The sequence below is a fragment of the Kordiimonas sp. genome, assembly GCF_048260245.1.
GTDB lineage: Bacteria > Pseudomonadota > Alphaproteobacteria > Sphingomonadales > Kordiimonadaceae > Kordiimonas.
The window spans coordinates 1-40,756 of the sequence record NZ_JBLXGZ010000035.1 but is presented as its reverse complement, the minus strand read 5'-3'; the positions used below and the strand labels follow the sequence as shown (position 1 = coordinate 40,756).

Genomic DNA, 40,756 nt, shown 5'->3' with positions numbered 1-40,756 from the left:
ATCAACAAGTCGTATGCCGGGCGTGCCCGAGATGCGACCAATGACGGTTACCGGCACGCCCTGTTCATTGGCTGCAGCTTCAATATCCAACTGCCTGGCCTCGGGTGCGGTGAACACCAGCTCGTAGTCGTCGCCGCCCGAATAAACGCAGGCGGCAAGATCTGACCTGTCCGAGAGCAGTGCTCGCACTTTGTCTGACACTGGCAGTGCGCCTTCTTCTATATCTGCACCCAGATTTGAGGTTTCGCAGATATGGCCGAGGTCGGCCAACAGCCCGTCGGAAATATCCGCCGAGCCACCGGCAAGCCCAACCAACGCAGGGCCCAGTCCTACCCGGGGTGTAGGATAATGATAGCGGCGCACCAACCCGTCATCATGCTCAAGCTCATCCCGCAGGCATTTCAGCCCTAAGGCGGCCTCACCCAAGGTCCCGGAGACAAAAACCAGATCGCCTGCACGGGCGCCGTTGCGTCGCAGCATATGCCCTACCCCCACCTCGCCGATCGCCGTAACACTGACCATCACTGGCCCAAGGCTTGATGTCGTGTCCCCCCCGGCAAGCGTGAAGCCGTAGGTTTCCTGCAGGGCTTTAAGTCCAGCAGCAAAGCCCGCCAGCCATACTTCATCGATGTTTTTTGGCAGACACAGGCCCAAAAGATAATACTTAGGCACCGCTCCCTTGGCCGCGAGGTCGGAAAGATTTACCGCCAGCGCCTTGTGGGCGATACTGTCGGCTGCATCGGTGTCAAGAAAATGTACGCCACCAACAATCACATCTTTTGTGATGATAAGGCTTTTACCCGGTCGCGGGCTTATGCAGGCAGCATCATCAGTCAAGCCAAGCCCTTCAGGACCGGCAAGCGGTGCAAAATACTTTGCAATCAGGTCAAATTCGCCAGCCATAGGCCCTCCAAAGACCAGCATATGGTGGCCCGGCACGGGACAAAGACAGAAAAGCAAGCGAATAGGCTAGCGCCTAGCGAACAGCCTTTGCCAGTTTATCGAGCACACCGTTGACAAAGGACGCTTCCGCCCGCTCAACAAAGGCGTGAGCAATATCAACATATTCGTTGATGATCACCGCCGTTGGCACATCCGGCCGCGCGGTAAGCTCATAAGCACCCGCCCGCAGGATAGCACGGATAATCGCCTCAAGGCGGTCCAACTGCCAATCTTTAGCGAGACACTGTGTAATGGCTTCGTCAAATTCGCTCACGCGGCCCCAGGCACCGGCAACAATGTCGGAGAAAAGTTCATTGTCAGCGTCAACATACTGGTCGCCTTCAATTTCCGCGCCCAAGCGGTGGCGAAGATATTCCTCGATCACCATAGGCACTTTTGGCTCATCAGACATTTCAAGCTGATACAGCGCCTGTACTGCGCCAAGGCGTGCCGCACTGCGTGGGCCGCCTACAGGTTTCTTTTTGCCGCGTTCGGCCATTCACTCTACTCCAAACTTGGATTTAAGGGCGATCATCGCCAGCGCCGCTTCCGCAGCACCCGCGCCCTTGTTTTTATCTGACCGGTTCGCCCGCGCCCATGCCTGCCTGTCGTTTTCGACCGTCAGGATACCGTTGCCAATGGCAAGATCATGATGAAGAGCAATATCCTGAAGCCCGCGCGCGCTTTCATTGCAGACAGTGTCATAGTGGCTGGTTTCACCGCGGATGACACAGCCCAGCGCTACATAGCCGTCGTAGGATACGTCCTTGCCGACATGGGCAAACTTGATTGCTGCAGGAATTTCAAGCGCACCGGGAACGTCAACACGGTCCCATGTCGCACCGGCAGCTTCAATGGCCTCAATGGCGCCTTGGGCCTGCTCGTCTGCGAGTTCCTGATAAAACCGCGCTTCCACAATCAACAGATGGGGCGATGCCATAACGTATCATCCTTAACTCTTTTAATGACAACCACGTCAGGCTGTCGGAATTGGCCGCTGTTCTACGACATCAAGGCCGTATCCATCAAGGCCAACAATGTGGCTTGGCGTATTTGAATACAAAACCATGTGGCGCACACCAATATCGCGCAGAATTTGCGCACCGATGCCGTATTCTTTCAGCGCGCCTTCCTTTTTGGCGGCTGGCGCCTTTTCACCTTCAAGAAGCTGACTTGGCCGCATGGCCGTCAGCCCCGGGAACAACACAACGACACCCTGCCCCTCGGCCTCAATGGCATTCATGGCGCGCTGAAGCTGGCCAGTCCGTGGGTGGTCAAGCCCGAGGATATCCTCGTAAGGATTCAGCGAATGCATACGCACAGGCGTTGGTTTTTCGCCGTCAATGTCGCCAAGCACCAGGGCCACCGTCTCGCGGCGGTCTGCCGTGGCACGGTAGACGATCACACGCCACTCTTTACTGCTCATGCGCGGGAAGCTTGATTCGGAGACACGCTCCACCAGCACATCATTCTTGAGCCGGTACGCGATCAGATCGCGGATGGTGGCAACCTTCAGGCCGTGTTCCTTGGCAAATTCAACAAGGTCCGGCAAACGGGCCATGGTGCCGTCTTCGTTCATGATCTCACAGATCACCGCTGACGGGTTAAGTCCCGCAAGACGTGAAATATCGACCGAGGCTTCCGTATGCCCGGCGCGCACGAGCACGCCGCCATCCTGAGCCACCAGCGGGAACACATGACCGGGGCTTGCGAGGTCATCCTTGCCTTTGGCTGCGTTAATGGCTACCGCAATGGTGTGTGCCCGGTCGGCCGCAGAAATACCAGTGGTAACGCCCTGTTTCGCCTCAATTGACACCGTGAAAGCGGTCTGGTGCCGCGCCTCATTGTTGCTGCTCATCAGCGGTAGCTCAAGCGCTTCGACACGTTTGCGGCTCATCGGCAGGCAGATAAGCCCGCGACCGTGGCGTGCCATGAAGTTGATCGCTTCAGGGGTTGCCATCTGCGCCGGTATGATCAGATCGCCTTCGTTCTCGCGGTCTTCATCATCCACAAGGATATACATGCGGCCGTTGCGCGCGTCCTCGATAACGTCTTCAATGGGGGAGAGAAAATCTTGTGGCACAGCTTACCCTCTGTCCTGCAGGCGCGCGACATAACGCGCCAAAATATCAAATTCTACATTCACCCGGTCACCGCGCTTTGAGTTTCTGAAGCTCGTAACCGCTTGCGTGTGCGGGATGAGGTTGATGGAAAAGCGGGTGATATCGCCCTGGTCCGCAACCTCGTTTACTGTGAGTGACGCGCCGTCGATGGTGACGCTGCCTTTTTGGGCAACATGCCCTCCGTGCGCATGCGGCACTGCGATATCCATAACCACGGACTCGCCCTGCTCCTCAAAGCGTACAATCTCGCCGACACAATCAACATGGCCTGTGACGATATGCCCGCCCAGTTCGTCGCCGAGCTTGAGAGAGCGTTCAAGGTTGATCTCGCTGCCTTCACGCCAATCACCGAGGTTCGTAACCTTGAGTGTTTCAGCGGAGACATCGGCCTTGAACCAGCCGGTATCCTTGTCGACGACGGTGAGACAAACCCCCGCGCAGGCGATGGACGCGCCGATATCAACCCTGCTCATGTCATAGCCGGTGTTGATGGTCACCTGCACATCCGATGCGCCTTCAGTGGCCGCGACCCGGCCTACATCTGTAACAATTCCTGTAAACATGCGCCTGAGTTACTCCGGCTTTTCATAGGATGCAAGTATATCCGCCCCAAAACGGCGAATTGATGTGCACGTTAGATGGGGCGCACCCCCCAGGCTGGCAAGGCCCAAATTGCCAGTCATGGGCCTGCCGTCGCCACCGATGAGCCTGGGTGCGATAAAATGTTCCACCCGATCAGCCAGCCCGGCACGTAAAAATGAGGCATGGACTTGCCCGCCGCCTTCAACCAGTACGCGCGTCAGGCCGCGGGCGCCGAGCGCTTTGGCAACCGAGGCCATATCACCAAGGTTATCAAGCGTGATGACAATGGGCCCCGCATCCTCAATCCGTTGTTTTTTGGCCTTATCGGTAGTTTCACAGACGATAAGCGTCGGAATGCTTGCCCCTGTCTTTACCAGCTTGCTGTCCGTGCCAAGCCGCAGGCTACGGTCCAGCACAATTCGTGTCGGTGAGCGCTCATCAAGCCCGCTCAGGCGGCAGTCCAGCGCCGGATCATCGGCGAGGGCCGTGCCGATACCGACAAGGATGGCGTCATGCTGGGCGCGCAAGAGATGGCCGTAAGCGCGCGCCTCTGGCCCAGTGATCCATTTGCTTTCCCCGCTTGCGAGCGCAATACGCCCGTCCATACTGGAGGCCATCTTCAACGTGAAAAGCGGCCTACCCTCACGCTTGCTCAGGAAAAAGCCAGCATTGATGCGGTTAGCCTCGGCCTGCCCCACCCCGACGTCAACTGTAATACCCGCTGTACGCAGCATGTCAAAACCGCGACCCGAGACACGCGGGTCGGGGTCGCCGGTGGCACACACCACACGCGCCACCCCGGTACGGATAAGCGCCTCGGCACAGGGGCCTGTTTGCCCGGTGTGGGAGCATGGCTCAAGGGTGACATACGCCGTGGCGCCGCGTGCGCGCACGCCTGCCTGTGCCAGCGCGACGGTTTCGGCGTGTGGCCTGCCGCCCTTCCGGGTAAAGCCTCGTCCAACGATGACGCCGTCCTTCACCAGCACACAGCCCACAGCCGGGTTGGGCGCCACAATGCCAAGACCGCGCCGGGCAAGCCCCAACGCGGTCTTCATATATTGCTGATCTTTTTGTGTGGTTGCCACCACAGGCTCCCTGCTCAGGGTTCTTCGCGGAAAACCTCGTCCTCCTCGGTGCCAGTCATCTTGCCGAGGAATTTCTCAAAGTCAGACGCTTCGCGGAAGTTCCGGTATACCGAAGCATAGCGTACATAAGCGACCTGATCGAGGCTCTCAAGCCCCTCCATCACAAGGCGACCGATCTGTTCGCTGTCCACTTCGTTTTCACCCATCGATTCGAGCCGGCGTACAATACCGTTGATCATGCGCTCAACCCTATCCGGGTCAACCGGACGTTTCCTGAGCGCGATATCAAGGGAACGCTCCAGCTTGTTACGCTCAAATGGTACCTTGCGCCCGGTCTTCTTCACGACCGTAAGTTCACGCAGTTGCACACGTTCAAAGGTGGTAAACCGAGCCCCACAAGCCGGACAAAACCGCCGCCTGCGGATCGCAGATTTATCGTCGGTTGGCCTGGAATCCTTAACCTGGGTGTCTTCGTGTTGGCAAAACGGACAACGCATGGCGCCCCTAACTCCCCCTAGTTTCTTCGCTTTTCAGTGCGGGCGCATGGATTAAACCCACGCGCCCACGCCTGTTCGCAGCCAGCTTAGCCCAATTCTGTATAGATGGGGAAGCGTTGACAAAGCTCGGCCACGTTTTTGCGGACAGCTTCTTCGGCAGCATCATTAGCGTCGGGGTTTGCGGCAAGGCCGTCAAGTACTTCTGTGATCATGTCGGCGATGCTGGTGAACTCCGCTTCTGCAAAACCGCGTGTTGTACCTGCCGGAGTACCGAGGCGAATACCCGAGGTAACAAAAGGTTTCTCAGGGTCAAACGGCACACCATTTTTATTGCAGGTCATGAACGCACGCTCCAGCGCTTCATCTGCTGCCTTGCCTGTCAGTTTTTTAGGCCGCAGGTCCACCAGCACCACGTGGGTGTCGGTACCCCCGGAGACGATATCAAAACCGTTTTCTTTCAGGCGCGCCGCCAGCACCTTGGCATTTTTGACAACTTGCGCTGCGTAGTCCTTGAATTCAGGCTTCAGTGCTTCACCAAAAGCCACGGCCTTGGCCGCGATCACATGCATGAGCGGGCCACCCTGCAAGCCGGGGAAAACTGCGGAATTAATCTTCTTGGCGATATCTTCCCGGTTGGTCAGCACCATGCCGCCGCGAGGGCCGCGCAGGGTTTTATGCGTGGTTGTCGTGACAACGTCGGCATATTCAACCGGGTTCGGGTGCACACCACCGGCCACGAGGCCGGCGAAGTGGGCCATATCCACCATGAGCAGGGCGCCAACACTGTCCGCAATCTCGCGGAAGCGTTTGAAATCAATCACCCGCGGGTATGCCGAGCCACCGGCGATAATGATGGTCGGCTTATGCTCCTTCGCCATCTCCGCGACCTGATCATAGTCAATCAGGGCGTCTTCGCGTCGCACACCATATTGCACTGCATTGAACCACTTGCCCGACATCGCAGGGGCCGCGCCGTGCGTGAGGTGGCCACCCGCATCAAGCGACATGCCCATGATGGTATCGCCCGGTTTGGTAAGCGCCAGCATCACCGCACCGTTAGCCTGCGCGCCAGAATGGGGCTGTACATTGACAAAACCGGCACCGAACAGCTTTTTCGCGCGCTCTACCGCCAGGTCTTCAGCGATATCGACATGGTGACAACCCTGATAATAGCGGCGGCCCGAGTAACCTTCCGCATACTTGTTGGTCAGTACAGAGCCCTGCGCTTCGAGCACGGCACGACTGACGATATTTTCAGATGCGATGAGCTCGATCTGGTCCTGCTGGCGCTTGAGTTCGCCGTCAAGCGACGCGAGCAATTCCGGGTCGGTTTCAGAGAGGTGACTGGAGAAAAATCCGGCTTGGGTAAATTTGGTCATGGCGTAAAATCCCTGAGCAGATAGGTGGGCATGAAATTAGGCAACTAATGAGCTGTGACTTGGTCTAACCGCAAGTACCCAGTTTGTCGACCCGCCTTTGATGGCGTCCGCCCTCAAAATCTGTATTCAGGAAATTTTCCAGGCAATCCTTGGCGGTCTCTATACCAATAAGGCGGGCCCCGAGAGCCAGTACATTGGCATCATTGTGCTGGCGCGCGAGACGTGCGGCAAGGCCGGTTTGCACTAATGCCGCGCGGACCGCCGGATTTCTGTTTGCTGCTATTGAGATACCAATGCCAGAACCACAAACTACAACACCGCGTTTAACCTCACCACCAGAGATTGCTTTTCCCATTGCCGCGCCAAAGTCAGGATAATCGACCGATGCGGCGCCATCGCAGCCGAGGTCCAGCACGTCAAACCCCTTCTCCCTGAGCTCTGTTTTCAAGTCTTCCTTCAGGTCATAGCCTGCGTGGTCGCTGGCAACGGCAATAGTTTCTACACCCATGATTGTCTGATCCGGTTCTGGTGGTTAAGGAGAAACGCCAAAGGCGCAGTAAAAAAAAGCAGCGATTGGTTAGCACAGTTCCAAGTTGAACCCAAGCAGACTGTTGCCATTTGTTAACAATCGCAGCGCGCATAACAATACAGGTCTTAATTACTTATTAATCATACTTATTGGGAATTTATTAATAACTAAAATCAGAACAAACACCTATTTACTGTTGAATTCCCACATGAAATGCTGCAATAAACGTCGAATATTAACTTCCCACCGGAGCATCAATTTAATGCCTGAGGATAGCGTGGAAAATAACGGCAACGACCGTATGCTTGGCCTTGTTGCGGATATTGTTACGGCATATGTCGGCAACAACACCGTTGAGTCCGACAAGCTGCCCACAGTCATAAAGTCGGTCTATTCCACTCTGCACTCTCTGAATGGGATCAACACCTCGTCTCAGACGGCACAAAGCCCGGCGGTTCCGGTGAAAAAATCATATACCAACGAGTATATCATCTGCCTGGAAGACGGCAAAAAGCTGAAGATGCTCAAGCGGTATCTGCGCTCACGCTATGATCTTAGCCCTGACGAGTATCGGTCAAAATGGGGACTGCCTGCAGACTACCCGATGGTTGCACCCTCATATGCTGCAAAACGCTCCGCATTTGCGAAAAAGATCGGTCTCGGCAAAAAACGCTGATTTTCCACCAGAACGGAAATCGGCACACCTGTACAACTGGGTCAAACGGTAAAGCCCCGGCCTTTTTGGGCGCGGGCTTCATCTTGTTTTGCCATCATAAACTTGAGTTTGCGCACCGCAACAGCTTCAAGCTCTTTCTGGCTGGCACGACGGTCGCCAACGATACTGACCTCAAAGCCGGTATCTTCACAGATCGCACAAACTTTGACCGAATTACCGACGGGAATAAACTCGATGATGATACGAGTAGGGACTGGCACGGCCAGTTTCTCCGCTTAACCGACCTGACGCCGGAGGCTAAGCCGCGACCAAACGTCCGTCAGCGCCTCAACAAGGCCATCCATGACATTGTCATCATGCAGGGGGCCGGGAGTAAATCGCAGACGCTCGGTACCGCGGGGTACGGTCGGATAATTAATGGGCTGAACATAGATACCATATTCATTAAGCAGCATGTCCGACACGTCTTTGCAAAGAACCGGATCGCCGATAAACACGGGCACAATATGGCTTTCCGAATCCATAACAGGGATATTGGCAGCGCGCAGACGTGATTTCAGCTTCGCTGCGCGTTCCTGATGGGCAATGCGCTCGTCATTGCTACCCTTGAGGTGACGGATACTCGCCAGTGCACCGGCTGCGAGCACGGGGCTCAGCGCAGTGGTAAAAATAAAGCCTGAAGCGTAACTGCGAACCACATCCACCAGCGCTTTTGACGAGGCTATATAACCGCCCATAACACCAAAAGCCTTGCCAAGCGTACCTTCAATAATAGTCAGGCGATGCGCGACACCGTCACGCTCGGACACCCCACCACCACGTTTGCCGTAAAGGCCAACAGCATGAACTTCGTCAAGATAGGTCATGGCGCCGTATTTATCGGCCAAATCACATATGGCACCGATAGGTGCAATATCACCGTCCATTGAATACACCGATTCAAATGCGATGATTTTTGGCGCGTCAGGATCTGCGGCGCTGAGAAGCTCCTCCAGATGTTCCAGGTCATTGTGGCGGAAAATATGCTTCTGCGCACCACTATTGCGGATACCCTGGATCATTGAGGCATGGTTCATCGAATCCGAGAACACAATGCAGCCCGGCAGCAATTTTGCAATTGTCGACAATGTCGCTTCGTTGGAAATATAGCCCGACGTAAACAGCAACGCTGTTTCCTTGCCGTGCAGTTCGGCCAACTCCTGCTCCAGCAGAACATGATAATGGTTGTTGCCTGCGATGTTGCGTGTACCGCCTGCGCCCGCACCCGTTTCATCAAGCGCGACATGCATGGCCTCAAGCACCTTGGGGTGCTGGCCCATGCCGAGATAATCGTTGGAGCACCAGACAGTGATGGCGCGGGCGTTGTCACCCGCGTCGTGCCTTAAAGCACGGGGGAAGTTGCCACGTTCGCGCGATATATCAGCAAAAACCCGGTACCGGCCTTCGGCCCGTACAGCTTCAATCGCGTCAGCAAAAATCTTTTCGTAGTCCATCAGGCATTCCGTCTTCTGTGCAACAGTTCGAAGTTTACCGCCGCGAGCCTTGTAACGCAATCGCTTAAGGCTCGTCCAGCGGTGAAAATGTCGCACTCAGAAATCGATTATGCCAATGACTTAAGTCAAATGGCTGTTTTTTAAAGGCCGAAATGCAGTTTATCAGACCAATAACGCTCAAGATTGCGCAGGTTTTTGCGCAAATTTTTAAGTTCATCATGGCTTACAAGGTCATCCTGCATCAATTCTTCCAGGTGGCGCATATAAAGCTCATCGATCACCTTGCGGATTGCATAACCCTCGTCTGTCAGGGAGATTCGCACTGCACGCCGGTCATAATCGGACCGCTCGTGGCGCAAATAGCCCATTTCCACCAATTTCTTGAGGTTGTAGGACACGTTTGAGCCCTGATAATAACCGCGGGTCTTAAGCTCACCGGCCGTCATCTCATGTTCGCCAATGTTATGCAGCAGCAGTGCCTGCACGGGATTCAAGTCGTTGCGCCCGATATGCTCCAGATGATTCTTCAGAACATCAAGAAGTCGCCGGTGCAGGCGCTCCACCAGTGACAGGATGTCAAGAAAGAGAAATTTAGGGTCATTAAAGTCGTAGCCGGTCATGTCTTTTGCCCGATTTGAGTTATATTTTCATCGAATCTGAGTGAAAACACTGTCCGCCATAAGGCTTAACGCAATGTTAAAGCTAAAATTGTCATTAAATTATACGTACCATCCTTGAATTCAAAAGGCTTTCTCCATCAGTTGCGCCCCAAGGTCGCGGAACACATAACGAGGCGTGACACGCTGGACGGAAGCACATAAAGTGACCTCGAATTTGACCATTGGTTTCAGCCTGAAGGACACACCATGACAGCACGTTTTCCTGCCACCCGCCTGCGTCGCCCACGCGCTTATGACTGGTCCCGTCGGCTTGTGCGCGAAAACGCAATCACTTTGGATGACCTGATCTGGCCAATTTTTGTGCGGGAAGGCAACGGTGAGGTTGAAGCTGTGGCATCGATGCCCGGCGTTAACCGCCTGTCGGTCGACAAAGCTGTTGAAGCCGCAAAAGAGGCGCGCAGCCTCGGCATTCCGTGCATCGCCCTTTTCCCCAACACCCCCGCTGATCTGCGCTGCGACCGCGGTGAAGAAGCGCTGAACGCGGACAATTTGATCAATACAGCCATGCGCGCCATCAAGGATGCTGTGCCAGAGGTGGGCCTACTGGCCGACGTGGCGCTTGACCCCTATACCAGCCACGGACAGGACGGGCTGGTGGAAGACGGCCGCGTGCTCAACGACGAGACTGTGGGCATGCTGGTGCAACAGGCGGTGATTCAGGCCGAGGCTGGCGCCGACATTATCGCCCCTTCGGACATGATGGACGGCCGCATCGGCGCCATCAGGGACGAACTTGACAAGGCCGGTTTCCAGCACGTGCAGGTCATGGCCTACAGCGCCAAATATGCCTCAGGCTTTTATGGTCCCTTCCGCGATGCGGTCGGATCAACCGGCGTGCTCAAGGGTGACAAAAAAACCTATCAGATGGACCCGGCCAACAGGCTCGAGGCCCTGCGCGAAGTCGAGCTTGATATTCATGAGGGCGCAGACAGTGTGATGATCAAGCCGGGCATGCCCTACCTTGATATTATCCGTGAGGTAAAAGACCGCTTTGGCGTGCCGACCTATGCCTATCAGGTGTCCGGCGAATACGCCATGCTGACCGCAGCAGCTCAAAATGGCTGGCTTGACCGTGAAACGGTGATGATGGAAGCGCTGTTGTCCTTCAAGCGCGCGGGCGCGGACGGCGTGCTGACCTATTTTGCCCCCGAGGCCGCCAAGCTCCTGCAAGGCTAAACCACAAAGCTGGCTGGCTATTGCTGCTGTATCGCTTCCTCAGGCGGCTGGTTCGGCTGGTTCTCTTCGTTCGGGGCCGGGAATTCGACCATCATATAGCCCTTGTTGGTTTTCGCATTGGCGACCTGCCACCTTACGCCGAACTGGTCAGGCTGGTAGAAGATAGGCAATACATCACCGCTACCCTTCCGCGCCCGACAGCTACGGCTGATGTCGCGCAGGACGCCATCGCCAAAGCCGCGGAAGCTCTGATCCGCGAGCGACGTACCGTCAACCCATTCAAGGTCGGCGGTCTCATTGCAGGTCGCTGCCAGCCCGATCCACATCGATTGTTGCCGCATCTGGGGGAAATTGAGGATGAGGAAATAATGGGTCGCAATATCGCGGACGACAACAAGCCGGCCTTCCCTGCCCTCCTGAAGATAGCCCTTCACCATGCGGCGCGCGTGCTCCCACGTATGAGGTGGCTTGCCGACAAAATCGAAAACCTGATAATAGCTGCCCGTATCCTCGTTGAAATGCACCTCACCAATGGGCCGGGCAATCGCTGTGCCGGTGTCGTCGATGCCCTGCATCATCATCGTGAGTGCAACCATCATGCTTGCAAGAACCGACATATTTCCTCCGTCATTGGTGTGTGGCCTTAGCCTACAGAAAGGCTATTAAAAACGAAAGAGCCTGTATAGCGGATGAACGGACTGTTTTGACGCGGCAAGGGCAATCAGCCCTCATCCTTCGGCCGCCGCGCCAGCGATTTGACCACCCCGCGCAGGGTATAGACTTCCTGTTTGGAGAAACTCGCGTTCTGAATCACATTCCTCAGCGTGCGGCGCATGGGCGCGCGGCGGTCTTCGGAACGGAAAAAACCGCGCTTATCCAGCTCTGTCTCCAGATGCTCCATCAAGCCAATCAGCTCTTGCTTTGAGGCCACACCTTCAGGGTGAGACGGCTGATATGCGGGTGTACCGTCCGCAAGGTGATAAAACTCATAAGCTACCAGAACCACCGCCTGCGCCAGGTTAAGGCTGGCAAACTTCGGGTTCACCGGCACGGTCAGGATGGTATCCGCCAGCACGACATCGTCGTTGGTCAGGCCCGAGCGCTCAGGCCCGAACAAGATGCCCGCTGTGCGGCCCTCACCAAACGCGGTGTGCATTTGCTTGGCGGCCTCACGCGGTGTGGCCACTGGCTTGGGCATGTCGCGGTCCCGTACGGTGGAGGCGTAGACGTGGGCAAGGTCCGCCACCGCATCTTCAACCGTCCCGAACGCGCGCGCGCGCCCGAGCACGATATCGGCGTCCGCAGCCGCGGGGCCAGCCGCCGGGTTGGGCCAGCCGTCACGCGGGGCCACAAGCCGCATGTCGGTGAGCCCGAAATTGAGCATAGCGCGTGCCGCCTTGCCGATATTCTCGCCAAGCTGCGGGCGTACGAGGATGATCGCGGGTTGCTTGCTCTCGCTCATCAGTCGGCCTTGCGCCATGTGGTCAGGCCCGCGCTATCCTCAAGCACAATGCCCACCGCTGCGAGTTCATCGCGGATACGGTCGGATGCGGCAAAATCCTTGTTTTTGCGCGCCTCCAGACGCTCGGCAATCCTGGCTTCAATCTCAGCCGCCGTGATGCCCTCAGGGGCTTCGCCCTGGAACCATACCGAAGCGCCAACGGACAGAAAACCCATGAACTGGGCCCCGGCCTTGAGTTTTGGGGCGTCCTCAGGTGTCGCCAGCGCATCAAGCGCCGCAATGGCCTTGGGCGTGTTGAGGTCGTCCTTGAGCGCGGCAATCACTGTTTCCGGCACATGGGCAGACGCCACAACACCGTCCGTCAGGCGGTACCAGCGGTCCAGCCGCCGCTTCTGCTCGCGCATGCTTTCAATCGAAAAGTCCACCGGCTGGCGGTAATGCGCAGCGAGCAAGCTCATGCGGATAGCTTCGCCCGGATGCTCGGCGATCAGGTCATGCACCGTATGGAAGTTGCCCAGCGATTTGGACATCTTCTCGCCGTTCACCGTCAGGTAGCCGTTATGCATCCAGTAATTCACAAAAGTTTTGCCGTGGGTGCATTCGCTTTGCGCGATCTCGTTTTCATGGTGCGGAAAGATAAGGTCCTGCCCACCCGCGTGAATGTCGATCGTCTCGCCCAGATGCTTTTCAATCATGCAGGAACATTCAAGGTGCCAGCCAGGTCGGCCACGGCCCCAGGGGCTGTTCCAGCCCACCTGCTCCTCAGACGATGGTTTCCACAACACAAAGTCCGCCGGGTCGCGCTTGAGGGGGGCCACTTCAACTCGGGCACCCGCCACCAGTTCATCCCGGCTATGGCGCGACAGGCGGCCATAGTTTTCCATCGACGGCACGCTGAACATCACATGGCCTTCTGCCGCGTAAGCGTGGCCGCGCTCAATCAGCGTCTGCATCATGCGGATCATCTCGGGGATGTGTTCCGTCGCCTTGGGCTGGATCGTCGGCGTCAGCGCACCAAGCGTGGCCATATCTTCTTCATAGGCCTTGGCATACCGCTTGCTGATCGCCTTGATCGACACACCCTCTTCTATCGCGCGGTTCATGATCTTGTCGTCAATGTCGGTAAAATTGCGTGCATAGGTCACATGGTCCGCGCCATATTCATGGCGCAGCAAGCGAAAGAGCATGTCAAACACCACGACCGGGCGCGCGTTACCAATGTGCGCATAGTCATACACCGTGGGTCCGCACACATAGAGGCGTACATTCTTGTCGTCTATGGGCGCGAACGTCTGCTTTTCGCGCGCAAGCGTGTTGTAGAGATAGATATCACTCATGCCGCCCCCTTACGCGCTTTTGCCCTCAAGCCGCGCCAACACTTTCTCGCGGCCAATCAGCGGCAAGAGCGCGCCCATGTCCGGCCCGTGGTTCTGACCTGTCAGTGCTTGTCGCAGCGGCATGAAGAGCGCACGGCCTTTAACGCCCGTCGCTTCCTTGATCGCGCTTGTCCACAAGCCCCAGGTCTCCGTGCTCAGTTCACCCTCAGGCAGCAGGTCCCGTGTTTTGGCGATATGGTCAGCATCTTCGATCACAGGGGTGACCGGGCCATTCACGATCGCCAGCCATTCGCCCACATCCGCCAGCTTGTTGAGGTTTGGCTGCACCGTGGCCCAGAAAGCCTCATCCACGCCGTCAAGCTTGTGCTTGATGGCGTCATAGGGCGTCATGTGCAGAATTTTGGCGTTGAGTGTATCAAGGTCCGCCGGGTCCAGCTTCGCGGTTGAACGGCCAAACTTGCCGAAATCAAAACCATCAATGAGCGGCTGAACTTCGGCAAAGGGTTCAATCGGCTCGGATGTCCCCACGCGCGCCAGCAGGCTGACAATCGCCATCGGTTCAACACCCGCCTCGTCGCGGTATTCCTCAATCGACATGGCACCATGGCGCTTGGACAGCCCCTCGCCGCCCTTGCCGGTCAGAAGGGCGAAATGCGCCATCTCTGGTGCCTTGCCGCCAACAGCTTCGAATATCTGTACCTGCACCGCCGAGTTGGTCACATGGTCTTCGCCGCGCACAATGTGCGTGATGCCATAGTCCACATCATCCACAACGCTGGGCAGCGTATAAAGGTAGGAACCATCTTCGCGGATCAGGATCGGGTCGCTGAGCGCCTCAAGATCGATGGACACATCACCGCGAATAAGGTCGGTCCATTCCACCCGTGCCGGTGTTGCCAGCTTGAAACGCCAATGCGGCTTGCGGCCCTCGGCCTCAAGTTTCGCTTTCTCGTCGTCCGTCAGCTTCAGCGCCGACCGGTCATACACCGGCGGTTTGCCGCGACCCATCTGGATCTTGCGTTTCATGTCCAGCTCTTCGGCGGTCTCGTAACAGGCGTAAAGTCGCCCTTCAGCCTTCAGTTTTTCAACCACGGCGTCATAACGCGCGAAGCGTTCGCTCTGGCGGAAGGTCTCGTCCCACTCAAGGCCAAGCCATGTGAGGTCGGCCTTGATGGCTTCCTCATTCTCGGCCGTTGACCGCTCGCGGTCGGTGTCGTCAATCCGCAGGACAAAGGTGCCGCCCTGTTGCCGCGCAAAAAGCCAGTTCACAAGAGCAGCACGGATGTTACCCACATGCAGTTTGCCGGTGGGTGATGGGGCGAAACGAACCTTAACAGTCATGATATTATCCAATTAGCCTAGCTAAGTAATTACTATATATTGTGTTTTCGCGCACTGCGGAAACCATTGGTGATAGGATAGCGCCTATCACGGCCAAAATTCTTGCGGGTGATCTTCACGCCGGGTGCTGCCTGTCGCCGCTTGTATTCGGCGATGTATAACAGGTGCTCGATGCGGGCAACATCGGAAAATTCGTGCCCGCGCGCCACAACCTCGGCCCCCGACATCTCCTCATCCACCAGACACCTGAGCATATCATCCAGCTTGTCATAGGGTGGCAGGCTGTCTTCGTCTTTCTGTTCCTCGCGCAGTTCGGCGGTCGGCGGTTTGGTGATGATGTTTTCGGGGATAACTTCACCGCCCGGCCCCAGCGCGCCATCAGGCACATGGGCGTTGCGCCAGTGAGACAGCGCAAACACATCGGTCTTATAGACATCCTTCAGCGCATTATAACCACCGCACATGTCGCCATAAAGCGTGGCATAGCCCACCGACACTTCGGACTTGTTGCCGGTGGTTAGCACCATGGCGCCAAATTTGTTGGAGACCGACATGAGGATAAGGCCGCGCAGGCGCGACTGGATGTTCTCTTCCGTGGTATCCGGCTTGGTGCCCTCAAAAATCGGCCCCAGCATCTCGCCAAACGCCTCAACACCCGGCTTGATGGTGATGGTGTCATACCTGCAACCGAGCGCCTTTGCGCATTTTTCCGCGTCCGTCACGCTTTCGCCGGACGTGTAGCGTGACGGCATCATCACACAGTGCACCTTGTCAGGCCCCAATGCGTCCACCGCCACAGCGGCTGAAAGCGCGCTGTCAATCCCGCCGGACAGGCCCAGCACCACACCGGGGAAACGGTTCTTGGTGACATAATCCTTCAGGCCCAGCACCATGGCCTGATACATGCTTTCCATTTGGCCCGGCATATAACCCGCGTGCGAGGTCTCGCACCTCAGGCCTGCACCAACGCCTGTACCTGCACCCTGCCATACGGTCAGCAGTTCAGCCTCGCGCCAGGCATCCATCTGCACCGGCACATTGCCGTCCGGGTTCATCACAAAACTGGCACCATCAAACACCAGTTCGTCCTGCCCGCAAATCTCGTTACAAAACACCAGCGCAAGACCTGTTTCATCGATGCGGTTGCGCGCATGCACCTGCCGCTCGGGGTGTTTATCAAGTTCAAACGGACTGCAGGTGGGCACCAGCAATATTTCTGCCCCTTGCGCCTTCAGTGCGCCTGCCACACCGGGGAACCACATGTCCTCGCAAATCAGCACACCAAGCTTGTGGCCGCGAAAGTCAATGACTTCCGGTGCGCTGCCCGGCACAAACACACGTTTTTCGTCAAATACGCCATAGTTCGGCAGTTCCTGCTTATAGCGCACGGCCTTCACCGCGCCGTCTTCCAACAGGAAAATGGCGTTATGCAGCGCCTTGCCCGCATACCACGGCGCGCCGACAATCAGCCCCGGCTTGCCCGCACCTTTAGTGACAGCCGCGAGGTCTTCCAGCACCTCGCGCGCCATGCGCACAAAAAACGGCTTGAGCACAAGGTCCTCAAGCGGATAACCGGTCAGCGACAGCTCCGGCGTCAACACAAGGTCTGCGCCCGCCGTCGCACCACGCGCATAAAGCGCGCGGATACGCTCGGCATTGGCCTCAATTGCGCCTACGGTCGTATTCGTCTGTGCGATATATATGGATAATGTCTCGCTCATGCCGCGCTTTTACCCTGTAAGCGGTAAGCGGACAAGGGAAGAAAAAGCCGCCACCAGAAAGAAAAAGACGGCCAATAGGCCGCCTTTTGTCAATTCGTTTTCAGCCTAGGCTTACGCTGCCGCAGTCTCACCCATGGCAAGGCGTTCTTCCTTCAGCGCTTCCGCGAGTTGGAAGGCCATCTCGATCGACTGGCTGGCATTCAGGCGCGGATCACAATGGGTGTGATAGCGGCTGGCCAAACTGTCTTCCGTGATGGCGACAGCACCACCGATACACTCGGTGACATTCTGACCCGTTAGCTCAAGGTGAATACCGCCCGCATAGGTCCCTTCGGCCCGGTGGCAGGCAAAGACCTGTTTCACTTCCTTCAGTACGCGGTCAAACGGACGGGTCTTGAGACCGCTCTGTGAGGTCTGGGTGTTGCCGTGCATCGGATCACACGACCACACAACCTTGCGCCCTTCGTCCTTCACCGCGCGCAACAGGCGTGGCAGGTGCTCTTCCACCTTGTCTGCACCAAAGCGGGTAATAAGCGTCAGCCTGCCGGCCTCATTCTTGGGATTCAGCTTGTCGATCAGCTTCAGCAGGCCGTCAATTTCCGTGGTCGGGCCAACCTTGGACGCGACCGGGTTGCCGATGCCGCTCAGGAACTCAAGGTGTGCGCCCTCAATCTGGCGGGTACGGTCCCCGACCCACAGCATATGAGCGGAGGTGTCGTACCAGTCGCCCGTTGTACTGTCTACGCGGGTCAGCGCCTGCTCATACCCCAGCAACAGCGCCTCGTGACTGGTGTAGAAATCCGTACCTTGAAGCTGATGCACGCTGTCAGGGTCGATTCCGCAGGCCTGCATGAAAGACAGCGCCTCGCCGATCCGGTCCGCCAGTTCAACGTATTTTTCGCCGGCCCCGCTTTGGGACACAAAATCAAGGTTCCAGCGGTGCACCGACATCAGGTTGGCGTAACCGCCCTGCGCGAAGGCACGCAACAGGTTGAGCGTCGCCGCCGCCTGGCTGTAGGCTTTGAGCATACGCGCGGGGTCCGGCACGCGGCTTTCACTGTCAAATGCCGGGCCATTGATAATGTCACCACGGTAGCTTGGCAGTTCCACGCCGTCCTGCGTCTCGGTGTTGGAGGAACGTGGCTTGGCAAACTGACCAGCAAGACGCCCAACCTTGACCACCGGGCAGGATGCAGCGAACGTCAGCACCACTGCCATTTGCAGCAGCACCCTGAAAGTGTCGCGGATATTGTTAGGGTGAAATTCAGCAAAGCTCTCGGCACAGTCCCCGCCCTGCAGCAGGAAGGCACGGCCTTCGGCCACTTCGCCAAGCTGGGCCTTGAGGTTGCGGGCCTCACCGGCAAACACCAGCGGTGGATAGCCCGCAAGCTCCCCCTCGACACGCATCAGCGCATCGGCATCAGGGTATTCGGGAACCTGTACAACAGGCCGCGATTTCCAGCTGTCTGGCCGCCAGTCACTCATCACTTTACCTCAACATTAGTGTGCTCGTCAGCTATGGCCATATATGGCATTCCGCTCAGAGACATCGATTTACAAGTTTCCAAAAGTTTCAACAGAAACTCTTCCTACGCACTATTCTTACCTTTTAGACCACGACATTTTATGCCGTGCAAGCCATTTGACCCCAAAAATAAGGCTTGGGCAAATTTTGGCTTATATAGCGGCAGAGATTAACACTTGCGCGCGCCCATTTCTAACCTGTAGCTTCAGGCGCGCTATTTTAGCGCTGAAGCAATTTAAGGGTTATGACGGTGGTGGCGGGGGAGCCTATGCCACGACATTCCTATGTCGCGACTTTATTGCACAAACATTGCTCAACCCCTGCACGGATATGACGTAAACGTTGCACATGTTCTGCACAAATTTGCTGGACCACCAACACCGCATGCAACACCCCATATTCAGGCATAGCGCCAGCATAGAGACGGAGAATATAGCAGAAAATGGCCCGATTTGCAGTAGATAAAATCTTGTTTGATCTCGACGGCACCCTCGTTGACAGCGCCGTGGACCTGCATGCTGCCACTAACCACGTGTTAACCCACATAGGGCGAAAAACCATTTCCCTTTCTGAGGTTAGACATATGGTTGGCTATGGCGCCATACGCCTGATCGAACAGGGCCTTGACGCCACGGGAGGGCGCGATGGCCATGATGCAACCGAGCTCCTGCCCATTTTCATCACATATTACGCCGACCATATCGCAGACGGTTCAACTGTCTTCGGCGGTGGCGCGGAGATGCTCAACGATCTGAAAGAAAAAGGTTTTTCCCTCGCCGTTTGCACCAATAAACGGATCGCGCTCGCGCATTCCTTGCTGAAATCGCTGGATATCGCGCAGTATTTTGATGCGGTCACCGGTGGCGACAGCTTCGGCTTCATGAAGCCTGATCCTCGCCATCTTGTTGAAACCGCAAAGCTATTACCGGGCGAAGGTCCCTTCCTGATGATTGGTGACAGCATCAATGATATCGCGGCAGCACGCGACGCCGGCGCCCCGTCCATCGCGGTGGATTTCGGCTACACTGATATCCCGCCCAGCGCTTTGGGCGCAAATCACATGATCAGCAGCCTCGGCGAACTGCCCGCTTTGATCAACCGCGCCGGAACGCCTTAGACAGCAGGTGCTTGATCAGCATGGAAAGTGGCATGCGCATATAATGACTGCGGATGTATAATGCCAGCTTGGCTAAGGGTGTGAACGGGCCCCCGCGCACCAGCGTGCGCAGGAAAAAACGCAACGCGCCATTCACCCTCCGCACTCCCATCGAACGCAGGATAGCGTGTGCTTTTGCGCAGCCAAAATAATGGCTTACCGCCCATAGAGCACCCGCTACCGGCTTGATCGCGTTGACCTCCACCGCGCGAACTACAAGGCGTTGCTGATCCTGCACACTCAGATCACCAAAAAGATGGTATAGCTCTATAAAACTGCGCGCCACAGTCTCAAAAGCGCCATCCGCAAAAATATGAATCGCGGAATGGATGAAACGGTCACACGCATCAAAAACCCGCAACCCCTTGTTTTCCAACGGTATTGCATGCGCGACCATCAGGTCGTGGCGTGGCTGCAGGCGGGCCGTAAGCGGCAGAAGCCGGTGGTGAACGTCAATCAAGGTGCGCCTTTTGCCGTGCCGCATCGGTGGCAACTCATGCATCCAGCGCCGGTAATATTGCTGGTCGTAATCTCCGGCGGTCGCAGCATCCCCGTGCCATCCGGCCTCGCGCAGAAGTGCCTCGGTTTCTGCCAGTTGACCCGCTTCAACCAGAATATCGATATCACTGACGCGGCGACCACGGCCTGCGGACAAGTCGGCAGCGACATAAGCCGCGCCCTTCAACAATACAGGTTCAATGCCACTACCCTTTAATGCGCGCGCGATACGTTCAGCTTCAAACATCAGCATGCGCTGGTCGTAAGCACTGCGAATGCGGGCATTTTCAAGAATGTCGCTCAGCTTACCCGTTGCCTCGCCGCTATATGCGGCGGCTACCTGGCCGAGAATATGGCCCTCTGCGGCCCAGCGTAAAAACTGCACCTTTTCAGCAGGCTTTTCCGGCAAGGCCACCAAGCCGACCGCAGCTTTAAAAAACGCCGCTTTCATGAGCTTGCCTCGCTATATAACTCGTTCACCAGCCGCACACTGTCCTCTGTGTTGCCATAGGTTATTTCATATGACGTCAGCCGGTCCATCATGGCCATGGTGCTTTCAAAGCCAGCCCTGCCCGTCACCTGATAATTGGGTGATCCCGCCACCAACCGCATGGCAGCGTCGCCAGCCTCAATCTTTTTCACCTCCGCCGGGCTCCTTTCGACATAGCGGGGGAAAACAAGCAACCGTGGCGTCGCGGTTTTGTTCATGGCCTCGATATCCGAGGCGCGCGCGCGCCGGTAAGCAACGGCACCTTTGGGCGTACCGTCCATACGCATGCTGATCTCGCCCGGCCCCGCCAACTCGCGCACCACATCAATGGAGGCATTCTTGAGGGAAACTGGGCGTGGATAGGGCTGAAGTTTGGGCTCGGACCGCCTCAGAACTGCAAATTCATCAGACAACAATCGGTAGCCATTCTCCATTAGCGCGGCTGTCAGGGTACTTTTTCCACCCCCTGAATGCGCGGCAACCAGCACAGCCTCGTCACCTTTCGCGACAACACCTGCATGGAAAATGACAAAGCGGAAACACTGAAGAGCCGCGCTCAGGTTCATGCCCATCTCCAGTGCGAGCGGCGCCATGTGAGAAGGCAGCGGCATCGCTGGAAAGTGAAAACCCGGGTCCGGAACCACCTGCGGCCTAAAGTAGCGGCGTACAACGTTCGGTGCGCCCACCCTCAGCGAATAATCAACCAGAGCGTCGCTGCCAATGGTCACCGGGCAATCGCGGTACATGTCTTGAAAATAGTCAAACAATACAGCGCCACGGGATTGTAGCGCCGTCACGAATGGACCCAGATGAAGATTCAGCCTGCCTCTTGCCAGTGCCTGACGGGCCTGCGCCATGCCAACAGTGGCGAGTTTGTCAGCAGTCACCCCGCCCTCCCGGCAGGCACAACAAGGCCGGCATCGTCCAACTCGGCAAAGATGCGACGAACCACCCCCCGCGGGCAGTCCTCACGGCTCAACCCGACGAGGTCGGGAAAGTCTTCTACCAACGCACTTACCTTACGCGGCGCATGTGTAAAATATTCCAGCATTGCGATGGAAACTGCGTTGAAAACATGTGTTTCCCCCGAGCGATGATTGAACACATACGTCACTTCACCCATTGGGTGAAAAGAAAGGTGGCCCCGGTCGGCGAACCAAAGCCAATCATTGCCCGCAATGGGGGACATCGCCTGAATGCTCGCTATTATGTCGTTTCAAGATATGCCAAAATGGAATGCAGGCATGAAATACCCGGGAAACCGCCATCGTTACCGTAGTAGTCGAGATACTTGGCGCCCAGCGCAATATACAAACCACCAGTACCTGAAATCTGCCAATCACCGCTTTGGTTCATGTAATCAAGCGGCGTAATAGTCGTGTTTGCGCTTATCTGATAATAATTGTAACCACAGTCGGTCCATCCGCTGTTCGAGGAACTGCTGGAATAACCGTCGTCATCGTCCCAATAATCATCGTCATCGCCGCCGCCACGGCAATCATCATCATCATCGTCACTGCTGCCATAGCGCCCTGTGAAGGCGACCACATTGCCACTGTCTTTCAGCTGCTGCAGCAAGTCTTTACCACTGCTGCCAAAGTACCAGTCGTCGTCATCCCAGCCGCCACTATCATCCGTATCGCAGCCATCGTCTGGGCAGGCATCAGGGATATAGTCGCCCGGCGCAGAGTTTGAAGGAAATACAAAGTCAGCATTGCTTTTGAAGCTGGCTATATCGGAAGACTTGAGACGACCATCGTTTTTTTGCTGAATGGAACCGTCCCCGATCCAGACTTTACCCTCATGATCAACAAGGATATTCACAGCTGACGTCAACATAAACGCACAATCGAGTGCCGAGTGGACCGCTTGATTGGCTGACGCCTTGAGTGTCAGTATCATTGGCATTCCAGCAGCGCCCATCTTCAGGAGTTGGCGGCGCCGTTCCAGAAAATCATAATTTTGATTACTCTTCTTTTCCACTTTTGGTGGCCTCCAGCCAGCGATTTTGCCCCGCGTGCGCGATAAACTTAGATATACGACCTTAAATATAGCTTAACAATGGACTATGGGAATGGTCTAGACACTATTTTAGTGTACGCAAGCCCTAATTAGCAGAAACCTTCATGAATTTGCCTCGAAATAAAAATGTCACAAAAATGAAATGATTGTAATTTAAAGGCTATGGGTTGTTGAATAACCCTTGGAATGCCGACTTTGAATAAAAGCGACAAGCCACCCAGGATTCAAATTGAATTATGCGCGAACCCTATAAAGCATATCAGGGGCTGCTGACCGAGCGGTCGACAGTCGCAGCCGTGGTTTTCACCTTGGCCCTGATGTGGTCTGTTGATCAAATCACATTCATCGGCGCTTTTTTTGTTGGTGCCGTCGCCGCGGCATTTTTGCTGCAGCTTGAGATAAAACGCCGGATGGAGCGGCTCGAAAACCGGAGGAGCGCCATCAGGGAGAAGCGCAAATCCAAAACGGGTGCTTCGGTTCTGCTGGGGGCGCATGCCCTCGACCGGCTGCCTTCCCCCCTAATGCTGATCAACGCGGACAAAAAAATTGCATTTGCAAACGAGTCAGCCCGAGAATTGCTGGGAAACGATATTGTTGGCAATGATGCTATTCTATACCTGCGTCAGTCGAACTTTGTTGCCGCACTGGATAACATCCTGAAGGGCCAATACGGCGATTTTGGTGTTATCCGTTACACCACGAGCAAAGACCGCAGCTTCGATGTTACCGTCGCCCCCGTGCTTGCTGGCAGGAAGCAGCAGGACGGCGTGCGCGCCATTGTGTATTTTTACGAAGTTACAAGTTTGTTACGAACCGAGCGTATGCGTGCGGATTTTGTCGCCAACGCCAGCCATGAACTTCGGACACCGCTCACGTCAGTTCTTGGGTTTATCGAAACATTGCGCGGCCCGGCAGTGGGCGATCAGGACGCCCATAAAAGGTTCCTTGGCATCATGCAAACGGAAGCGGAACGCATGGTCCGGCTCATTGACGACTTGCTGTCCCTCTCTCGTATCGAGATGACACGCTATATGGCACCCAACGCCATCACGGATATCAACAAACTGATCGTCAGCGCCATCAATACCGTGAAAACAGTCGCTGCTGAGCGCGGCGTGGTGCTGGTGTTCGAACAGGCCGAAGGCGTGGCGAGCGTAATTGCCGACAGCGACCAGATAACCCAGGTTTTGCTTAACCTTTTGAGCAATGCGGCCAAATATGCCGACCCTGAGACGACAGTGCACATCCATACCGAACTGACCCGAACAGGCAAACATGTTATGCTTTCAATCTCGGACGAAGGCCCCGGCATTGCGCAGGAACACCTTGCCCGCCTGACAGAGCGCTTCTACCGCGTTGACACAGCGCGGTCCCGTAAGATGGGCGGCACCGGGCTTGGCCTGGCTATCGTGAAGCATATTCTGTTGAGACATGGCAGTACGCTCGACATTAAAAGCCAACTTGGCACGGGGACGTCATTTAGCTTCAAGCTGGCTATCCCGCAAAATAAACCACAGAGCAGCTAGTGTCATTTAGTTGTAACAAAACGCGCGTAGGCCTAGCCCTGCTGGCATAAAACCGAAACAATTCGGTTCTACACTGGGACAGCACATCTAGAACAAGAGCTATCGTCACGGCATTAGTGACCTGGAGAACTTGACATGAATAAAATCGCCATCGTGGCTGCCGTAACAGGGGCGGCCCTTTTTGCATCTTCGGGCGTGCTTGCCCAGTCGCGGGACCAGATTCGGATTGTTGGTTCTTCCACGGTATTTCCATTCTCAACCGCTGTTGCGGAAGAGTTTGGCCGTTCATCCAGTTTCAAAACACCGATTGTCGAATCAACCGGTTCGGGTGGTGGCCTCAAACTGTTCTGTTCAGGCATCGGCACCAATCACCCGGACATTACAAATGCATCACGCCGCATTAAACAGACCGAAGTTGATCTGTGCGCTCAAAATGGCGTTACCGATATTGTCGAAATCAAGATCGGTTTTGACGGCATTGTTTTGGCTTCGGACAAAAGCGCACCGGATATGACCCTCTCTCTGCGTGATCTCTATCTGGCACTTGCGGCCAAGGTCCCGGCCCCCGGTACAGACGGCGGCGCGGGCAACATGATCGACAACCCCAACAAGACATGGGCTGATGTCAACCCCAACCTGCCGAATCGGCCCATTGTCGTATTGGGTCCGCCACCGACTTCGGGAACCCGTGACGCTTTTAACGAACTCGCCATTGAAGCCGGCTGTGAAACTTTCTCCGGCATGAAGGCGATGAAGAAAAGTGATAGCAACAGCTATAAGGTACTGTGTCGCGGTATCCGCGAAGACAGTGCCTTTGTGGAAGCCGGTGAAAACGATAACCTTATAGTGCAAAAACTTCAGGCCAATCATGAAGCTGTTGGTGTTTTTGGCTTCAGCTTCCTTGATCAGAACGCCGATGCGCTCAAGGCATTTCCGGTAGCTACCGAAGGTGGTGAGCCTAATGAACCAACATTCGAAGCCATTTCAGACGGTGCTTACCCTATCTCGCGCTCGCTGTATTTCTATGTCAAGAAAGCGCATGTTGATGTAGTGCCGGGTATCCGCGAGTATCTGAGCGCGTTTACTAGTGAACAGGCCATGGGTGATTTCGGTTATCTGGCAGACCGTGGCCTCATCCCTCTTCCCGAAGATGAGCGCGCAAAGTATCAGGCCGATGCCAACGCGCTGACCAACCTGCAGCTTGACTAACGGCAGGATGATGAATAGCGAAGCGGGTCAATACACTTGACCCGCTTTAAGCTACCAAGGTTACAGATGCTGAACAGGGCTTGCCCTACCACGACACTCAAAAAGGCAGATCAACATGACGAGTGCCGCGATCTTTTTAACCCTCATACTGTTGGCAATAATTGCCTTCGTGACAGTGCGCCAACGCTCGTTGTCCGCAGTTTCAGGGGATACCTCGAAGCTTCATAGCCTGCCGCGGCACTATGGATATTACGCTGCGGTCTGCGCCCTGATTCCCGGTCTGCTGATTTTTGTTGTCTGGCTGGTGTTCGGCAAAAACATCATTGAGGGTCTCGTGATATCGGGCCTGCCGGAAGGCCTGCATGCGCAATATACGGAACAGGCCAATCTGGTGCTCAACCGTATCCGTCTCGCCGTTGAGAACCCCGCGTCAAGTGAGAAGCACCTCGATATTCTGGCGGCCGCCCAGCACTTCAATTCCCTTTACATCAAAGGTATCTGGGCCACATTTGGCCTGGCGTTATCGTCCGCGCTGGCGGGCATACTGTTCGCCAATGCCAAAACTTCGCCAGACTTTCGCGCGCGGAATTCCTTTGAACGCGTGCTGACTATACTTCTGGTCCTGAGTTCGGTGATCGCCGTAATCACAACACTAGGCATCGTAGCGTCCCTGCTTTTTGAAAGCCTGCGCTTCTTTCAGGAAGTATCGGTCGTGGATTTTGTCTTTGGCCTGCACTGGAGCCCACAGACAGCCCTGCGGTCAGATCAGGTCGCATCCTCTGGCGCATTTGGCGCCGTCCCACTGTTCGCCGGCACAATGCTTATCAGCTTGCTGGCCATGCTTGTCGCCGGGCCAATCGGTCTTCTCTCGGCGGTATACCTTACGCAGTATGCAAGCGCGCGCACCCGTCAGATTGCCAAACCCCTGCTTGAAGTGCTCGCGGGTGTCCCCACCGTTGTCTACGGTTTTTTTGCGGCCCTTACAGTTGCTCCGCTCTTCCGTGAAGTGGGGGAATTTCTCGGCGTCGAAATCGCAAGCGAAAGCGCCCTTGCTGCAGGCTTTGTCATGGGCATCATGATCATCCCGTTCGTGTCATCCTTGTCGGATGATGCCATTACCGCCGTGCCCAAATCCTTGAAGGATGGGTCTCTCGCGCTCGGCGCCACCCGCTCGGAAACCATTGTGAGCGTTCTTTTGCCTGCAGCTTTGCCCGGTATTGTTGGCGCGTTCCTGCTGGCAATCAGCCGCGCGGTTGGTGAGACCATGATTGTGGTCATGGCTGCCGGCATGCAACCAAATCTTACGGCAAATCCGTTGGAGGCTGTGACAACGGTCACCGTTCAGATTGTCGCATTGCTGACAGGCGACCAGGAATTCGATAGCGCCAAGACGCTGTCAGCCTTCGCCCTCGGCCTCGCTCTCTTCCTGTCCACCATGATATTGAACATCTTTGCACTCCGCATCGTTCGCAAATATCGCGAAGTTTATGATTAAGGCTGGCGCATATGTCTAACACCAAAGAATTTGAACCAACGGACTGGAAGTCGCCTGAAATGCAGGCGCGCATCCGCCGCCGCTATCGTCGGGACCGCCGCTTCAAGGTGATGGGTGTCATGGCTGTGTCTCTGGCTGCCCTTTTTCTGTTTCTGCTCATCGGCAAGATAGCGCGCGATGGTGCCATGGGTTTCCTGCAGACCAGTCTTGATATTGACGTAACCTTCAGTGAATCCGTGCTTGGCGACCCGCGCACAATGAGCCCGGACGAATTTGAGGCAAAGGTGCGGCAGGCCAATATGATCCGCCTGCTTGATGATGCTCTGCGGGGCCATTTCCCTGAGGTCCAGAGCCGAAGTGACCGACGCGCCCTGATCCGTATGGTGAGCGGCGGCGCACGCGAGCAGCTACGTACCATGGTGCTGGAGACGCCGGCAATCGTTGGTTCTACGCGCACTGTCCGTCTTTTGGCCGGAGATGACATCGACCAGTTGCGCAAAGGGAAAATTGACGCAAACGAGGCTGAAGGCAACCGCAAGGTCAAGGACAAGGAACTGGGCTGGTACCAGAAGCTTGATGAAGAAGGCCGCGTTTCCCTTAACTTCCACACACGCTTCTTCACCAGTGGCGATAGCCGCGACCCCGAGCTTGCTGGCATTTGGGGCGCAACCGTTGGCTCTGCCCTTACCCTGGTGGTGACCCTGCTCATTGCCTTCCCGATCGGTGTACTGACCGCCATCTATCTGGAAGAATTTGCGCCGCAAAACCGGCTGACGGACATTATTGAGATCAACATCAACAATCTGGCGGCCGTGCCCTCGATTGTCTTTGGCCTGCTCGGCCTTGCTGTCTTCCTTGGCGTTATGCACTTACCCCGGTCGGCGCCGGTTGTGGGTGGCCTTACACTCGCGCTCATGACCCTGCCAACAATCATCATTGCAGCGCGTGCATCCATCAAAGCTGTGCCGCCATCCATCCGAGATGCGGCTCGCGGCTTGGGCGCGTCACCCATGCAGGTTGTTTTCCACCATGTGGTGCCGTTGGCGATGCCCGGCATCTTAACCGGTACAATCATCGGCATGGCGCAAGCGCTCGGTGAGACCGCTCCGCTACTGATGATCGGCATGGTCGCGTTTATCGTTGATATTCCCGGTGGCTTCACCGATGCTGCAACAGCATTGCCGGTACAGATATTCCTGTGGGCAGACAGCCCGGAGCGCGCCTTTGTAGAAAAAACATCAGCCGCGATTTTGGTGCTGCTGACATTCCTTATCGCAATGAACGGGCTGGCTATCTGGCTTCGTCAAAAATTTGAACGGCAGTGGTAAAATGCTCGATATGGCAACAAAAGTGGATCCCATGACTGACTCTCGCAAGCCCAAGATGGCAGCCAAGGATGTGAATGTTTTTTACGGCGACAATCATGCTGTAAAAGGCATATCTCTCGACCTCTACCGTGACGAAGTAACGTCGCTTATCGGACCTTCCGGCTGCGGTAAATCAACCTTTCTGCGCTGCCTGAACCGGATGAATGATACGGTTGTCAGTTGCCGCGTAGAGGGAAATATCACCCTTGATGGTGACGATATCTACGACCCAAAGATTGACGTGGTACAATTGCGCGCCCGTGTTGGCATGGTGTTCCAGAAGCCGAACCCCTTCCCGAAATCGATTTACGACAATATTGCCTATGGCCCCCGCATTCATGGACTTGCCCGCGAACGTGCCGACCTTGATGAGATCGTTGCCACGTCCCTTGAAAAAGCAGGACTTTGGAATGAAGTCAAAGACCGGCTGGATAGCGCGGGGACTGCACTTTCCGGCGGCCAGCAACAGCGGCTTTGCATTGCCCGCGCCATCGCCGTCAACCCTGAAGTCATCCTTATGGACGAGCCCTGCTCGGCGCTTGACCCAATCGCAACGGCGAAAGTTGAAGCCCTGATCGATGAACTCAAGGGCCGGTACGCTATCATTATCGTGACCCACAGCATGCAACAGGCCGCGCGGATCTCACAAAAAACCGCCTTCTTCCATATGGGAGACCTCGTCGAGCATGGCGATACCACGCAGATATTCACCGCGCCCAAAGAAGAGCGCACCCGCGATTATATTACCGGCCGCTTTGGTTAGGACACAGAAGATGAACGATCATATCGTTAAAGCCTATGACGATGAACTCAAGGAACTGCGCAGCATTGTAAGCCGCATGGGCGGTCTTGCTGAGGAACAGCTTGTCGCGGCGATGAAAGCGTTAAAGGAAATTGACGCGGATGCAGCGTGGCATGTGCGCTCAAGCGACAAGGCGCTTGACCAGCTGGAGCTTGAGGCCGAGCGCACAGCCATTGGTGTCTTTGCACGCCGAGCCCCTGTTGCGGATGATCTGCGCGAAGTGGTCTCTTCCCTCAAGATGACCGGAATTCTTGAACGCATTGGCGATTATGCCAAGAATATCGCCAAGCGCACGCTTGCCGTCAATGAAGCGGCACCAGTGGTGATGCCGCAACTTCTTGAGCAAATGGCCGACGAAGCCCGCCGTATGATTCAGGACGTGATGGACAGCTATGTACACCGTGACGCGGAAGCCGCGATGGACGTTTGGGAACGCGATGAAGCGTTGGACAACCTTCATAATGCAGCTTACCGACAGATACTTGCCCGCATGATGGAAAACCCCAGCCAGATTGGCGCGCTGACCCATTTCCTCATGATCGCCAAAAACCTTGAACGCATTGGCGATCAGGCAACAAATATTGCAGAGCAGGTTTACTATACGATTACAGGCATCATGCTAGAAGATGCCCGGCGGCCTAAACAGGACTTCACCAGCACCGAGCTGATTGAGAAGACCTAGGTTTTGATGACTGGAGACGGCTAAGTGAAAACCCGTGTTTTATTGATTGAAGACGACGAGAGCATTACCGAACTGGTACGCTACAACCTTGAACGAGCCGAGTATTCCGTGGAAGCAGTGGCAGACGGCGAAGACGGCCTCTACCGCGCAACACAGGAAACACCGGACATCATCTTGCTGGACTGGATGCTGCCGAACCTCTCGGGCCTTGAAATTTGTCGGCAGTTGCGCCGCAATACCGAAACAGCAAATGTGCCGATCATCATGTTGACCGCACGCGCAGATGAGCCTGACCGCATCCGTGGGCTGGAAACCGGCGCTGACGACTATATCGTCAAGCCGTTCTCGCCCAAGGAGTTAATAGCCCGAATTCAAGCGGTGCTGCGTCGTGTGCGCCCTGCCCTTGCAGGACAACAGCTTCGGTTTGAGGACATTACGCTTGATAATGTCTCTCACCGGGTAACGCGGGGTGAAACCCTTATTCATTTGGGCCCAACCGAATACCGGCTGCTACGTCATTTCATGGAAAACCCCGGCCGCGTCTTCTCGCGTGAGCAGTTGCTGGATAGCGTTTGGGGACATGATGTGTATGTTGAACCACGCACCGTTGATGTGCATATCCGCCGGCTACGCAAAGCGATGAATTTCGACAACACCAGCGATTATATCCGCACGGTGCGGTCTGCAGGATATGCACTGGACAGTCGCGGATAAAATACCTTGGTCAAGCGTAGGACAGGTCTAACTGTTCCATACTGCGCTCCAGCATCAAAAGGGACCACAAGCTTGTATGGTGGTCCCTTTTCTGTTCCAGATGCTCATCCACCATTTTCTGCATTGCCTTGCGGCTGAACAAACCCGTGTCCAGCAACCGCTCGCTCGCGGCCAGATTCCTGACCTCCCCGGCCAATTCTTCACGAAGCCAGTTGGCGGCAGGCACATTAAACCCTTTTTTGGGTCGGTCGATAATTGAGTTAGGCACAAAACCCCTTGTTGCATCTTTGAAAACCGCTTTGCCAATGCCGTCCCTGATACGTGTCTCCGGGTCAAGGCGGAGACCCCATTCAACAAATTTATGGTCCAGAATCGGCACACGAACCTCCAGCGAATGCGCCATGCTGGCACGGTCTACCTTGGTCAGGATATCGCCGGGCAGATAGGTTTTAAAATCAATATACTGTATGATAGACAGCGGGTGAGCGTCCGAGACCTCGGTAGCTAGTTTGGTGAACCGCTCCTGCGGGTGGTACCCAAACAGACGGTCACTCATTTTGCGGGAATAGAGCTTCAGCCGCACACTGTCCGGTGTTTTGCTGACCGACTGGAAATAGGCCTCCGCAGATGAGCGAGCCAATGCTTCAAACGTTGACTTGGCACGCATGAAACGCGGCGCGCCGTCAAGTTTGGGATAAACAGCCGCAAGGGCGGAGAACACGGGCCGTCGGATGCCAAGAGGAATACGTGACCGAAGCTCTTCCTCCAACATATGGAATCGGTGCCTTCTGTATCCGGCGAAAAGTTCGTCCCCCCCATCACCCGACAAGGCAACTTTCACCTTCTCCCGCGCGAGAGCACAGACACGATATGTCGGTAATGCCGACAAATCGGCAAAAGGTTCATCATAGACACTCGCCATAACGTCGAGAAGGGAGCTGTCCTTGGCTGATACCAGCCTCATACGGTGGTGGGTTCCAAAATGATCAGCCACCAACTGTGCATGGCCGCTCTCGTCAAACAGCGGATCATCTGACCCGATCGAGCAGGTCTCAACCGGCTCTGGGTTATTGCGGCTCATAAGCCCAACAATGGTGCTTGAATCAAGCCCACCGGAGAGAAATGCACCAAGTGGCACATCTGCAATCATTCGCAGTTTGACAGCCTCTTCAAGGCGCTCAAGCAGTTCATCCGGTTGCCCGCCAGCGATCGCTGGCGTCACAACGTCCAGGCTCCAATATGGCATTTGTCGCTGTTGCCCGGTTTCCCGGTTCACGGTCAACGTATACCCGGGAGACAACTGCTCCACACCATCAAGAATGGATTTTGGATCCGGCACATAGCCAAGCGCCATAAAGTCTTCAAGGGCATCTATGCGCATCTTGCGGCTGATACCCGGATACACCATCAATGCCTTCAGTTCAGAACCAAAGATAAATGTGCCGTCCGCAAGGTTTGCGAAATAAAGCGGTTTAATGCCAAGCCGGTCTCGCGCAAGGAACAGCTCTCTGCTCCGGCTATCCCACAGGGCAAAAGCAAACATGCCGCGCAGGCGCGTCACACATTCCCTGCCCCATTCCAGATAACTTGCAAGCAGCACTTCTGTATCAGAATGAGAGGTGAAATGGTGCCCCAGCGCCTCAAGCTCCCGCCTAAGCTGCTGGAAATTATAGATTTCCCCGTTATAGGACACCACAACTCGCTCATCTCGGCTGAGCATCGGCTGATGGCCACCATCGACGTCGATAATGGAAAGCCGCCTGTGCCCCAGCGCCACACCAGCGCCAAAAAAAAAGCCGTCGGCATCAGGTCCCCGGTGGGCAATTTGTTCGGTCATCAAGCGAAGGGCTGATTGATCAACCTGATTATCGCCCGTTACCATGATACCCGTTATTCCGCACATTCAGCTTTGTCCTCCGGCTCCGTAAGCTGGCCCCATAAAAAACTATCTGCCGGGATTGTCGACAAGAAATTTTGCAACTCGGCACGGGCTTCTTCTATTCCGCCAGACATGCCCGTCGCCAAAACAAGGGTTGAAGCACTGGCTGGCTGGCCGAGTAACCGCGCTTTTGCCAGGGCGATTTTCGTCGCGCGTGCACTGTCTCTATATTCACCCGCAGCAAAATACAGGCGCCACGTCAATTGTTTTGCATTCCCACGCCTTATAACAGTTTCACTGAAGACGTGGCCACTGAAGAGCTGAGCGGCCGTCGGCGCCCCAGCCAGAACAAACCATCCGTCCTGAAGTGTACGATATGCGGGTTGGACGGCTCGGTGGCCTTCCCTGTCCGGCGCAAAAAGCGCCGCATGAACGGACACCAGCGCGGCACCCCGCCGATAAAGAGCCGTCAAACTCGCATCCGTACCATTAAGCTCAAACGGAGCCCGGCCTGAAAAGCTGTTGATATGCCTGTAAACACAGCTCTCGCAACTTGGCACAGGTAGAGGCGTGACATTACACACCTCCACGGGGCTAACGCCCCTGCTGGCCCACAGGCTTGCCAGCAACGGGATCAACGCCGCCAACAACCACCATGCAGGCTTCCAGTGTGATGCCCCCCATGACCCATTAACCGCTACCTCCGGTTCCTCCTTATCGGAAAAACGATAGGCAACGCCTATGAGAATGAGCAAAACGAAGCTGAGGAAAACCCAGCCGTAGACAATGTGATCAATGCTTTTGGCAAAATCCTGATCTGTCGCCTCTGCAATCAACAAGGTGGTGAACACCCTGCCCGCATTAGCCAGCACAGGCACGACAAGCGCAGCGGCGATCATCCCAAACCGACGCCACCAGCTTTCGAACGCCAGATACGCCAGCAACACGCCGGTGACCACGCTGGAGAAAAAGAACTGCAGTCCGGCACAGGCTTCTGCAATTTCGTACAGCCCGTTGGATAATTGAATAAGAACACCGTCCACTTCATGGGGAATGCCAAAAAGCTCAAGCCCCCAGACACTTAAAACTGTGGTGATCTGCTGCAATACACCGACAAGGCCACCACTGAAGGGAACAGCGAAAAACAGGAAGAACAGCGGAAAAATATTGTGTCGATAACTGGTGGTGCCATAAACCATGATATATATGGCGTGAAACATCGCAATAAGGGCGCCATGCTGCACAACGGCAGCATCCATCGCTGTACCCAACAGCCAGCACGCCGAGACTAGCGCAACCAGCAAAGCGCCGATAAAGGCCGGCTTCGGCTGTTGTTTATCGGGGAGAATCCGGTTCCGCCATATCAACCAACCACTTACAAATGGCACCAGTAGTCCATGGGAAAATATATCGACCCGCCAAAGGATCGTGGTGAGGTGGCCCACTGTGCCCCACCAGGCCCAGATGACCGTAGCCACACAGGCCAGAAAAACCAGATGAACCCTGTATGCGGCACTCATAACATGGCCCCCTTGCCAAGGGCCGCAGCCACTATCCTGTCAAGCGTGGCCAGACAATGAGGCCAACTGTGATGGCGGACAACGAATGCTCTGGCGTTTACCCCCAGTGCTTCTCTCCTGTCCGGATCGGCCAGCAATGAGATAATATTGTCGGCAAACGCCGCCGGGCTCTCCGCGGTGATGATGTCACGGCCACTTTCGGCCTCAATACCCTCAAGCGCTGCCGGGCTGACGACAACAGGTTTTGCCATGGCCATACCCTCAAGCACCTTGTTCTGGATGCCGCGCGCTGTAAGAAGCGGAGCCACAACAACGGTTGCATCCCTGATGGTTTCCGCCATGTCCTCAACATAACCCAGCACCTTTACACCTTCGGTATCTGCCAAGGCATCCACGTCCCGGTTTTTTGGGCCGCCCGCGATAACAAATTCGGCCTGGGGACACGCGGCTAACACCAGCGGCCAGACGGCGCGAACAAACCATTGGGCCGCTTCAACATTGGGTGCGTAATCCATCGCACCCGTGAAGGTGACCCTGGTGCCGCCCTGGCGAACCGGCGGGAAGCGCTCAGGGTTAAAGTGGGTAAGGTTGACACCGTTGCCCACCCCGTAAACCTTTTGCGCCACTGTGTCAGGCAGCCCCTGCCTGAAAAGCGCCGCTTCGCACTCACTCACAAACACGGTTGCAAAAGATTCCTGTGCGACAGTTTTCTCATAAGCTGCGAGTTTAATGGATTCGCGGCGGTAAAGCATTCTGAGCGGCCAGCCGGAGGCTTTGGCATAGGCCTGCCATTTCGCGCTATCCACGTCCACAAGGTCGGCAATGACAGGAACCGACATTTGTTGCCCCGGCTTCAAGACCAGTGGCGCGACAGCACCTGAAAACAGAAAGACAAGGTCAATGTCGTCGCCAGACAGGAGATCATCGCAGTAAGCCTGTAATTTCTTCTGCGGATAGGCTGACAAAGTCAGTGGCAAGCCACGCACAAGCCCCAAAGGGATGCGCCTTTTTTGTCGCGCTTTGCTGACATACTCAAAGCTCAGGCTTTGTGCCATGCCTTCAAGTTTGGGCACATATTGAATATCTTTTGCATCATCCACATAAAAGGCGAGATGCACGTCATGCGTTTTGCACAAATGCTCGAAGATGTGCCACGACCGTATTTTGTCGCCCTTATTGGGCGGATAGGGAATACGGTGTGCAAGGAATAAAATTCTGGCCACGTCTTTATCCCAAGTGCCGTGCGATAACCGGGCCAAGGCGATTAGCAACGCCCAGCGGCAACTTCTTCCAAACTTTACTCATGACGGCAAATTTCTTGTTCTGTGGCGACAAGTCAGGTGCCAGCGCACCGTCCGCGAGCCGATGTTCATATTCAAGCAAAGTAGGCTCAAATCCCCAGTTTTTTTTAAATGAATAAGGTCCGGTGCCAATCTTGCTGCGGCCAAAGTCATAGTATTTAAGGCCCTGGTCCCGTGCCCACAGCATTAACTGGTAATACATAAAGTCATGGGCGCCGTATCCACGCGCAGCGGGCGAACCACCTGCATAATAAGGCAATATTGTCTCATGGTCATAAAAGCTGAAGAGACTGGCCACTGCGGTGCCATCCGGCGCGCGAATAAGCTGACAAATGTGATTGTCGGGAAACTCTGTGGCGAGTGCTTCAAACAAAGCAAAAGGAAATACAGGTGTGCCCAGCTGATGTACACTGACGGCATAGAGGTTATATACGTCACGCAAACGCGGTGACCAATCGCACCTAAGGCCACGCCCGAGAGATTTGCGCACGACCGCCCGCTGTTTGCGAGGCACAGACAACAAAACCTCATCACCCTCCCCAGCTGGAATCTCGCGGATGAACGTTGCGGCTTTGGCGCCTGCGGAAACCCAGCCCGGCTCACCACTATGCTGCGGCTTCTGCGTGCGGCTTTCCAGAACCTTCGCCCCGGCCTGCCCCGCCAGCTTCCACGCCGCAGTATCCAGCGCCTGCCGCGCTTCCCCATGGCTTGTAACACTACCGCCGTATACCCCGAACATATTGGAGATCGCCGAGGTGCCAAAAAGCATACTACGCCTGATCGTCAACGGCATAACACCGACAACCTCGCCCGCTTCTTCCGCCATCAGGAATGGACAGTCGTGGCCCGCGCCTGCCTCAACCGCAAATTTCCAGCCGGATAGGTGGCAGAATGTACCTTGCGCATGCTGCGCCACATAGCGGTCCCATGTGGCTGTGGTGCTTCTTTCAAGCCTGCTTACCGTGACCGCCATCACTGCCCCCTGAGTGCAGAAAACACAGGCGCAACCACACCGTCTTGCAGCGTCGTCCATTTGCTTGACCTGGCCAGCCGTCTTAGTTTTGCTGGCATTGCCCGTTGACCGGTATAGTGGCGGAAACGGGAAAGCCAGGGCGCGTCAGCGACACGGGGCTGACCAGGATCAACCTCCCAGGGGTGCATATAAAAAATACCGGGGCTTTTGGTCTGGTTGCTGCCCTTTTCCAACAGGGCGCGCCCCACAGTATAGGGTAAAAGCCGGAAGTATCCGCCCCCCGATGCGGGCAGTGCTTTACTGGCGACATGGCATACGGTCATGGGTACCTCGAGAATTTTACCGGTACCAATTGGCCAGAACGGCCGGCGCGGTGCATCAGGCATGCCGTAATGGTCTGTCTTGAGGGGATAAAGGCTGGAAGAATACTGAAAGCCGACCTCATGCAATACTTCATAAGCCCACCAGACGTCGGCGGTCAGGGAGAAACTTGGTGCACGGTAGCCTCTAACTTGTGTACCCGTGACATCCTCCAGCAACGATTTTGACCGAATGACATCGGCCAGAAATTCATCCCTTGAGAACCGAAAAATGCGCTGGTGATCCATGCCATGGCTAGCAATTTCGTGGCCTTGTTTACAAATTTCGGTAATCAGAAGCGGGTGTCGTTCTGCGACCCAGCCCAGGCAAAAAAAGGTGGCGCGAATGTTCGCTTCGGCAAGAATGGCCAGTATTTTATGGCATTGCCGCTCAACCCGGCTCTCCAGCCCTGCCCACTCATCCCGGCGCAACGTCGTCTCGAAGGCACCAACCTGATACCATTCTTCGACGTCAACGGAGAAAACATGGCTGTCGGCAAACTGAGCCTCGGCGGTCACAGGCTCTGTGCCGGCCTGCGCAGGAAGTAAACTATTTGTCATCCTTGGCGCCGCCGCCTGCGAGGTTCGCCATCAGGTCGGTTAAACGGCGGAGTGTTTCGTCCTGATTTTTCATCATCGACTCCAGTTGCTCCAACCGGTTTTCCATCTGCTTGACATCCTTGGTACGAGCACCGGCCTCAAGGGGAACAGTTGCGTCATTTTGCCGGTTAACGGGGAGCGGCCTTGAAGGCATTGCGGATGATGTGGCCGTAACCTGCCGTGTATCACTCGCCATATCAGAAACCACAGCATCGATAGTATCGGCGTCCACGGTATGAATTTCTTCCAATGCACCATACAGCAGCACACGTGAGCAAAGAGTATTCAGACGCCGCGGCACACCCGCACTATGCCGGTAGATCGCTTCGACAGCATCCTCGGTAAAGCAAGGGTCGTTATCCCAGCCGACAAGGCTGAGCCTGTGTTCGATATAGCCGGCGAGTTCTTCTTCTTCCATCGGCTCAAGGTGATGTGTGGCAATAACGCGCTGACGAAGTTGCTCAAGCTCAGGCGCGGAGAAGATGCGCTCGCGGAACTCGGGTTGGCCAACGAGAAAACTCTGAATAAGCGCTTTGTCGCCTTCCTGAAAATTTGACAGCATGCGCATTTCTTCAAGCGCCGCATTGGACAGGTTTTGCGCTTCATCCACCACCAGAAGCGCCCGGCGCCCCATACGGAATTGTTCGCGTAGAAACTTTTCAAGACGGGCGAGCAGTTGCCCCTTGTCTTCCGCCTGTGCATCCAGACCAAAGGCGGCAACCACACTGCGTAGCAAATCTTCAGCGCTAAGCTGGGTGCTTACAATCATCGCGGCGATATATTCGTTGCGGTCCAGCGTTTCAAACAGATGCCGAACCAGCGTGGTTTTTCCCGTGCCCACGTCCCCGGTCACGATGATGAAACCTTCACCCTGGTTCATGCCATAGGTCAGGTATGCCATCGCTTTCTTGTGCGTCCGCGAGCTAAAATAAAAGCGCGGATCAGGCGTCAACTGAAATGGCCGCCCCTGAAGATTATAAAAGCTTTCGTACATACTGCCCCTAAAATGTGCCTCGCAAATGCACTGTTACTGCATTTTCCATCAAATCGCCATTCACCTCGCTTGTCAAACGCTCGGAATGGTCAAGTGAAACCGACAACCGGAAGTATTCGGACAGTATCCGGTTCCACTGCAAATTCCCTACAAGGTAATTATCTACCCGACTATTGTTGTTAAATCTACTACGGCGGTAGGAAAAAACGCCGTCCAGCGTCGTATTGCGGTTGATTTTGCGTCTAAAACCGGTCGAGACACCCCATGTTGAGGACCGCCGCCCCGCCTCATCATCGTATGTTCGCCATTCCATATTGCCGCTGATGTAGATTCGTTCCGTACGGCGATTACGCAGCGTCAATATGCCGCTGGCATTCTGGCGTCGGAAATCAACATCTGAGAGCGTAAATTTAGGGTCACGCTCATCCACAGGCAAACCGTTCGCATCGGTGATACCCTGATTATCATCAAAGCCGAATGTCTGCAGATTGTCATTCAGCACAACGCTATCCGCAGACAGCGTATCCGTATAGTTCCCGACAAAATCAAGCCTGACCGAAAAGAGGTACTGTAACCGCGCCGTCCAGGTTTCCCTCTTGCCCACCCTGCCGTGCCGAGCGGTGAGGTCAAGCTTGCGCCCCGGAGTCCAGCGGAAGCCAGCCTCCCAGCCAACGCCTTCTTCGTTCAACACATCGGACTGAAAGTCATTTTGGTTTTGTGATACTTCGCCTACCACAGCAAAATGCCTGCCAAACTTGTACCAGAGCTCCGCCCCAACCTGCTCGTTGCGGAAATCGTTGACATCAAGGCTACGGGTTACCCTTGAGCTACTGGCGAACAAGCGCCACTCCAAGCTGTTGAACCGGTCTCCTGAGCCCAGAGAGGCTTTAATCTCATGGCTCTGGCTATCAGAAAAATTAGTGGTCAGCGTCTCATCATCAAGATTATCAGCCGGGCTAAGCGTCAGGCCATAGCGATAACTGACCCGCCAATCAGCAAAATCCCGCATCCCGCCCTTCAATATGGCAGTGCCCGTATAGTTCTGCACCAGCCGCCGGTTATCGCTTCGGTTTGCCTCACTTTGTGAAATGCTGTCCGTCTGGTTGAGAAATACCTGACGCAGGCTGGCACGCGCATTTACTGACAGGTGGTTCTCAATGACTTCAGCATCCAGCACACCAAACATGCTGTGACGCAGGTCTGTGTCGCCGTCGTTCAGAAAGTGATAATAATCCAGCGCATAGTCAAGCGCACCCTGTACCTTGCGGCCTTCAACACGTGTATTGAGCCCTGCGGATGTATTCAGGACCAACCCACTCACACGGTTTGAGTTGGTCAGGTCAATATTATCAGACCATGTGAGCTTGCCTTCCCCGCGCGGGTCCACCCATACATGTTGGGCAGATACAGCTGTGGCGCAACATATGTGCGCCACAAACAGCAAGGAGATATGTTTGGCGCCATTACCGCTTAATTGCCCCACAAATGAGCCCCTATCGTCCCCCGTAGCCATAGTAGGAGGCAAATTTCTTATTGCTGCCGCTATAACGGGTTTTGTTCAAGATGAGATTAATGTTTTCGCATGAACTGATCATGCTAAGGCTCTCTTTGATCTGAGGCTCGGTCGTTTTTTCGGCCTCAATCACAAATACCGTCTGTCCCATATAGAGCGCAAGTACTGACGCCGCAGAACTTGCGAGAACGGGCGGTGAGTCAAAAATAACGATACGGTCCGGATACCGGGCGCCGATCTCGCGGGCCATTGTTTCCATACGCTCACTGGCTAACAGTTCGGTAGTCAGGTTGTGCTGGCGACCTGCTGGCAACAGTACGAGGTTCGGAATGCTGGTCCTGATAAGACAACTCGCAAGATCAATCTCGTCATCTGCGACAACGTCCATCAGGCCGCGCCCGCCACTGACCCCCAGTCGGTTCAAGACCTCAGGCTTCGAGAAATCGGCGTCCACCAAAAGAACCGTAACATCTTGCTCTGTCGCGATAGACAGCGCGAGATTGATGGCGCAAAAGGTTTTGCCCTCACCCGGGTTGGAGCTTGTAACCAGAATAACATTGCCATTCTGGATTTTCTTGTCGCCTTTGGCAAAAGCGTTCAACAGAATGGAGCGTTTAATAATCCGGAATTCCTCGGACATAAGGTTCGGCGGCATATCCGGCGTTATGTAGCCAGCCTCCCGCAATGCAGCCAGATCAACCTGCTCAGCCTTACGCTTGGGCGAGCTTTTTTTACCTAGCCCCACGCTACTCTTGGTGCTCTTCGCAGCCACTGGGCTTTTACCGGCAGCTTCACTTGCTGCGGTCAGGCCGCCATCAGGCTTGCGTTGGCCGATTCCACCTTTACTGCCGGCCTTCTCAAGGGCGCTTTGCTCCGCACGGGACTCACTTGCCGGAGTAGATTCACTTGCCACTTCCCCGGTCTTCTTCGACGCCCCAGGCTGGCCAATGCCACGAAACCGACTTTCGCTTTTTGCTTCCCCTGCAGAAGGGTTGAGCGACGATGGATCTCGACGAGCCCCCCCCGGTTCACCGGGACGGCCCGCGCCAACCCCCTTGGGGGGGCGCGACTTGGCAGGGCGCCGCGCCACCCGCGAGCTGGGGGCGTC

40 protein-coding genes are annotated in these 40,756 nt (G+C 55.5%); 10 read left to right on the top strand and 30 right to left on the bottom strand.

Annotated features, from left to right (window positions below):
* The 9 genes from thiL to rpiB all read right to left on the bottom strand — a co-directional run.
* Positions 1-903: thiamine-phosphate kinase (gene thiL, locus ACN0VM_RS15030; RefSeq protein WP_417451716.1), on the bottom strand; the 903-nt coding region annotated here is incomplete at its 3' end.
* Between the two features lie 73 nt (positions 904-976).
* Positions 977-1,441, bottom strand: coding sequence for a transcription antitermination factor NusB (gene nusB, locus ACN0VM_RS15025; protein ID WP_417451715.1), 465 nt, complete (start codon positions 1,439-1,441; stop codon positions 977-979).
* Complete coding sequence (locus ACN0VM_RS15020; RefSeq protein ID WP_417451714.1) at positions 1,442-1,882, bottom strand: 6,7-dimethyl-8-ribityllumazine synthase; 441 nt, start codon at positions 1,880-1,882, stop codon at positions 1,442-1,444. It lies immediately after the preceding gene.
* A 36-nt stretch (positions 1,883-1,918) separates the two neighbouring features.
* On the bottom strand, positions 1,919-3,025 hold the full coding sequence (ribB, locus tag ACN0VM_RS15015) for a 3,4-dihydroxy-2-butanone-4-phosphate synthase (protein ID WP_417451713.1): 1,107 nt from the start codon (positions 3,023-3,025) through the stop codon (positions 1,919-1,921).
* A gap of 3 nt (positions 3,026-3,028) precedes the next feature.
* Complete coding sequence (locus tag ACN0VM_RS15010; protein ID WP_417451712.1) at positions 3,029-3,628, bottom strand: riboflavin synthase; 600 nt, start codon at positions 3,626-3,628, stop codon at positions 3,029-3,031.
* Positions 3,629-3,637: 9 nt separating this feature from the next.
* On the bottom strand, positions 3,638-4,732 hold the full coding sequence (gene ribD / locus ACN0VM_RS15005; protein WP_417451711.1) for a bifunctional diaminohydroxyphosphoribosylaminopyrimidine deaminase/5-amino-6-(5-phosphoribosylamino)uracil reductase RibD: 1,095 nt from the start codon (positions 4,730-4,732) through the stop codon (positions 3,638-3,640).
* A gap of 14 nt (positions 4,733-4,746) precedes the next feature.
* Positions 4,747-5,229 carry a transcriptional regulator NrdR gene (nrdR, locus tag ACN0VM_RS15000; protein ID WP_262691525.1) on the bottom strand — a complete coding sequence of 161 codons (483 nt, stop codon included), beginning with the start codon at positions 5,227-5,229 and terminating at the stop codon, positions 4,747-4,749.
* An 86-nt stretch (positions 5,230-5,315) separates the two neighbouring features.
* Positions 5,316-6,608, bottom strand: a complete 1,293-nt coding sequence (gene glyA / locus ACN0VM_RS14995) for a serine hydroxymethyltransferase (protein WP_417451710.1) — start codon at positions 6,606-6,608, stop codon at positions 5,316-5,318.
* 64 nt (positions 6,609-6,672) lie between these two features.
* Positions 6,673-7,116, bottom strand: a complete 444-nt coding sequence (gene rpiB, locus ACN0VM_RS14990) for a ribose 5-phosphate isomerase B (protein ID WP_417451709.1) — start codon at positions 7,114-7,116, stop codon at positions 6,673-6,675.
* A gap of 283 nt (positions 7,117-7,399) precedes the next feature.
* Between rpiB and ACN0VM_RS14985 the strand changes: the two genes are divergently transcribed.
* Positions 7,400-7,813, top strand: a complete 414-nt coding sequence (locus ACN0VM_RS14985) for a MucR family transcriptional regulator (RefSeq protein ID WP_417451708.1) — start codon at positions 7,400-7,402, stop codon at positions 7,811-7,813.
* A 41-nt stretch (positions 7,814-7,854) separates the two neighbouring features.
* Here the strand turns inward: ACN0VM_RS14985 and ACN0VM_RS14980 are convergent, their stop codons facing one another.
* The 3 genes from ACN0VM_RS14980 to ACN0VM_RS14970 form a co-directional block, all read right to left on the bottom strand.
* Entirely contained in the window at positions 7,855-8,073 is a 219-nt protein-coding gene (locus ACN0VM_RS14980) for a DUF6898 family protein (RefSeq protein WP_417451707.1), read from the bottom strand.
* A 15-nt stretch (positions 8,074-8,088) separates the two neighbouring features.
* On the bottom strand, positions 8,089-9,306 hold the full coding sequence (hemA, locus tag ACN0VM_RS14975) for a 5-aminolevulinate synthase (RefSeq protein WP_417451706.1): 1,218 nt from the start codon (positions 9,304-9,306) through the stop codon (positions 8,089-8,091).
* Positions 9,307-9,446: 140 nt separating this feature from the next.
* Positions 9,447-9,926, bottom strand: coding sequence for a MarR family winged helix-turn-helix transcriptional regulator (locus ACN0VM_RS14970; protein ID WP_417451705.1), 480 nt, complete (start codon positions 9,924-9,926; stop codon positions 9,447-9,449).
* Between the two features lie 246 nt (positions 9,927-10,172).
* On the opposite strand from ACN0VM_RS14970, the gene hemB reads away from it, so the two are divergent.
* Entirely contained in the window at positions 10,173-11,162 is a 990-nt protein-coding gene (hemB, locus tag ACN0VM_RS14965) for a porphobilinogen synthase (protein ID WP_417451704.1), read from the top strand.
* 17 nt (positions 11,163-11,179) lie between these two features.
* Here the strand turns inward: hemB and ACN0VM_RS14960 are convergent, their stop codons facing one another.
* The 6 genes from ACN0VM_RS14960 to ACN0VM_RS14935 form a co-directional block, all read right to left on the bottom strand.
* A complete protein-coding gene (locus ACN0VM_RS14960) occupies positions 11,180-11,779 on the bottom strand; it encodes a C-type lectin domain-containing protein (RefSeq protein WP_417451703.1) in 600 nt (199 codons plus the stop codon).
* 104 nt (positions 11,780-11,883) lie between these two features.
* Positions 11,884-12,624 carry an RNA methyltransferase gene (locus ACN0VM_RS14955; RefSeq protein WP_417451702.1) on the bottom strand — a complete coding sequence of 247 codons (741 nt, stop codon included), beginning with the start codon at positions 12,622-12,624 and terminating at the stop codon, positions 11,884-11,886.
* Positions 12,624-13,961: a cysteine--tRNA ligase gene (gene cysS / locus ACN0VM_RS14950; RefSeq protein WP_417451701.1), complete on the bottom strand. Its 1,338-nt coding sequence runs from the start codon at positions 13,959-13,961 to the stop codon at positions 12,624-12,626. Before cysS ends, ACN0VM_RS14955 begins: the two co-directional genes overlap by 1 nt.
* A gap of 9 nt (positions 13,962-13,970) precedes the next feature.
* Positions 13,971-15,302 (bottom strand): glutamate--tRNA ligase, encoded by a 1,332-nt coding sequence (gene gltX, locus ACN0VM_RS14945; RefSeq protein WP_417451700.1) that lies wholly within the window; start codon positions 15,300-15,302, stop codon positions 13,971-13,973.
* A gap of 32 nt (positions 15,303-15,334) precedes the next feature.
* Positions 15,335-17,023 (bottom strand): NAD+ synthase, encoded by a 1,689-nt coding sequence (locus ACN0VM_RS14940; RefSeq protein WP_417451699.1) that lies wholly within the window; start codon positions 17,021-17,023, stop codon positions 15,335-15,337.
* A gap of 111 nt (positions 17,024-17,134) precedes the next feature.
* Positions 17,135-18,508 (bottom strand): class II 3-deoxy-7-phosphoheptulonate synthase, encoded by a 1,374-nt coding sequence (locus ACN0VM_RS14935; RefSeq protein ID WP_417451698.1) that lies wholly within the window; start codon positions 18,506-18,508, stop codon positions 17,135-17,137.
* A gap of 482 nt (positions 18,509-18,990) precedes the next feature.
* Between ACN0VM_RS14935 and ACN0VM_RS14930 the strand changes: the two genes are divergently transcribed.
* The gene (locus ACN0VM_RS14930) at positions 18,991-19,665 is read left to right on the top strand and encodes an HAD-IA family hydrolase (protein ID WP_417451697.1); all 675 of its coding nucleotides are present in this window, start codon (positions 18,991-18,993) and stop codon (positions 19,663-19,665) included.
* Here the strand turns inward: ACN0VM_RS14930 and ACN0VM_RS14925 are convergent.
* Genes ACN0VM_RS14925 through ACN0VM_RS14910 form a run of 4 tightly spaced genes read right to left on the bottom strand, consistent with a single transcriptional unit; the run spans position 19,643 to position 22,675 of the window.
* Positions 19,643-20,653, bottom strand: a complete 1,011-nt coding sequence (locus ACN0VM_RS14925; RefSeq protein ID WP_417451696.1) for a nucleotidyltransferase family protein — start codon at positions 20,651-20,653, stop codon at positions 19,643-19,645. The two genes, ACN0VM_RS14930 and ACN0VM_RS14925, sit on opposite strands and share 23 nt — an antisense overlap.
* On the bottom strand, positions 20,650-21,579 hold the full coding sequence (locus ACN0VM_RS14920; protein ID WP_417451695.1) for an HprK-related kinase A: 930 nt from the start codon (positions 21,577-21,579) through the stop codon (positions 20,650-20,652). The genes ACN0VM_RS14925 and ACN0VM_RS14920 overlap by 4 nt, the downstream gene beginning before the upstream one ends.
* Complete coding sequence (locus ACN0VM_RS14915; protein ID WP_417451694.1) at positions 21,576-21,881, bottom strand: HPr-rel-A system PqqD family peptide chaperone; 306 nt, start codon at positions 21,879-21,881, stop codon at positions 21,576-21,578. Before ACN0VM_RS14915 ends, ACN0VM_RS14920 begins: the two co-directional genes overlap by 4 nt.
* 17 nt (positions 21,882-21,898) lie before the next feature.
* On the bottom strand, positions 21,899-22,675 hold the full coding sequence (locus ACN0VM_RS14910; protein ID WP_417451693.1) for a hypothetical protein: 777 nt from the start codon (positions 22,673-22,675) through the stop codon (positions 21,899-21,901).
* A 275-nt stretch (positions 22,676-22,950) separates the two neighbouring features.
* On the opposite strand from ACN0VM_RS14910, the gene ACN0VM_RS14905 reads away from it, so the two are divergent.
* From ACN0VM_RS14905 to phoB, 7 genes are all read left to right on the top strand, one after another.
* Positions 22,951-24,240: a sensor histidine kinase gene (locus ACN0VM_RS14905; RefSeq protein WP_417451692.1), complete on the top strand. Its 1,290-nt coding sequence runs from the start codon at positions 22,951-22,953 to the stop codon at positions 24,238-24,240.
* A 135-nt stretch (positions 24,241-24,375) separates the two neighbouring features.
* Positions 24,376-25,449, top strand: coding sequence for a substrate-binding domain-containing protein (locus ACN0VM_RS14900; RefSeq protein WP_417451691.1), 1,074 nt, complete (start codon positions 24,376-24,378; stop codon positions 25,447-25,449).
* Positions 25,450-25,564: 115 nt separating this feature from the next.
* Complete coding sequence (gene pstC, locus ACN0VM_RS14895; protein WP_417451690.1) at positions 25,565-26,944, top strand: phosphate ABC transporter permease subunit PstC; 1,380 nt, start codon at positions 25,565-25,567, stop codon at positions 26,942-26,944.
* Positions 26,945-26,955: 11 nt separating this feature from the next.
* Positions 26,956-28,272, top strand: coding sequence for a phosphate ABC transporter permease PstA (gene pstA, locus ACN0VM_RS14890; RefSeq protein WP_417451689.1), 1,317 nt, complete (start codon positions 26,956-26,958; stop codon positions 28,270-28,272).
* Positions 28,273-28,303: 31 nt separating this feature from the next.
* Positions 28,304-29,074, top strand: coding sequence for a phosphate ABC transporter ATP-binding protein PstB (gene pstB / locus ACN0VM_RS14885; RefSeq protein WP_417451688.1), 771 nt, complete (start codon positions 28,304-28,306; stop codon positions 29,072-29,074).
* Between the two features lie 10 nt (positions 29,075-29,084).
* The gene (gene phoU, locus ACN0VM_RS14880) at positions 29,085-29,795 is read left to right on the top strand and encodes a phosphate signaling complex protein PhoU (RefSeq protein ID WP_417451687.1); all 711 of its coding nucleotides are present in this window, start codon (positions 29,085-29,087) and stop codon (positions 29,793-29,795) included.
* 24 nt (positions 29,796-29,819) lie between these two features.
* Complete coding sequence (gene phoB / locus ACN0VM_RS14875) at positions 29,820-30,509, top strand: phosphate regulon transcriptional regulator PhoB (RefSeq protein WP_417451686.1); 690 nt, start codon at positions 29,820-29,822, stop codon at positions 30,507-30,509.
* A gap of 10 nt (positions 30,510-30,519) precedes the next feature.
* Here phoB and ACN0VM_RS14870 read toward each other — a convergent pair whose 3' ends face one another.
* From ACN0VM_RS14870 to ACN0VM_RS14835, 8 genes are all read right to left on the bottom strand, one after another.
* Positions 30,520-32,412, bottom strand: a complete 1,893-nt coding sequence (locus ACN0VM_RS14870) for an XrtA/PEP-CTERM system amidotransferase (protein WP_417451685.1) — start codon at positions 32,410-32,412, stop codon at positions 30,520-30,522.
* Entirely contained in the window at positions 32,400-33,908 is a 1,509-nt protein-coding gene (xrtA, locus tag ACN0VM_RS14865) for an exosortase A (protein WP_417451684.1), read from the bottom strand. The genes ACN0VM_RS14870 and xrtA overlap by 13 nt, the downstream gene beginning before the upstream one ends.
* On the bottom strand, positions 33,905-35,131 hold the full coding sequence (locus tag ACN0VM_RS14860) for a TIGR03087 family PEP-CTERM/XrtA system glycosyltransferase (protein WP_417451683.1): 1,227 nt from the start codon (positions 35,129-35,131) through the stop codon (positions 33,905-33,907). Before ACN0VM_RS14860 ends, xrtA begins: the two co-directional genes overlap by 4 nt.
* Before the next feature lie 4 nt (positions 35,132-35,135).
* Positions 35,136-36,182, bottom strand: coding sequence for a FemAB family XrtA/PEP-CTERM system-associated protein (locus ACN0VM_RS14855; protein ID WP_417451682.1), 1,047 nt, complete (start codon positions 36,180-36,182; stop codon positions 35,136-35,138).
* The gene (locus ACN0VM_RS14850) at positions 36,182-37,102 is read right to left on the bottom strand and encodes an XrtA system polysaccharide deacetylase (protein WP_417451681.1); all 921 of its coding nucleotides are present in this window, start codon (positions 37,100-37,102) and stop codon (positions 36,182-36,184) included. The genes ACN0VM_RS14855 and ACN0VM_RS14850 overlap by 1 nt, the downstream gene beginning before the upstream one ends.
* On the bottom strand, positions 37,092-38,135 hold the full coding sequence (locus tag ACN0VM_RS14845) for an XrtA/PEP-CTERM system-associated ATPase (RefSeq protein WP_417451680.1): 1,044 nt from the start codon (positions 38,133-38,135) through the stop codon (positions 37,092-37,094). Before ACN0VM_RS14845 ends, ACN0VM_RS14850 begins: the two co-directional genes overlap by 11 nt.
* Positions 38,136-38,142: 7 nt before the next feature.
* Complete coding sequence (locus tag ACN0VM_RS14840) at positions 38,143-39,618, bottom strand: TIGR03016 family PEP-CTERM system-associated outer membrane protein (protein WP_417451679.1); 1,476 nt, start codon at positions 39,616-39,618, stop codon at positions 38,143-38,145.
* Between the two features lie 10 nt (positions 39,619-39,628).
* The coding region (locus tag ACN0VM_RS14835; protein WP_417451678.1) for an XrtA-associated tyrosine autokinase at positions 39,629-40,756 on the bottom strand (1,128 nt) is incomplete at its 5' end.

Excerpts from the sequence above, each read along its gene's own strand:
- ACN0VM_RS14925 (WP_417451696.1), bottom strand. The coding sequence starts at position 20,653 with ATGAAAGCGGCGTTTTTTAAAGCTGCGGTCGGCTTGGTGGCCTTGCCG.
- ACN0VM_RS14940 (WP_417451699.1), bottom strand. The coding sequence starts at position 17,023 with ATGAGCGAGACATTATCCATATATATCGCACAGACGAATACGACCGTA.
- gltX (WP_417451700.1), bottom strand. The coding sequence starts at position 15,302 with ATGACTGTTAAGGTTCGTTTCGCCCCATCACCCACCGGCAAACTGCAT.
- ACN0VM_RS14850 (WP_417451681.1), bottom strand. The coding sequence starts at position 37,102 with ATGACAAATAGTTTACTTCCTGCGCAGGCCGGCACAGAGCCTGTGACC.
- rpiB (WP_417451709.1), bottom strand. The coding sequence starts at position 7,116 with ATGGGTGTAGAAACTATTGCCGTTGCCAGCGACCACGCAGGCTATGAC.
- nusB (WP_417451715.1), bottom strand. The coding sequence starts at position 1,441 with ATGGCCGAACGCGGCAAAAAGAAACCTGTAGGCGGCCCACGCAGTGCG.
- ACN0VM_RS14935 (WP_417451698.1), bottom strand. The coding sequence starts at position 18,508 with ATGAGTGACTGGCGGCCAGACAGCTGGAAATCGCGGCCTGTTGTACAG.
- pstB (WP_417451688.1), top strand. The coding sequence starts at position 28,304 with ATGACTGACTCTCGCAAGCCCAAGATGGCAGCCAAGGATGTGAATGTT.
- ACN0VM_RS14845 (WP_417451680.1), bottom strand. The coding sequence starts at position 38,135 with ATGTACGAAAGCTTTTATAATCTTCAGGGGCGGCCATTTCAGTTGACG.
- ACN0VM_RS14955 (WP_417451702.1), bottom strand. The coding sequence starts at position 12,624 with ATGAGCGAGAGCAAGCAACCCGCGATCATCCTCGTACGCCCGCAGCTT.
- xrtA (WP_417451684.1), bottom strand. The coding sequence starts at position 33,908 with ATGAGTGCCGCATACAGGGTTCATCTGGTTTTTCTGGCCTGTGTGGCT.
- cysS (WP_417451701.1), bottom strand. The coding sequence starts at position 13,961 with ATGAGTGATATCTATCTCTACAACACGCTTGCGCGCGAAAAGCAGACG.
- pstC (WP_417451690.1), top strand. The coding sequence starts at position 25,565 with ATGACGAGTGCCGCGATCTTTTTAACCCTCATACTGTTGGCAATAATT.
- glyA (WP_417451710.1), bottom strand. The coding sequence starts at position 6,608 with ATGACCAAATTTACCCAAGCCGGATTTTTCTCCAGTCACCTCTCTGAA.
- ACN0VM_RS14915 (WP_417451694.1), bottom strand. The coding sequence starts at position 21,881 with ATGTCCCCCATTGCGGGCAATGATTGGCTTTGGTTCGCCGACCGGGGC.
- ACN0VM_RS14855 (WP_417451682.1), bottom strand. The coding sequence starts at position 36,182 with ATGGCGGTCACGGTAAGCAGGCTTGAAAGAAGCACCACAGCCACATGG.
- phoU (WP_417451687.1), top strand. The coding sequence starts at position 29,085 with ATGAACGATCATATCGTTAAAGCCTATGACGATGAACTCAAGGAACTG.
- ACN0VM_RS14870 (WP_417451685.1), bottom strand. The coding sequence starts at position 32,412 with ATGTGCGGAATAACGGGTATCATGGTAACGGGCGATAATCAGGTTGAT.
- ACN0VM_RS14970 (WP_417451705.1), bottom strand. The coding sequence starts at position 9,926 with ATGACCGGCTACGACTTTAATGACCCTAAATTTCTCTTTCTTGACATC.
- ACN0VM_RS14960 (WP_417451703.1), bottom strand. The coding sequence starts at position 11,779 with ATGTCGGTTCTTGCAAGCATGATGGTTGCACTCACGATGATGATGCAG.
- nrdR (WP_262691525.1), bottom strand. The coding sequence starts at position 5,229 with ATGCGTTGTCCGTTTTGCCAACACGAAGACACCCAGGTTAAGGATTCC.
- ACN0VM_RS14900 (WP_417451691.1), top strand. The coding sequence starts at position 24,376 with ATGAATAAAATCGCCATCGTGGCTGCCGTAACAGGGGCGGCCCTTTTT.
- ACN0VM_RS14930 (WP_417451697.1), top strand. The coding sequence starts at position 18,991 with ATGGCCCGATTTGCAGTAGATAAAATCTTGTTTGATCTCGACGGCACC.
- pstA (WP_417451689.1), top strand. The coding sequence starts at position 26,956 with ATGTCTAACACCAAAGAATTTGAACCAACGGACTGGAAGTCGCCTGAA.
- ACN0VM_RS14905 (WP_417451692.1), top strand. The coding sequence starts at position 22,951 with ATGCGCGAACCCTATAAAGCATATCAGGGGCTGCTGACCGAGCGGTCG.
- ACN0VM_RS15020 (WP_417451714.1), bottom strand. The coding sequence starts at position 1,882 with ATGGCATCGCCCCATCTGTTGATTGTGGAAGCGCGGTTTTATCAGGAA.
- ACN0VM_RS15010 (WP_417451712.1), bottom strand. The coding sequence starts at position 3,628 with ATGTTTACAGGAATTGTTACAGATGTAGGCCGGGTCGCGGCCACTGAA.
- hemA (WP_417451706.1), bottom strand. The coding sequence starts at position 9,306 with ATGGACTACGAAAAGATTTTTGCTGACGCGATTGAAGCTGTACGGGCC.
- ACN0VM_RS14985 (WP_417451708.1), top strand. The coding sequence starts at position 7,400 with ATGCCTGAGGATAGCGTGGAAAATAACGGCAACGACCGTATGCTTGGC.
- hemB (WP_417451704.1), top strand. The coding sequence starts at position 10,173 with ATGACAGCACGTTTTCCTGCCACCCGCCTGCGTCGCCCACGCGCTTAT.